Genomic DNA, 43,345 nt, shown 5'->3' on the forward strand with positions numbered 1-43,345 from the left:
TACGCTCAATCTCCTTTTCAGAGCCTTCAACCCCACAAGGGTTCGTCTGAAATCATGCCCGATATAGCGGACATACACCCGCTATATGCCGCTCACCACATACGGTTTTCGTTGACCGCCAATACGCGATGAACCCCCGAGGGTCGATGGAGCAGCTCAGAGAAACTGGCTGTCCTCGGTCGGGTCGTCACCGAAGACGGTTCGATCGACGTAACTCTCCGCCGAAACCGTGTAGATGATGGTGGACTCGCCCGGCTCCAGCAGGTCCTCGACGTGATTTCGCATTCGTTCGAGTTCGCCCTCCGTGACTTCACCCTCGAACACCGAGTTCTGGACATGGACCAGGTGCCGTCGGAGGTAGTTGAGAAAGAGCCGTGTTCGATCCGCCTGTACGTCGTAGACCGCGATCACGTACACCACGTTACCACCACCGCTCGAAGGGTTCGTAGGGCTCGCCAGTGAGCAAGTGCTTTTTGAGCTTATACGCCTCGATTCGCAGGAGGTACTGGTAGCTCACCTTCCGGTCGAGTCGCGGATGTTCGACGGTACGGTCGAGGGTCTCCTCGAACGCCTTCGAGAACGTCTTGCGGCCCGTCTCGGTCAGGAGGCAGGCGTTGAGGTCCTCCTCGAAGCTATCCGTGGTGAGTTGCCCGCGATTGAGCAGCCGGAATATCACGCGGTCGGCGAGCACCGGCTTGAACGGCTCGGCGATGTCGAGCGCGAGCGAGTAGCGTCGCTCGCCCGGTTCGTGGAGGAAGCTCACCGCCGGGTCGAGCGCGGTCGCTCGAATCGCCGAGACGCAGTTGGCGTACACCAGCGAGTTGCCGAAGGAGATCAGACTGTTCACCTCGTTCGAGGGCGGGTTGTACTGGCGGCCGCCGAAGACGAATCCTTCGGGGAGGATCGCGTCGAACGTCGAGTAGTACGCCCGTCGAGCGCCCGCCTCCATGCCCATCAGTTCCGAGACGTCCCCGGCCTCGTCGAGTCCATCGCCGATCCGTTCCAGCTCGTCGATCACCGACTCGAAGTCGTGATCCCGGTTGTGGTAGTACGAGACGTTCGCGCGCATGTTGTGGATGCTGCCGGCAACGAATGCCCGCGCGATCGAGAGTCGGGAATCGGGGTCGTCGTAGCTCCGGACCTGCTCGACCAGTGTCCGTCCGGACGTCTGGCCTCGCTCGGGCACGATCGATCCGGCGTAGTAGTCGTTCCACCCGAAGACGTGTGCGGCGACGCCTTCGTCGTTGAGGAAGGACATGAGCCGCGTGTTGTAGTCGATCTGTCCGTGGAGGAAGAGTGCCTCCGCGTTCTCGATGGGGAGGTACTTCTTCTCGCCCTCGTCGGTGACGAGGCGCACGGTATCGTTGTGGCGTTCGAGCCGGCCGTCGGAGAACACGTGGTAGTTGTCGTTCATCAGCAGCTCCAGCAGAAGTCGTGATAGGCGCACGATTCACAGAACGGCTTCTCCTCGGCTGGTGGCGGTGTGTCGCTCGTCACGACTCGATGCACCCCGCGAATCGACTCCTCGACCCACTCGACGCGCTCGTCGGTGAGTTCGACCGTCTCCTGTCTGCGCTCGGTCGGATGGGCGAGTACGCCCTCGCGCTCGACGCCGACGACACGATCGAGATACCAGAGATAGTAACACAGCTGGAGCTTCGCGGGATCGACCAGCGACGAGGATGGCTTGACCTCCATCACACGACCATCCTCGAGCACGTCGATGGCGATGGTGCCGTCGATCGAGACGTTCCGGCGCTTTCCCTCGTAGGCGGAGTCGTCGACCCGTGTTCCCCGCACGACCGCCACGTTGTCCCGATCGATCTCGAGGTGGCGGGAGACGAACCAGAGCTCGCGCTCACAGACCTCGTAGTACTGCATCATCACGCCCGTGACGTGGAACTCGTCGTCGAGCGCCTCGTCGCGGGCCGTCGCGAGCAGTTTCTCGACGGGGTCTATCGAGGAGGTCTCGGTACTCATAGAAACTGGTGGTCAACGGTACTTTCGGGATCGACGAAACCCTTCGTGACATCGAAAAACGATCCTTGATCCCGAGTGTCCAATCGCCACAATCCTTCCTCTCTGTCGATCACAGGCGTTAATTTCCGGATCGAATCGGCCCTGTCGCTGTCCTCACGGTACACCGGAACGGAAATCCGAAGAGGTTTCGTTGCGTCACGTAGCCGATCCATCTCGTCGAAAGAGTGGTTCTTCGCTGCCTCGGCAAAGTCGTCAACGAGTTCACGCTCGTTTTCGGTTCGTATCACGAGAACATCGGCCGTCCGTCGCTGGCCGATGAGCGACAGTTTCCCCAGTTCGTCGGCGCGCGCCTCGTCGACGAACTCCGCGTACGACTGTTTGCCGACGTCTTTCTCCCCATGGAGCCGATCGTAGTATCGGCTCACCGCGTCTCGGGCCACTGCCGTCTCGGAGAGCGCTCCCTCGTCGTCGCGGACCGAATCGAGCGTGTCGGCGGCGACAGGGAGTAGCGACGTCCCTCGATTGTAGACGGCTTCGGCTGGTGTCTTCGCCTGCTCGCCGGGAGCGTCGAGCCACCAGACCGTGACGCGCCCGCGAGCCCGCTCGAACGAGCGGTTGCACCGCCCCGCTGCCTGCACGATACTGTCGATCGGGGCGAGGTCGCGGTACACCCGATCGAAGCTGATGTCCACGCCCGCCTCGACGAGCTGGGTCGAGACGACGACGAGCGGATAGCCGCGCTGGGTGAGTTTTTTTGCCGTCTCGATCAGCGTCAGCCGGTCCGCGGGACGGAGCCGCGTCGAGAGGTGCAGCAACGCGTCGTCACCTCCCTCGATCACGCGGCCAGCGACCGTTTCGGGATCGACCAAATCCACGTCACCGACTGAACCGAGTACCTCGGCGTACACTTCGGCGACATCGACTTGCGTGGGACCACTCACACGCTCGGTGAGTTCACGAGTGCTATCGATCGTGTTGCAAACCGCGAGAGCGGACTCCCCGCTGTCGAGCGATTCGGTCAGCGCGTCCGCAGCGTCCTCGTAGGTCTTCGGTCCCGCCTGATCCTCGATGTACCGCTCGGTTGAGGCATCGAGTTCGTAGCTCACCCGTTCGACGGCTTCGAAATAGCTGTCGGGATCGTCGACGAGCTCGGTCGGATCGCCGACGATTTCGGTCGAGTGCTCGAACAGTTCCGGCTGGGTCGCCGTCATCGCGATCACGGTCGCGTCGTAGCGCTCGGTCAGCATCACGACGAGTCGGGGAACGAGCTTCCACCAGTCGAGCGGCAGGCTCTGTGGCTCGTCGAGGACGACGACGCTGTTTCGGAGCGCGGGGAGCTTCATCGACTGCTGGTTGCCCGGTCCGGCAAGACTCTCGAACAGCTGGACGAAGGTCGTTACCGTCAACCCCGCGCGCCAGCTCTCGGCGAGCATCCCCGCGATGTCGTCGTCGAGATCGGCCTTCTCCTCGTTCCCCTCTTCACGAATGATCGTCTCCGCGAGGTGGTGGTGGGCGGTGAGCAGTCGTCCGGCGGTGTCGGTCTCGTAGATATCCTCGACCTCGCCGACGACCTGGTCGATGATGCTCGTAAAGGGGAGCGCGTAGACGACGCGCTCGCCGTCGAGTCGATCGCGGAGATCGAACGCCGCCGAGAGCCCGGTGAGCGTCTTTCCCATCCCGGTCGGCAGCGTGAGCGTCGCCACGCCGCCACCGGTCTCGGCGAACGCGGCGGTGTTGTCGAGGACGGACTCGCGGGCGCGCGATCGGTGGTGGTCGAGTCGCTCGGCGCGCGTTCCGTCCGGATCAGCGCTCGCGTCGTCCTCGATCCGTTCGACGTGCTCGTCGAGTCGGCCCAACGAGGGCGACTCCGCCGCGTAAGTGGACGAATCGTCGTCCGCACCGGCGGCGCTGGTCTTGTCCGCGAGCACGAGCGCGCTCCAGCACTGGAGAACGAGCGCGTAGCACGACTTCGAGAGCGCATCGACGTTCGGTTGCTCGTCGATGACGACGTGTGTCGCGATCCGTTCGACGAGCGAGTCATCGATGATCGCTTGCGCGAACGCTTTCCAGTCATCGGCATCCCCGGTCGCTTCCTCGAAGATGGTCGTCGCAACATCGGGAGCGTGATCGTGGATGTTCTTCGCCTGGTGTGCGACGACGTCGAGTGCTTCGTCGTCGCCGTGGAGGCTTCCATCCGTCCGACCCACGACGTATTCGAGCACGTCCGGGAGCGTACCGTGGTGTTTCGCGATCGCAACGAATCCGGCGATACAGGTCTCCGTATCGAACCCGCCGCGTTCGAGAACTGCGAAGGCAGCGAACGATCCAAGCGGCGAGTGGTGACGTTTCGTTGTCGGTGTCGGGTCCCGGCGATCGTCGTCGATGTAGTGTTGGAACCACGTCGTCGCCTTGCCGAGGTCGTGGACGAGCGCGAGGCGACGGACGACCTCGTAGAGCGGGTCGCCTTCCGGTGTGGTCGCCTCCTCGGGCACGAGATGATCGACTCTGTTCGCAACGTCTTCGAGATGAGTCACGAGTCTTACTGACGGATGATCGTCTTCCGGAGGATGGGAGTATCGCTCGTTCGGGTCGAGCGCCATCAGACGAACACCACCGTGCGCTCGTCGACCGTTTTCGCGTCGATATCCCGAACGTCGAGTTCCTTCGCGTCGGGATTGTAGACGTAGGACGTGAACTCGGTCGTCGTTCGGCCTCCCGAATCGTTCGCCATGAACGCGGGGGATTCTTCGACCTGACAGCGCGTGCCGGATTCGAGAACGACACTCTCGATTCTGTTCGGGACCGCCGAGTCGACCGCAACTGGATCGTCGGTTGGCCCATCTCGAACCTCGAACTCGCCGTGGAACTCGAGTTCAGCGAGATGTTCCGAGAGTCCGAGGCTCGGGACGTAGTGTGATTTCCCGGCTGCGAGCGTCTCCCGCAGTTTCCGGTACGTCTTCTCGTCACTCAGCGCGATGTCGATCCGGTATTCGGGGCCGACGAGTACCTCGTAGTTGTGCTGCTGGCGGAGGTTCGTCGGGTCCGGAAGCCTGATAGTGATCTTTCCATGAGCGTTGATGGATTGGAGGTCGCCACCTGCTGTCGAGAGCGTGTTCATCGGCATGTTCAGCGTCCGGAGCGGTGACACCGGCTCGATGGCGATTCGAGAGGCCGAGGGGCCGAAGAGGTCGTAATAGCCGTCACGCTCGACACCGAGCACCGCAGCTAACAGGCCCGCAACTGTCGTTCGGGGGATAATCCGGTAGGTCTGTTTGACGACGTTCCCCTCAACGCGTCGGAAGTGCCCCCACGGACCACGAACCGTCACGGAGAGACACCGCTCTGGGACCCACTCCGACTCGTCGTTGGTCGACGCCCCGGGCGATTCCTGCTCCATCGTCACTCCGGACTGTCGTTGCTGTCGTCGCTCGTCGGGAGTGTCTCGCGGTGCTCGTCGTACACGTCGATGGTGTCGACGGCATCGTCCCCGATAGCGTCGCGGAGTGCGTCGTAGAACAACTCCGAGCCGCCGAGTTCACCCTCGTGTGTGAACTGGAGGACATCGCTTGTGACGGTCCGGACACGTTCGATCTGATCGCTCGCGTTCGAGAGTCGTCGAACGAACTCGTCGATATCGACGGCGAGGTCCCGGACGTTTCGAAGCTCTTCTTCGGGCTCTGACTCCGTCTCGTCGAGCGCGAGGTCCTTGTCAAGTCCGCCGAGATGGAAACTCTCCTCATCGTACTCGACACGGCAGTACAGTCGGGGCTCCTGCCCGACCTTGCTCCGGCTGATCGTCTGGTTCTTCAGCGCGCGCCAGCAGAGCGTGTCGAGACGTCGAACGTCGCTTTCCGTGAGCTTCGTGTCCGCAGCCCCGTGCTCGTCAACGATTCCGTGAAACCGAATCAGGCCGTACTGGATACGATTGTCGTCGAGGTCGAACCCGCCCTGTTCTTTGCCTTCCTGCGTTGCGATGACGCTCGTGAGGCTATCGTACTCCTCGTTCTCGTTGACGGCGTGCATCGACTTGCCTGGCGAGAACTGTACCGGGCCGGTGAAGTGATTCGGCAATGCGTCCTCGACCGCTCCAAGCGCGTCGTCAGCGTCGATGCTCATCGTCGCCCCGAAGTAGCGCACGTCGACGCTTTCGTCGAGATACTCGCCGAACGCCATCTCGGCGAGTTCGCCGTCTTCCATCTCGTCGACATCGTTCTTCTCGACGTACGCGACGGTGTCCTTCACACACGCCGAGAGGAGTTTCGTACGCGTCTGGGCGTATCCATCGTCACCGCTGGCGTTGCGGATGTAGACGCCGTGGCCGTCGTCGTCGAGCTGGTCACGGAGGTAGCGCTTCAGCCGCACGTCCGTGACGATGGCCTGTTGGGTTTGGGGGTCGATCCGCGGACGGTTCGAACCGCTGAGCGGGTTGCCGTTCGGGTTCGCGTCGACGGCGTCGTACAGGAAGACGATCTCGGAGCGGTGCTGGACGGTGTTGGCGTCAGTATCGGTTGTCATGATGTGGCTTCCTCCTCGATTTCTGCGGCTGCTTCGTCGTCGTCTGAGAGCGGGCGGTCGTTCATGCCGTACGTGACCCCGAGCGCGTAGTAGAATCGGAGGTCGCTCTTGTCAAGGTCCCACTCGTCGGGATCCGGATTGAGGATCGTCTTGCGGAGTCGATCGACGATGTAGTCGAACTTCGTTCCCGGGTACTGCTTTCCCTCACGTTTCTTTTCCTCCCTCGTGTACGTCAGCGTCTTCTCGATCGCGTCCTGTGCGACCTTCTTGATCCGGTTCGTCGTGATCGATTTGACGGGGAACTGGTCGACGAGCGTCGTCGAACGCTCCAAGGGCCACTCCTGATAGCTCCCGACAGCGCCGACGAGTGCACCCAGGAGAAACACGCCACATCGTTGGTCGTGTCCGAGCGCTGGTGTGTTTTCGATGAACTCTTCGAGGTTCTGGTCGCCTTCGAACCCACCATCGGTGATGGCGAGGTTTTCTCGTGATTCCATGGTTCGTATTCGATATGTCGGTTGTTCGGCTATCGATCGTTGCTGGTCGTCCGCCGTGAGGAACTCCTCTTCAGCTCCCGCGAGCGCACACAACTGGGCGTACTGGGACGCGACCCGAAACCGAGGGAACTGCTCGTCGGTGTCTTCTTCGATGATCCGTTCGACGTATCCATCCAGCAGCATCGATACCGGGATCGGCGTTCCACTAAGTACGTCGACGAGTGCCTCGATTCGGATGTCGTCGGCACTCGCCTCGTCCTCGCCCGTCGGAAGTGTTTCGGCGAAGTACCAGCCGGACGCGATCGGGCCGAGGAGCCCCTCTCCATCGAGTAGCGTCCACCCCTCGTTCGTCGGGAACGCCGCGGTCCAGCGGTCGTCGTCCCGGAACGCCGCGGTTCGAAGCACGTCCACGTGTGATCGCGCGAGCTCGGCTGGGTACTGTATTCGCCCGTTCAGCGTCTCACCGAAGACGTCATAGCGCGACATCTGATGGGGCATGACCGCCGAAACGTAGAACCGAAGCCGATTCGTATCGATCGACCAGTCGGTTCGTCGCTGGTATACGTTCTCGATGGGGGTGGTTCTGCTCTCATCGGCGTTTGCGGCGGCGTGGAGCGTACTGTACAGCGTGTACGCGTCGTCAATCGATGGCCGCCCGAAGAAGTACGGCAGGCAGTACACCTTCGCACCGAAGGTTCGGTAGGTACACGCCTCAACGAACGTATCCGCGTTCATCACCGTCACGGCGGCGTCCTCGGAGATCGGATGAGTGCGCCACGCCTCCTCGATGTCGAGGCCGGGGAACTTCTCTAGCTGCTTGCCGAGGAAGTAGTTCTGGGGGTCCTCGGAGGTGCCGACCGTCCGTGTCGGTTCGCCGGTAACGAGGTCGGTCGCGTTCCCCGAGGAGTCGTCGGCCTTGTTCTTGGTGACGAGCTTCGAGAGCTTTCGCTGGCGCATCGCCTCCATGAACACGTCGAGGTCGCCCGGCCATCGATACCCCTCGTCCTCGTCGAGTTGTACCTGCACCGTGAGCAGCGCCGTCGTCGACTCGCCACCGAGCGCGGTCGTGAGCGTCCCTTCGATCTCGTCGAGAGCGCCCTCGTCTTCCCCTAGTTCGACGAGTTCCTTGATGATCCAGCCCTCGTCGTGGTTTTCGGCTACTTCTTGCACCACGTCGTCGGTCGCCCACTTCGTCAACCGCTCTTTCGCGTAGCGGGCGAGTTTCTCTGGGTCGCTGTTCTGTCCGGACTGGTGGGTGACGCTGTGGTCGATACCGCGTGCGGCTGGATACTTGCAATGCGCGACATCCTGAACCTGGTCCTCGCTGTAACTCGTCACCCACACTGGGTCGATCCTGTCTGCGAGTCGGGGTTCGTCCCCCGAGAGATCGGCCCGGACCACGATGAGACTATCACCACTGTCTTCGAGATCACCGGCCGCATCGGGCGTGAGATACGGTGCGTACTCACCGCCGCCCGTGGTCGCGAGCGTGTAGAGCTTGCCGTAGAGGTACTGGATGTCCCGAAGCGATCCAATCGGCGAATCCGGGAGTTCCTCGGCAAGCTTCTCCTCGGGATATCTCTCGCGGAACTCCTCAGGCGAAAGCATTCGCGTCCTCCAGTTCGCTCTCGCCCGGTCGCGTCCGATCGGTGATGTTCACGAACCCGAACCCGAGCGAGTTGCGCTCGCCGATCCCGCAGTCCAGCGCGAGGTTCAGATGTCGCCGGTGATGGTCGTCGCGCACCCGATAGCCGAGTCGCCACTTGCTCACGACGTAGGTCATCTCCTCGCCCTCCGTCACCGTCACTGGCAGCGCGAACGTTTTGATGAGTTCGTAGCTCTCGAACAACTCGCCGTCGCGATCGCTCGGACCGGGCAGGTGCTCGGACGCGAACTGACCATGCTTCTTGTCGAGGTTCGCCACCACTTGGTTCCGGAACGGCTCCATCGTCATCTCGGGTCGCCAGAACGTCGCGGTGTCCCCGTAGTCGCCCTCGATCCCGTAGTCGTCGCGTCGCCACGGCGGAATCCGCACCACCACGCCGGTCCCAGTCTCGATCACACCTGAACTCCCCGGTTCGCCCACGTCGGGTGCGAGCGCCGAGAGGTCCTCGACCCGATAGGGCATCTCGCCGACGTTCAGCTCCGGTTCCGATCGGAGGTCACGCGCGACGTGGCTCAGCAGCTCCTCGTGGGGCGAGGCCACTAGCAAGGTTCGCTCGTCGCCTTCCTCCATGTCGCCAGGCGGGAACGGGTTCGAGTAGCAGAAGCCTGGCGGGTCGTTCGTGTCGTGGCCCTCCTCGAATGCGGTCCCTTCGAGCGCGCGCCAGAGCCGCCCCCGGAGCTTGTGATGGTAGGCGTTGTCGTACGCGGCGTCCGCGCGAACACGAAGCCTGGCTAAGATGCGCACCGACTCCCCTCCAGTCGATATCGCTGTCTCACGATGTGCCACCTGATGGCATGAAGCGTCGTTGACAGCGACCTGTAATAAATCCATGTGGTGGTTCGTGAAATCGACTACTGCTCACGAGCATCGATCCATGATCTCGCCGTGTCGGCGATCGAACTGTTGTCCTGCCTGGCGATGCCGAGTGGTGCGATTCGAAGAACCCCCGAGTCCGAACTCGCCAACAGTTAAGTCCCCATCGGCGTATGGCCGGGTATGGACACGACGCCAGCGGAGATCGGCTCGCTCGTCGGTCGCGAGGTCTACTCGAACAACGGGACGTTCGTCGGCGAGGTCGAGGACGTGCGGATCGATCTCGACGACGAGGTCGTCACGGGGCTCGCGGTCGGCGGGCTCAATCGCGAGGTGCTCGGCGGGCGCGCACGCAACGCCGGGGGCGTCATCGTGCCGTTCCGGTGGGTCCGCTCGGTCGGGGACATCGTGCTCGTCAACGACGTCGTGGAGCGCCTCCGCGAGCCAGAAGAGGAGAGCGAGGCGGAAGCGACTGCGTAAGCCCTCAGTTCCCGTTCTCGTCGACGCCCATCGCGGCGAACAGCTTTCTCCGGACCGCCTCCTCGGTGAGCTGGAGCAGCGTCTCGCGGTTGTCGTCGCTGGTCTCGATCCCGGTGAAGATCCCGAGCGGAATGGTCACGGTCGCGTCGGTCGAGTGGCCCACGGCCTCGCCGATGTCCTCGAAGGCGTCCTCCAGCACGTTCCGGATGTTGAGTCGGATGTCCTTCGAGCGCGCCGACAGGGTGATGCGCTCGTCGTCGATGGCGAACACCGCGGTCGTGGTGACACCCTCCAGATTCAGGAGATGCTGGGCGGCCTGGGAAAGCGCGTCGCGGTCGTGGATGAACCCCGCGTTCGAGACGAGATGGGAGCCCCTGACCTCTCGATTCCGGATGGCCTCGGCGAGCACGTCGAGCGTCTCGGGGCTCATCGACGGCGACTCGACCTGTTCGAGGGTGTCGTGGTCGGCGAACGGGTAGAGATACGAGGCTGCGGTCAGATCGGCGGGCGTCGTATCGCGCTTGAAGTCGAGCGTCTCGGCGCGGATGCCGTAGAGCAGCGCGGTCGCGACGGTGTCGTCGAGCCCGAGATCGAACTCCTGGACGTACTTGGTCAGGATCGTCGAGGTCGAGGAAACGTTCGAGCGCACGTCGGTGAACGCCGCCTCGTAGTCGGCGTCGGGCTCGTTGTGATCGATCAGCACGTCGACCGGGCGCTCGATCTCGCGTTCCATCGAGCGGGCGTGATCGACCAGCGCGAGCGTGTCGTACGACTCGAAATCGACCTCGTCGCGCGCGAGCAGTTCGACCCCGATCAGGTTGACGAACGCCCGATCCTCCTGGTGGCCGATCTCGCCGTCGTAGAGGATGTCCGCCTCGATTCCCCGCGCTTCGGCGATCGCCCGGAACGCGACCGCGCTGGCGATCGAGTCCGGGCCCGGGTTGTCGTGGGCGAGGATCGCGAGCTTCGACTCGGTTGCGTCGATGACGTCCGCGAGCTGGCCCGCCTTGTGTTCGAGTTCGCCGGTTTCGAGCGCCCGGAGCGCGGCGTCGGCGATCACCTGGGAGGGGTTGATGACGGCGTCCGCGCCCGCCTCCCGGAGTTCGTCGGCAGTCACCGGGTCGGACGCCCGCGCGACGATGAACTGTTCGTCGCCCTCCTCGCGGATGTGCTCGACCGCGGTCTGGTTCGCCTCGATATCGGTCGAGAGGATCAACACGACGTCCCGATCCGCGACCGCCTCGGGAACCTCCTCGTCCGCGATGTCCGCGGTCTTCGCGTTCAGGTCCTGGTCACGCAGCGCCTCGACCCGGCCGTCGTCGGCGTCGATGATGAGAACGTCCTTGCCCTCGTCGGCGAGTTCCTCGGCGACGGCGTAACCGACGCTGCCACAGCCGAGGATCGCATACGTGGACATCGAGGCCATCGTGATGCCCGTGCTCATTACCTCCGGTCCGTCGTGGGGCTACTTTATTCCTGCAGTTCGTTCCGGCCCGATGGCTTGCCGCATGTGGACGGGCACGAGTTCAAAGGAAACGTATTTGACTGGGGCCGGGTAACGCCGAATCGTCAGGGCCGGTAGCTCAGTTAGGCAGAGCATCTGACTCTTAATCAGACAGTCGGGGGTTCAAATCCCTCCCGGCCCGCTTCTGTGACGGTTCCACGAGCGAAGCGGTCACGGAGGATTTGAATCCGGTAGTAGATGTTATATGTAGTCACAGACAGGTGACAACGGAGCGAAAATGTCTACTCTCACGGGAAGTGTTCCGGAACAGACAGAATCCACAATAGAAACGAGCGAAATGAATAGAATCACGCCAGTTGTAATACGGTATGCCCATCGATAAAATACCTAAACTTTTTATCGTCCTTTTCTTTTATTTCTCTCTATTGATATGATGTACGAGCGTATTAATCGCCTCATCAAAGATTCGCCTTTTTGGGAAGTTACATACCCCATAAAGTCATCAATATTTTCTTTTCCGGGTACGTCATATTTTCTTGGCTTTAACACATAAATGCTGAGAACGATGGAAACCACTACCATCGCGATTATGACCAACGTGGGGATCAGCGCAAATGAAAACACAGTGACAAGAGAGGCAAGAAGAGCATTGATTCCGATGAGGATGTTTGTTTTTGATTCGACAGACTCTCTCCGACTTTCTTCAAATTCGTATCTTCTCCGGACTTCGGACAAAACGAGTTTTTCTGTCTCCTCGTCACCTAACCGGACAGTATCCTTAAATTTATCATTTTCTGAAGTGTTTTCTTCACTGGTGTCCTCCTGATACGAGAGTTGCTTCCTGCATACATTATTCAATAATTTTGCTATTAGTTTCAACCACATCTCGAAAACCGTTACGGGGAACTACTTGCTTCTCACTCTGAACTCTCTACCGCATTCATCGCAAGTTTTATTTGCCAACTGACCTGCTGGTGGTTTTGAGTTGAATCGTCTTGCCGTATCGGTCTTCTCTCGACAATCTGAGCAGAGTGGCATCAGTCTCTGAATTTCTCTCCACAGTCGTCACAGGTCTTTATATCAATTTCTATGGACATCTTATACACCTCGGCGGTGTCTGCGTCGTCTCTGCAGTCTGGGCACAAAGGCATTATTGATTCCTAATTTCTTTTCCGCACTCATCACACATTGGTGTTTCTCTACCCGGCTTTCCTAGCTGCTCCGTTGAAATGTCTACCATTTGCCGACACTGCTCACACAGCGGCATAAGAATTTGTTGAGGCTACGATCATATGTGTGTTTCGTTAATTATAAGGCGGAAAAACAGTAATTGGGAGCCAATTCTATTGATTATTCTGACAGAACGATCAACTACGTTTAGCTATCCGGACTGTAGTTCGGCGCTTCGTCGGTAATCACCACGTCGTGGGCGTGGCCCTCGGTCTGGCCCGCCGAGGAGACCCGGACGAACTCCGCGCGGCGCTTGAACTCGGGGATGGTTCCCGCGCCGACGTAGCCCATCCCGCTTTTCATCCCGCCGACCAGTTGAAAGAGTTCGCTCTCGACGCTGCCCTTGTACGGCGTCGCGGCCTCGACGCCCTCGGGAACGAAGTCCTCGTCCTCCTTGTCCTCCTTGAGGTATCGATCGCCGCCGCCGGACTGCATCGCACCGACCGAGCCCATCCCGCGATACTGCTTGTAGCGCTTGCCGTTCATCGTGACCACGCGACCGGGTGCCTCGTCGGTCCCGGCGAAGTACGACCCCAACATCACGGCGTCCGCACCCGCCGCGATCGCCTTGATCGCGTCGCCCGAGTACCGGATGCCGCCGTCGGCGATGACAGGAATATCGTGCTGGCTGGCGACGTCCGCGACCTGGGCGACCGCGGTGATCTGGGGCATCCCCGCACCGGTGACGACTCGGGTGGTGCAGATCGAGCCCGGGCCGATGCCGACCTTGATCCCGTCGGCGAACTCGACGAGCTCCTCGGCGGCCTCGCGGGTTCCCACGTTCCCGACCACGACATCGGCCTCGACGCTGGCGGCGAGTTCGCGCGCGCTGTCGATCACGTTGCGGTTGTGCGCGTGCGCGCAGTCGATGAACAGCACGTCGGCGTCGGCCTCGTCGACCGCGGCGGCGCGCTCTTTCTCGAAGGGGCCGACGGCGACGCCGACTCGCAGACGACCATCGGCGTCGCGCGCGGCGGTGTCGTACTCCCGGCGCTGAAGGATCCCCTGCATCGTCACCAATCCGACGAGTCGGTCCTCGGCGTCGACGATCGGCACGCGCTCGATCTTGTGCTCGTACATGAGTTCGAGCGCGTCGCGCGCGTCGACGTCCTCGGGGGCAGTGATGACCTCGTCGGTCATCGCCTCGCGGACCTCGTCGCGGTCGCCGACTTCGAGGTACGGCCGGATGTCGGTCCCGGAGATGATCCCCAGCACCTCGCCGTCGTCGTCGACGACTGGCGCGCCACTGACACCCTCCTCGTCCATCATCTCGTCGACCGCTCTCACAGTCTGGTCGGGACTCGCGGTCACGACCTCCCGGATGATGAGATCGTCGGCGCGCTTGACGCGCTCGACCTCCGCGACGACTTCCTCGACGTCCATGTTCCGGTGGAGCACGCCGAGTCCGCCCCGGCGCGCCATCGCGATCGCGAGTTCGCTCTCGGTGACGGTGTCCATCGCGGCCGAGAGCACAGGAACAGTGAGTTCGACCGACGTCGAGACGCGCGTGGCCGTGTCGGCGTCGTCGGGCTCGACGCGACTCTCCTTCGGTCGGAGCAACACGTCGTCGAACGTCAGCGCTTCCGGAACGCGGAGTTTCTCGGAGAAGGGGTCCGCTCTGTCGCTTACCATGTAAACGGTCACCGTCCCGGCATGAAAAGCGTTGCGAGACCGGGAGTCCCGTTCGATCGCTCACGATCAGGTGTGGCACGCGATCGACTCTCCAGGGTCGTGTGGCCACGGCTCACGGAACGTTTATTCCCGTCTCTCGGCACGTTTCGGTATGGACGTCGCCAGTCCACTCACCGCGCGCAGCGCCGATCAGTCGAACCTCGATCTCGCGGAACGCACACTCTTTACACTCGCGCGCAAATTTATCGCTCTGGCGACGATTCCGGTCGGCAAAGCGTGGCATCCGTGGATGGCTGCCAGCGATCCCGACTCACACCACCCGTCCACCCCCTCGGCCACGGGAGACGGCCAGCCCGCCCCGTGAGCCACTCCCAACACCCGGTCGCACTCGGGCTCGAGCGTCGCGTCGGCGGCGCGGCCCGTCTGCTGGCGACCGTGATGGCGCTCCCGCTCGTCGACGGCATCTTCCCCGCGCTGGTGCTCGCCGGGGCGCTCGACGGCCCGCTGGGCATTCTGGAAGTCGGACTTCTCGTGTTCGGCGGCAGCGCGACCGTCGCCGTGATCCTCGCCGAGATGGACGGGACGTGGCGAGACCAGGTCCGGACGACGCTCGCGGTCGGTGTCGTCGTGATCGCGCTCGCCGCGATCGAGTCCGCGCTCGCACCCACGATCGCGAGCCTGCTCGATCTCGCCATCTTCGAGCGGTTCGCGGCGGTGGTCATCCTCGCAGTCGCGGCCAAGACCGCGAGCGCACGCGTCGGCGAGTACCTCCCGCGACCGGCGGTCATCATCGGACTCGGGGCGCTCGCCAGCCTCGATCCCGCCGGCGCACGACTCGTCACGGTTCCCGACCCGACGCTGGTGGTGAAGGGCACGCTCGCCGCCGGCGTTGGCGTGGCGTTCGCGCTCGGGGTCGCGGTCTGTGGGCCGTGGCTCCGGACCGCGGTCGACGTCGATCGGTTCCGGTTCGGCAGCGCGGTCGCCCTCGGCGTGCTCGCGCTCTCGGTGCTCGGGTTCGTTCCGGACGACGCACCGCTCGCGCTCTCGGTCCTCGTGGTCACGGGGCTGCTCGCGTTCGATCCCGGCGAGGCGGGCGACGACACCGAGACGGCGAGCCGGAATGGATCGGACGGGAACGAGCCGTCGGAGATCGACCAGGCGAGCGGCGCGGTGGCCGACGGTGGCGAGCCGAGCGGAACGAGGCGAGCCTCGTCGGGCGAGCAAAGCGAGTCCGACGATGACGACGCGTCCGCCACCACCGACGCGACGACCGACACCGACGTGGGTCCCGACCGCGCGCCCTGGCTGTAAAGGTTTAGGGCCATCGCCCCCCGCACGGAGGTATGGCCGACAATCGCGTCGTCGAAGGCCGGATGGTCACGCCGGAAGCGCTCGCCGAACTCATCGAGGACGACGACGTGATGGACGCAGAGCCCATCACCGACGCCGATCGCGAGTGTCCCGACTGTGGGGGGAACGTCCTCGAAGTCGGTTACATGCCATCGATTACGGAGTTCGTCACCGGCCGGAAGTGCCAGGACTGCGGGTGGAAAGAAACCGACGTGGACGACGACTGACGCTAGCGAGACGTCAACGACCGTTTTTGCGGCACTACTGTGCGTGCGATGACTCGGATTCGGTCGGCAAAGTGAAGTCCATCCCGACGAGTTCGGGCGCACAGGTCTCGAAGTCGAACCCTTCGTAGAACCCTGGTTCGCTCGCGATCAGATTGATGAACGCCGACGGCCGTGCGTTCGCTTCGAGCCACGACACGAGCTCGTCCATGATGCGGCTTCCGAGACCGCGGCCCTGGTGGTCCGGTGCAACGGCGATATCGACGATCTGGAAGACCGTCGCGCCGTCGCCGACGATGCGCCCCATCCCCACGAGATCGCCGTCCGCGCGGATCGTCACCGCTGCGCACTCGTTCCCGATCCCCGCCCTCGCGGCGTCGAGTGATCGTTCGCGCATTCCTGCCGCCGATCGGAGTCGGACGAACTCGCGCGGCGTCGGTGGCTCCATGGCGATGTCGTACCCCATACGGGGCGCTCGACGGATGGGAGGATAAACGGCTCGGCGTCTCGTTCGAGGACGACCGGACCGAGCGCGAGTGACGGCTCCTCGGAGAACCCATCTTTATGTTTGTCTCGGGAGGATCCGGTAGCAAGCATGCCGGTCACCGAACGCGAGTGGAACGAGGAGCAGTTCGACACCGACGAGGACACACCGGGGACCGATCCGGTCGGCGAGTACGAGACCGACAAGGACCTGATCATCGCGTTTCTCGGCGAAAACGCCGACAAGGCCTACACGAGAGCGGAGATCCACCGTGGCGTCGATTTCGGTGAGACGGACGACCCCGACACCATCCACGAGCAGCTGTCGCTGTTGCCCAACCGGATCCTCGACGCGGCCGGCGATGTCGCCGCGAGCGACCTCGTGAGCGACAACCTCGACGAAGCGTTGGCCGAGCTCGTCGAGGAGGACACCGTCACGCGGAAAGAACTCGAACGCGACGGCGAAACGACGACGTACTACCGCCTCACCCAGACGTGAGCCGGTTCGGCAATGAGGTGGACGGGGAGCGGTAGCTTCCGTGGACTCTCGGACCCGAAGAGGAACGTTGCTGGCGCTGGTGGGGTTCGCGGTACTCGCGCACAACCTCTACACCGGTGTACCGTTCCGACTGGTCGGTGCCGACGGGCTGTTCACGGCGTCGGGGGCGATCTACAGCCCGCTGTTGTCGTACGTCTTCTCCGTCGTGCTCGTGGTGGTCGGCCTGTTCCGTTCTCTGCGAAAAGCGTCGTGAACTCGAACGACGAGCGAGCCGGATCGTGAGCAACAACCGAAATCGGTTTACGTGGATTCTTCGTACGGGTGATCGCGGGGTCGTGGCCAAGCCAGGCATGGCGACTGACTCCAGAGGCACCGCGCCCGGTGACGAGACTCCAGACTGATATACAGAGCGGGTGGCTGATCACCGCCCGCCGTGACGACCCTCTGGAGGACCGAGGCGCACACCGGAGATATCAGTCGATCGGGGGTTCAAATCCCTCCGACCCCATGATTTCTGCTCCGAGCGGACGCGAGTTGCGGAATTCGTGATTGAGGAGGATTTGAGCCTTGGCAGTCGCAGCGCCCGAGCGGAGTGAGGGCGACCGTCTGCCTGCGGTTCAAATCCCTCCGACCCCACTACTACAGCCGGTTCGATTTTCTCGTCGCTGCGACGCTTGCCGTGCGGGAATACCGATCACAGGCCCTTGGAGTCACGCCAGGCGACACGAAGCCGTCTCGCGTGGTCGTAGCACTCGTCGCGAGAAAGCGTGAGTGGAGGGAGGGGGAGGACAGTCAGGCCCGCGGTGGGCGACGAGGCGCGGACCGGTCGGTCACCGCAGTCACCGCTTTTCTACCCACGCCGTGTTGCTCTCCTCGGTCGTGTAGCCGAGTCCCAACGCACGTCGAAGCCGCCGGAGGGAGTCCGATATGGTGGTCATAGCGTCTGACGCATGTCATCCTTTGACATTATTTGTAATAAGCTTTGTCCCGATCGGGAGGAACAGGGTGCGGGGACGGGTCCCACTGGGCCATCGCGTCGCCAATACGATCGCCCGCCGACAGCCAGGCGAGTCCGAACGCTCATGACGACCGCCGGCCTCCTCGCTGTATGGCCGAGCGTGGCGATCCGCGCCTCCCGGGCGTCGCCGACGACGACCCCGAGCGCGTGATCTGCCACGTCGACATGGACTGCTTTTACGCCGCGTGTGAGCGCCTCCGGGAGCCGAAGCTGCGGGGCGAGCCCGTGGTCGTCGGGATGGGCTACGAGGACGGCGAGTCCCACGGCGCGGTCGCCACCGCGAGCTACGAGGCACGTCGTCACGGAATCGAGAGCGCCCAGGGGATCGAAGCGGCGCTCGAACGCCTCCCGCGCGCCGCGGACGTCGAGAACCCCGACGAGGTCGAGGCGGTCGGCCGATATCGCCCGGTCGACATGGAGCTCTACGAGACGGTCAGCGACGAGGTGCGAACCGTGCTCGACGACTGTGCCGACACCGTTCGAGCGGTGAGTATCGACGAGGCGTATCTCGACGTCACCGATCGAACGAGCTGGCAGCACGTCGACGGCCGGACGCTCGCCGAGGGGTACGCTCGCCACGTCAAGGAACGGATCCACGAGTCGGTGGGCGTCGTCGCGAGCGTCGGGGTCGCGCCCACGATGAGCGCGGCGAAGGTCGCGAGCGATCACGACAAGCCCGACGGGCTCGTGGTGGTCGAACCGGGCGACGTCCGCGACTTTTTCGCCCCGCTCGACGTCGAGGCGGTCCACGGGGTGGGGCCCGTCACCGCGCGCGAACTCCGGGCAGCCGGGATCGAGACCGCGGGCGACCTCGCGGCGGCCGACCCCGACGCACTCTCCGCCTTCGGCGAGCGTGGTCGGGAGATCCGGGCGTTCGCGCGGGGCGACGACTCTAGGCCTGTGACGCCCGTCGGCCGGCCGAAGAGCCTCTCGCGCGAGTCGGCGTTCACCGAGGCGACCGCCGACACCGAGGCGAAACGCGAGCGGGTGGCGACGCTCGCGGCCGCGGTCGCCGACCGCGCCGAGCGCGAGGACGCGCTGTATCGAACGATCGGGATCAAGGTCGTCACGCCGCCGTTCGACGTCAACACCCGCGCACGCTCGCTGCCCGGTCCCGTCGCCGACGCCGACCTCGTCCACGAGGTGGCACTCTCCCTGCTCGAAGAGTTCGACGAGGCCGCAGTCAGAAAGCTCGGCGTTCGGGTGTCGAACCTCGCGTTCGCCGCGGGCGAACAGTCCGACCTCGACGGCTGGGAGGCGTCCGCATCCGCCGGTGAACGGGACGACAGCCGTGCGGACGGCGGCACCGATCCGACCGACGGGACCGGGTCGATGGGTGCGACCGAGCTGACGGAGTGGACGAACGAAGAATCGAACATCGGCGAGGAAAGCACCGGCACTGAGTCGAGCCAGGGCCAGCGAACGCTCGGCGAGTTCGACGCGGACGGGTAGGTACAAGGGTTTCACGAGCCAACTGCGGGTATGGAGCTCCGTGCTCGCGACCACGTCCCCGCGCTGACCGGCCTGCTCTCCGCGATCTCGCTCGCGCTCGTGTTCGGGGCGGTTCTCGGGGCCCTGCCGGCAGGAACGCTCCCCCGTGCGCCAGCCGAAGTCGTCGACGCGATCCCGCACGTGAACGCCGTCCTCAGCCTCGTCGCCATCGGGACCATCACGACCGCCTGGCGCGCGATCAGGCGTGGTGACGTGCAGCGCCATCGAGCGCTCATGCTGACCTCGCTCGTGCTGTTCGTCGCCTTCCTCGCGTGCTACCTCTACAAGGTGGCGCTCGAAGGTCCCGCGGCCTTCCCCGGTCCCGGGACGATCTATCGGTTCGTCTACCTCCCGACCCTCGCGATCCACATCGCGCTCGCGATCGTCTGCGTGCCGCTACTCTACTACGTCCTGCTGCTCGCGCTCACGAGGCCGACCGCCGAACTCCCGCAAACGAACCACCGCCGTGTCGGGCGCGTCGCCGCGAGCCTCTGGCTGGTCTCGTTCGCCCTCGGCGTGGTGGTGTACGCGATGCTCTACGTCGTCTACTGACGTCGCCTCGGTACGGCCGCTCCCCCTCGTTCTCCAGCAGCCAGCCACCGCGGTGGACCGAGCGAATCGTCGTCCGCGACGGCGGCCCGCACCGAGCGACGGTCGTTCCGGTTGGAAAGTGTTTTTTACCGGAGCTTACACGACTCCGTTCATGGCCGATTCGTTTCCCGCCACACGACGAGTGCTCAGGAGCCATCACCGCCTGGCGGAGGCGCGGTCGTGACGACGCTCCCCTCGGTTCGCAACGCAGGCCTGGTCGCACGCATCGAGATGCGGCGGTCGTGGCGCAAGCTCCGCTCGAATCCTGGCCGGCTCGTGCTGCTCGCGCTCGCGATGGTGTTTCCGGCGCTGATCGTCGTCGCCGCGCCGTTCGGGGCGTACTTCCTCGGACGCGCGCTCCGCGGGGGTGGCGTGACGCTTCCGTTCCGACTGCTCCGTGGGATTACGACCTTCTTCGTCCTGCTCGCCGTCTTCTTCACCGGTTACCGGACGCTCCAGCAGACCGGCGATCTCGACGAGTCGGCGGGACTGCTGACCACGATTCCCACCCGCGACGCCGCCACCGGGAAGCTCCTCGCCGAATGTGGGTGGTTGGCCGTCGTCGGTGGCGTTCCCGTCACCGGTGTCGTGCTCGGATTCGCGCTCGGCGCGCGCTCCCCGCTCAGCGCGGTGATGCTCTCCACGACGGTGGTGGGAGTCGTCGTGTTGGGTGTCGCCGCCGGTTTCGCGCTCGGGATGGCCGCGAAACTCGGGTTCGCGCGTTCACGATTCCTCGCGAGCCACAAGACCGCCTTCGGCGCACTCGCCTTCCTCGTCTACATGGGCGTCGTCTTCTTCCCACAGTTCGCGAGTTTCACGGGCAGTTCGTTCGACCTCTACACGCTGCTCGGCGGGCTGCCGACGGGCTGGCTCGCGGACCTCGCGCTCCTCGGCGTTCCCGGGGTGAGCGTGAGCCCGCTTCGAGCCGGAGTCGCCGCGAGCGCGCTGCTCGTCGGTGTGCCGGCGTTCACCGGCCTCTCGATCCGGCTCGCGGATCGGTACTGGCACGCCGACGCCGTTCGACCCGCGGACGAAAGCAACGCTGTGGAGGCGAGCGGGATCGACGGCACACCGATGTCCGTCTTCGAGGGGGTCGTCTCGCGACCCACGCTCGCGGTCGCGAGGAAGACGTGGCTGCGCGCGCGGCGCGCGCCGATCACCCTCAGCTACGTGCTCTACCCCGCGTTCGTGTTCGTCGTCCCGCTCCAGAACGCCGCCCGGACAGGGACGATCCCGCCGACGCTGCCCGCGCTCGTCGCGATCTACGGCGCGTGGACGACCGGTGCGGCGTTCGCGCTCAACCCGATCGGCGACGAGGGCGCGACGCTTCCCGTGACGCTCACCGCGTCGGCGTCCGGCGCGCGGCTGGTCCGGGGCAAGCTCCTCTCGGGGACCGCGATCGGCGTGCCCGCCACGGCGGTCGCGACGGCCATCGTCGGCGTTCTCGGCCCGCTCGGCCCCGTTTCGATCGCCGGGCTCGTCGTCGCCGCGCTCGCGTGCTGTGTCGGCGGCGCGGCGCTCGCGGCCGGTGTGGGGGCCGCTCTCCCGCGGTTCGGGAGCGTGAACGTCACCGGGAACCGCGAGGCGGTCGTCCCGAGCCTCGCGGCGTTCGCGGTGTTTTCGGTCGTGCTGTTCGTCCTCGCGACGCCCGGTCTCGTCGCGGGCACGCCATCCGTCGCGTCGGGGCTCGCGACGGCGTTCGGGGTCTCGCGTGCGGCGGTGATGGCTGCGGGGCCGCTCCTCACCGGACTGCTGCTGGGCGTCGCCGGCTGGATCGCCTCCCGGTACGCCGCACGGACGATCGACGGCTACACGCTGTGACGCGTGGTCGCCGTGCCACTCACACCGGCGACCGAAACGATCGGCCGCCCGCCACGAACCGAGTCACCTTTTGATGGGGGCCGCGGACGCCGACCGTGAAGAACGTCACCGACCGGACGAGCAACCCCTTCGGGATGCGCCCGCCGTGCGAGGAGTTCGTCCCCGGCTACGGCGACGCCAACGCCGACTTCCACGCTATCGGCGACCACCCGGGCGTCCACGGGGGCCGCGAGACGGGCGTGCCCTTCACGAACGCGGCCGGCCGTCGCCTCCAGAACGTGCTCCACGCGGTCGGCCTGCTCGACGAACCCGCCGCCGACGCGCCGACGACCGAGGCCGTCTTCTTCTCGTATCTTCATACCTGTGTCGCCGACCAGCCCACACCGGCGTCGTACGCCGACTGCGAGCGCTTTCTCGACGCCGAACTCCGCGCGATCAGCGCCCACGTCCTCCTGCCGGTCGGCGAGCGCGCGACCAGGTACGTCCTCGCGAACTACACCGCGAGGCCGGCGACCGACGACCTCGACATGGACGACCTCCACGCCACCGAACTCCGCGGGGGCGGCTGGCTCGTGCTGCCGGTCGCCGAACCCGCCGAGTGGACCGACGACGACGCCGACCGGCTGACCCGCGCGCTCGAAACCCTCCTCGCGACCGACTACCGGCGCGAAACCGATCTCGGTCGGTTCATCCCCGGCGACGATCCGTATCTCGTCCGGTGACGACACTCGACACTACCGATCGGTACCGCCACTAACCGCGCTGACGGAACCAGGCGACGAGCCGAAACCGACGGCTGCAGCGGTGGAACCAGGCGATCGCCGTAATCGATACCGAAGCCGACATCGAGTCCGACGGCCGCACCGCTCGGCGTACGATCGATGGCTACGAGCCGTTCACGGGCCAAAACAGTTCTGACGGAGTCCGGCAGAAGGGAACCGGGACGCGGGGTGGCTACTCCTCGTCGGTGTCGTCGGTGTCCTCTGGCAGATCGTGCTCGTCGAGATACGACTCGATCTCGTCGTCGTCGAGCTGGACGAACCGCTCGGTCTCGACGTCGATGGTGGCGACGCCGAGCTCCGCGGCGTCGAGCGGGTCCTCGGTGGCGGTCGCGAGGGTTTCGAGCGCGAGCCCGATCCCGCCGTCGAGATCCATCTCGGCGCGGTACTGCTCTTCGAGGTGATCGAGCATCTCCGCGCGGCCCGATCCGACCGCGAGCGCCTGCCACTCGCTGGCGGTGCCCGACGGGTCGGTCTCGTAGAGGCGTGGCTCGCCGTCCTCGACGCCGCCGATGATCAAGGCGACGCCGAACGGGCGCGCGCCGCCGACCTGGGTGTACTGCTGGATGTGGTCGGTGACGTCCTTGGTGAGCGTCTCAACGCCGATCGGCTCGCCGTACCGGAGCTGGTTGACCTGGGCCTGACGGCGGGCGTAGTCGATGAGCTGGCGGGCGTCGGCGACGTGGCCCGCGCTGGCGATCCCGACGTGGTCGTCGGCCTTGTGGATCTTCTCGACGCTGGAGCGCTCCATCAGCGGCGACTGGTAGCGCTTGTCGACGGCGAACACCACGCCGCCGTCGGTCCGGATGCCGAGGCTTGCAGTACCGCGTTTGACCGCCTCGCGGGCGTACTCCACCTGATAGAGCCGTCCGTCCGGCGACCAGATCGAGACCCCGCGATCGTAGGCCTGCTGTTGGGATTGTCCCTGCATAGTTCAGATATCGAGCGACGTCGCCCCCACGAACCCGGGTTCCCTGTGAACGTCGAATCGCCCGTCCCGCACGAGTGCGGGCCGCTGTGAGTCCGCGAACGCGACGTTTCTCTCGGCCGTTTCTCGGGACGCGCGACCTATATACCTTTCTTCACAGGCACGAACCGTCCCGCTTACCCCGAGCACCCACAGTCCGACCGGCGACCCCGACACTTCGTCGACGCACGCGATCGCGGCACGCGCTCGCTCGACCTCCCCGCGCCGCACGCGCACGATCGCGGTTCCGGTTCCCGCCGCAAACGAAAAGTCGAGCACCCGGAGATCGACGTCCGCGGCCCCTGGATCGCCGAGCAGGTTCTGGGCGGCGTACCAGCACGCGCGCTGGAACGCGTGGCTCCCGCAATCGGCGTCGGGCCACGCCTCGATCCCGACCGCGAGATAGCGCCAGCGCGGCCGGAGATGCTTCGGGAGGTGTTTCATTCCTCCGCGTCCGTCTCGTCCAGCCCGAACCCTCGCGTCGCGCCCTCGTCCGTCGCCGTCTCGGGACCGTCGGTCATTGCGGTGCGTTCGGCCACGAGGACGCCGACCTGGTCGTGGACGTGCTCGACGGCGGTGAGCGAGAACCCGGCGTCGGTCAGCGCGTCCGCGAGCACGCCCACGGTCGCTGGATCGTCGACTTCGGGGCTGTAGAAGGGCGCGTCGGTGTCGGCCTCGCCGAAGAGCATCACGTCACCGAGTACGAACTTGCGGGGACCGAGTCCGGCGATCGCCTCGATCGCCTCGCGCTTCTCGTCGTCGCTCAGGTGGTGCATCGCGAAGTTCGAGACCACGACGTCGACGGGTTCGTCGACGGCGGGCTCCCGGAACGTGCCCTCGGCGAGCGCGAGATTGTCGATCCCGACCTCGTCGGCCTTCCGCCGTGCTTCCGCCATCATCTCGGTCGAGATGTCTCGACCGAGAACCCGCTCTGCGTCGGGAGCGAGCGCGAGCGCGATGGCTCCCGTCCCCGTGCCGAGATCGAGCACGGTGTCGTCGGGCTCGGGGCTTGCGTGTTTCACGACGAGCGAGGCCGCCGCTCGGTACTCCTCGCTGTCCTGGCTCTCGTCGTACGCCGCGGCGTGGTCGTCGAACCGTGCCGCGTGCTCCTCAATCGTCTTCTTCATACTTCCCTCTACGGACGCCTGGCTCAATGAACGACTCGCTTAGGCGCTCACGATTGCGCGCGGCGAGTCGACCCCACTCCGCGAGCCCCCGCTCGACGTCCTCGCGGTCGAACCCGATCGTCTCGCCGACCGCGAGGAGTTCGCGCGGCGCGCGGAGCTGGAGGTGGCTCTCGGGGCTCGCGCTTACCACGTAGGGAGCGTCGTACTGGAAGGCGATCTCGCGGAGCTTCCTGAGATCGGCGAGCGCCTGGACCCGCCGGCCGCCGCTCAACCGGAGCACGCGCCCGAAATCGAACTCGAAGCGCACGCCGTTCCGCGCGGCCGCACGCGCGAGGACGTGGTTCACGTCGCCGTCGGCCATCGGCCGCGCGAGCACGTCGACGCGGGGCTCCTCGCACGCGAAGCGGTTCAGCGCGCTCGATCCACGGACGAGAATCATGGTGCGCTCCCCGCGACAGTCCTTGATGCGCGCGCTCGCCGCCGAGGCGTCGTCCGTGTCGATCTCGATCCCATCCACGACGTCGACGCCGTACTCCGCAGCGATCTCCTCCCCATCTGGCCCATCGCGGTCTGGTCCGTCGACCATCTCCGTTTCGGGCGTGTTCCGCACCACGACCCCGTCGAACCCGTACTCCACCGCGGTCAGGGCGAACCGTGCGGCGGTGCTCTCGCCGTCAGGATACGCCCGGACTGCCTCGTAGTAATCGGCCATCTACGACCGCGATTCGAGCGCGTCGGCGGCGTTTTCGACCGCCGCCGCCTTCTTTGCTGGGTACGCCTCGATCTTCCCGCGGAGTTCGAGCCCCTCGCCCCGCTCGATCCGTCCGCCGTAGGCCGCCTGCTTGTCGAGGCGCATGAACAGCGCGCAGTTGTCGTTCACCCGGTCGTCGAGCTCCTCGCGGACCCGATCGAGGTCGAGGTCCGCGAGCCGATCGAGCACGTGGCGGACGTCGTCGGCGTTCTCGACCCGTGCGGAGAGCACCACGATCCGGTCGCCGTGGAACCCCTCGTTCGTGGCCCGGTCGATATCGAACTCCTCGGGCAGGAGGGTTCGAAGCGCGCGCTCGACGCGGGCCTCGTCCTCGGTGGCGTAGCAAAACGCACGGAGATCGATGTAGTGGAAGGGGGTTTCGGCCATGGGGGCAGTACGGTGGTGTGGTAAAACGAATGCCGCTCGGTGTCCTCAGTCCTCGGCGGGTTCGAGCGAGTCCTCGGGGACGCCCGACTCCTGGCCGTCCTCGAAGTTCACGGTGTAGGTCGCGTCGCCGAACATCGTCTCCATCACCTGCGTGACGGTGCCGGTCTCGCCGTCGTACTCGCTGTGCTCGTCGTGAAGGAGAACGCTGTCGTCTTCCTCGAAGCTCATGGCTCCGCTACCGCTCGGTCGGATAAAAGCGGCGTGGATTCGGTCGGGGTGGCGTCGCCGGCTGAACGCTTATGTCAGAGGCCGACGAACCCGGCCCATGATTTCGCTCTCACGCTGCTCGTCGGCCCCGTCGCTGGCGTCGCCGAACCGTCGCGGCCAGCGGCACGCACCGCGTCGCTCCGACGGCGGACGATGACCTTCGACGACCTCTGGTATCTCGCCGACGAGGCCGACCAGCGCGCGGAACGGGCCTACCACGACCTCCTCGACGAGCGCGATCCGGTGCTGGAGACCACCCACCATCGCCGGGTGTCGCGACGACGATTTCGCACGCTCGCCGAGCGGATCCGCGAGAACGGCGCGCCGTACGGGGCCCACACCATCGTCTATCGTTCGTCGGGCGACCTCCTGCTGTGTCGTCACGACGGCGTCGGGCTGTGGGTGCTTCCCGGTGGTGAGGCCGACGGCGACGAGGGGTTCCGGACGGCCGCCGAGCGCGAACTCGCCGAGGAGGCCGGGATCGACGCGCGCTACGACGGCCTCGCCATCGCCACGCGGGTCGAGCTCCGGTGTGACGACCACGCGACGTGGGGCGTGCTCCCGATCTTCGCCGCCGCGGCCGAGACCACCACGACCACGGTGTGCGATCCCGACGGTGAGATCTCGGCCGCCGAGTGGTTCACCGACCTCCCCGACGACACCCGCGACCGCGAGGACCTGATCGCGTGGCGCGAGCGGGCGCTGTGAGGAACGCCACCGATCGCGGATCGTGACGACGGTGTGCTCGATCGACCGAATACTCCTTCGACCGTCGATCGTTGTTGGAACACAAGACATATATCAAAATCAGACGAGGATCGGACCGAATGAGAGAGCTCCGCCGGCGCGACGCGCTCACCGTGTTCGGGTCGCTCTCGGCGTCGCTCGGGGCGATGTTCGGCGTGACGCTCGTCGATTCGACGCGTGAGCGCGGTGACGAGCGACCCGAGTCGGACGGAGCAGGTCCGTCGTCCCGAACGAACGGATCGGCTCCGTCGTCCCGAGTCGGGGCATCACCGTCCGAGGTACGCGACGACACGACGGACCTCGCGTATCCGAACGACGTCCGGACACGGGCTCACGCGACCGGCAGGCCACTGTCCACCATCACCCGCCGTGAGGAGTGGACGGCGACCGGTGGAACCACCGCCGGCTGGCAGGACGTCGGCGGGGAGACCGCAAAGCGCCTCGTCTCGCCGGCGAGCGCGACGCGACCGGGGATGAGCACGACGTTCGCGGAGCCGCTCGACCTGACCACGCTGGCGCTGTCGGTGGGCGTCAGCCTCGATCGGCCCGCCGAGGAGATCGTCCAGCTCCGGGCGTTCGCCCCGGACGAGGACAACCAGCTGTACATGCAGCGGTATCTCCAACGCCGGGCGGGAACGGTCCGCCTCGACGTCGCACCGGGACGGACCATCGGCTCGCCCGATCCGACCGCCGTCGAGGGGCTGTCGATCGAGTCGTTCACCGGCGCGGGGAAACCGATCGAGCTCGGTGTCGGCGGGCTCCGGGTCCGTGAGTCGCCCCGCCGACGTGGTGCGGTGATCCTGACGTTCGACGACGGCCACCACACCCAACTGGACGTCGCGAAACCGATCCTGGACGAGTTCGGCTACCCCGGCGTCGTCGGCGTGGTGCCGTGGTTGGTGGAGGAGGACGACCGGATCTCCGCTCGGGAGCTTCACGGGATGGTGGCCGACGGCTGGGAGATGGCCTCACACCCCCAGCGCCGCGACACGCCGTTGCCGACGCTGTCGAAGTCGCGCCAGCGCGACGCCATCGAGCGCTCGAAGCGGTGGTTCGTGGAGGAGGGCTTCGCGGGCCGGGGCGAGACGCTGATCTGGCCGTTCGGTGCGTTCGACGAACGGACGCTCGACCTCGTCGGCGAGTACCACCGGCTCGCCTTCGGCGGCGGTGCCTCGCCGGCCCCGTGGGCGATCACCGAACCGGGCTGGGTGCCGCGGGTGAACGGCGACGATCCGGCGGCCGTCCGCCAGGCCGTCGACGCGGCCGCGCGCTTCGGGACGGTCGCCACCGTGATGTACCACACCATCGGGGAGCATCGCCTCTCGGCCGACGGCCTCCGTGAGCAGCTCCGGTACATCGACCGCGCCGACGTCGACGTGACCCTTCCCTCGAAGCTGGCCGACGCACAGCCGTACTGACCGGGATCGCTCCGGCCGAACCGTTCATCCGTAGGATTCGCCCTCGCGCGCCTCGGCGTCCAGCCGCCGGATCGCGGCCTGGGCGTTGCTCGCGTCGTAGCCGAACAGCACGTCGTCCGCGTAGGCGTTCGCGACCTCGGCGGCGTGAACCAGATCGTCGATCTCGACGTCGACCGCGTAGAGCTCGATCGCGAGCGGCGCGTCGAGCACGTCGCGAAAGCCGCTCGCGAGCGATTCGAGCCAGTAGGTCGTGCCGTAGGCCGTATCGTACAGCGGCACCACGAACTCGTCGACGTGTTCGGCGAGCGAGGCGAGGTCGATCCCCGAGCGCTCGTGGAGGTGGCCTGGGTAGGGATCGGGATGGAGGGTGAGCGAGAGCGCTCCGTCCACGCGGTCGGCGGCCTCGCCCACGAACTCGGTGACGACCGTCGCGCGCCACGCGAAGCGGTCGTCGAACTCGCTCGATTCGAACTCCTCGACGCAGCGATCGCAGAAACAGTATTCGGCTCGGGGGAAGCCGACGTCGTCGAGCCGGACGTCACCGCTCGTGTCGGCGGCGTCGGCGATGGTTTCGAGCAGGCCCGCGCGGTAGTCGGGATGGGTCGGACAGACGTACCCCCAGTCGAAGTACCGGCGCTCGCGGGTGGCGAGTTCGCCGTCCTCGTTCACGGGGACGAGCTCCGGGCTCGCCTCGGCGGCCGCGGTGTCGGCGTGACACGCGATCATGCTCGTCGCCGCGGCGACCGGCTCGCGCGCCTGGCCGCTCACCGACTTCACCTCGTAGCACCGCCGGCCGAACGCCGGCCAGTCGAGCTCCTCGGCGTTGCGCGTCACGACCCCGTACATACCCACGATGGGAGCCGAGAGAGGGTAAGCGGTTCGCTCGAACGATCATCCACGACGAAACCATCGCGCGAGCCCGGCGCTGGTCGTCATCTCGACGATGCCGAACACGACCGCGGGGAGCGTGGCCGCGGCCGGGAACCCCGCACCGACGAGGAGCGCGGCGGCGACGGCGAAGTCCCGCATCCCCACCGACAGCACCGCCGCGATGCGCTCCTCGCGGGTGAACCACCGGCCCACGAGCCATCCGACCGCGTACCCGCCGCCGTTGAGCACGAGCGCGCCGACGGCGACGACTGCGAGGACCCCACCACCGTTGCGGATCAGTGACGCGTTCGCCGCCGTTACGATACCGATGACGAGAATCACCATGAATCCCGATACCGAGGGATAGAGATCGTCGTACGCACCGATGCGATCGGGCCAGCGATACCTGCACCCGACGGCAGTTCCCATCGGGAGAACGACGGCGAGCACCAGCTGTTCGACGATCGCCACCGGATCGACGGCGACCGACCGCCCCACGAACAGCGTAACGGCGGCCGGAACGACCACGAGCGTCTCGACGCCGGCTGCGACGAGGACGACTGTCGCGAGGGCGGTGTCGCCGCCACCGAGTTCGGTCATCGTCGGCGTGACGAGCTCGGGCGTCACCGCACCGAGAACCACGAACCCCGCCGTGAGCGCGGGCGAGAGCCCGAGACCACGGGCGACGGCGAGCCCGAGAACCGCCATCCCGGTCTGGGCGACGAGAATCGCGACCAGCGCCCGTCCACGGAGCCGGCGGAACCGTTCGGGGGCGAGCGTCAGCGAGACTGCGCCGATCATGACCGCGAGAATCGGCGTCGTCAGCGGAGCGAGGGTCGCCACCGACGGGACAGCGATCCCCACGCCGACCGAGAGCAGCACCCACACCAGCAGGTAGTCGTCGACGAGTGCGGCACCGCACGTCACGACACGATGGGGCATCGATGTACTCCGGCTGTCGTACGCGGAGTTACTGTTTGATCCCGTCGAATCCAGTGCAGGTGTCGAACCGACGCGGGCGGCTCGATCGTTTCCCTACTTCGAACCGGTGGCCACGAACAGGAGCCCGAGCAGGAGCCCGACGACGAGCAACCCCCCACCGCCGAGGGCGTAGAGTTCGGTGGTCGTCCACTGGAACCGATCGCCGTAGCGCACGATTCCCGCCGTGACTAACAGGGTGAGCCCCGATCCAACGAGCGTCGTCACGAAGTCGAACCCGAATCGAGCGCCAGGATCGGCCATGATCCACCACTCTCACTGCCACGGGTTCGTTCTTCGGGTGGCTGCTGCAAGCCGCTCTGGGGATCACTGTCGTCGTCGCTCTCGCGGAAAACGGGAGGTGGCGTCGTCGGCCGTGTGAGTCTACCGACGCAGCGCGACGCCGACGGCGAGTGCGATCGTGAGCAGGGCAACCACGGCGGTGAGTTTTCGTGACATCACGCGGGACGACAGCACAGCGGCATATAATCGTTGTGCCATCGCGTCGCGGATCGAGTGCGTGATCGCCGGGTCGATCCGCCCCTCACACGCTGATGTGCTCGGCGAGGTCCTCGCGGATGAGGGTCTCGCAGTACGCACACCGCACGCCGTCGTCGAGCACCGCAAAGCGCGACGCCACGGGCTCGCCCTCGGTGGAGATGCAGTCGTGGTTCGGACACGAGAGGACACCCTCCACGGTGTCCGGCCGCTCGACCCGGTGTTTCTCCGCGACGCCGTACTCCCGGATGATGTTGATCGACGCCGCGGGCGCGATCAGCGAGATCACGTCGACCTCGTCCTGGCTGAGCTCGCGGCCCTCGATCTTCACGACGTCCTTGTGGCCGAGCCGGTCGGAGGGAACGTTCATGCCGACGCTCACGACCTCGTCGGTCGAGCTGTCGATCCCGAGGATCGCGAGCACGTCGGGCGCGTGCCCGCCCGCGATGTGATCGATCACCGTCCCGTCCTGAATCTTGCTGACCCGGAGCTCGTGGTCGTCGCGCTCGCTCATCGTTCCCCTCCGTTCACGCTGTCGTCGGTAGCGCCCGCTGCCCCCCCACTGTCGGCGTCGTCGAGCAGCAGATCGAGCAGCGCCATCCGGACCGGGACGCCGTTGTGGGCCTGCTCGAAGTATTTCGCATGGGGGGTCGCGTCGACGTCGGGGGCGATCTCGTCGACCCGTGGGAGCGGGTGCATCACGACACACTCCTCGCGGGCACGCTCCATCGTCGCGGCGTCGATCCGGTACTCGCCCGCCACCGCGCGGTACTCGCTCTCGTCGGGGAAGCGCTCGCGCTGGATCCTGGTGACGTAGAGCACGTCGAGTTCGGCGAGGACCTCGTCGAGATCGTCGTGCTCGCGGACCTGCGCGCCGGCCTCGTGGAGGTCGTATCGTACGGAACGGGGAAGCCGCAGACTCTCCGGACTCACGAAGTGCTGGCTGGCGTCGAACTTGGTGAGTGCGTACGCGAGCGAATGTACGGTTCTGCCGTACTTCAGATCGCCCATGATCCCCACCGTGAGATCGGTGAGCCCGCCCGCGTTCTCGCGCATGGTGTAGAGGTCGAGCAGGGTCTGAGTGGGATGCTGGCCCGCGCCGTCGCCGGCGTTCAAGAGTGGAACATCGACGAACTCGCTCGCCATCGTCGCTGCGCCCTCGCTGGGATGGCGGAGCACCAGCGCGTCGGCGTACCCCGCGATCACCCGCACGGTGTCGGCGAGACTCTCGCCTTTGGTCGCGCTGGAGGAGTCGACCGGTCCCATGTCGAGGGCGTCGCCGCCGAGGCGCTTGATCGCGGCCTCGAAACTCATGCGCGTGCGCGTGCTCGGCTCGAAGAAGCACAGGCCGAGCAGCCGCCCCGCGTGGCGCTCTCGATCCGGAGGATCGCGCTCGATGGCGGCCGCACGGTCGAGCACCGTCTCGATGTCGGCGCGCGAGAGGTTCTTCGCGGTGATGACGTGGTTACGATCGAGCATCGGTCGTGGGGCACCTCCGTTCCCCGACTGGATGGCTCATTCTCGTGTCGAGTCGGACGGCCGATTACCTTGTAGCTGTGGATACGGTGGTCGAGCGGCGGCTGGTGCCAGGGCCGGCCAAACGACGGGCTTTTTGAGCACCCGGCGGGTATCGGACGAGAATGACTACCACGGAGTCGGGGAACGCGGAGGCCGGGTTCCGGTTCTGGGCCCCGGCGATCGTCGCCGGCACGGCCCTGTTTCTCGGCGTTCTCGACACGACGATGATGAACGTGGCCGTGCCCTCGATTGTGGCGGACCTCGACACCACGGTGAACGCGATGCACGGGGCGATCGCGGTGTACTCGACCGTGATGGCCGCGCTGATCGTTCCCGGCGGGGCGCTCCGGTCGGTCGTCGACACCAGACGACTCCTCGTGATCTCGCTGCTCGTCTACAGCGTCGGCACGCTGCTCGCGGGGGCGAGCCCGAACATGCTCACGCTGTTCGTGGGCTGGTCGATCATCGAGGGAATCGCCGCCGCGGTCATGCTCCCGCTCACCTACTCGATCATCGTCGAGAACTACGAGGGGAGCGCCCGCACCAAGGCCTTCGGCGCGATCGGCGGCGTGACCGCGGTCGGGACCGCCATCGGCCCGATGATCGGCGGCGTGCTCACGACCTTCGGCTCCTGGCGGTGGGGCCTGTTCGGCGAGCTCGGCCTCGTGCTCGTGGTGCTCGCGTTGACCCGCTATCTCGACTCGCAACCGAGCGATCGGCAGGTGTCGATCGACATCGGCGGCACAGTGTTGTCGATCCTCGGCGTGGTCACGATCGTCGGTGGCACTCTGCTCGCCGGGCGCTACGGCTGGGTGCGCCCGCTGCGCCCGTTCGTCGTGAGCGGGGTGCGGATCGAACCACTGGGGTTCTCGCCCGCGATCTGGTCGATCGCGGTCGGCGTGGCGTTGCTCGCCCTGTTCGTCCAGTGGGAGACTCGCCAGGCACGCGCGGGTCGCCCCCTCCTGATTCCGCCGAGCGTCCTCCGCACCCGGACGTTCGCCGCCGGGATCGCCACGTTCGCCGCCGAGTCGCTCTTCCTGTCGGGCTTTATGTTCTCGATGCCGGTCTTCCTCCAGTCGGCGCTCGGCTACTCGGCGTTTCAAACCGGCCTCGCGCTCCTCCCGTTCTCGGTCGCGACGCTGCTCGTGGCCACGATCTCGACGGGCTGGCGCGCGTACGTCGCGCCGAAGCACATCGTCCAGGGCGGGCTCGTGTTGATGGCCGCAGGACTATTGGGCCTCGTCGCGCTGACCGACCTCGATCTGACGCTCCTCGAGATGGTGCTGCCGATGGCGGTGATCGGTGTCGGTCTCGGGCTGTTCACGGGCCAGCTCGTCGATCTCACCATGTCGGCGGTCCCGTCGTCGGAGGCCTCGGTGGCGTCGGGCGTCATCAACTCGCTGAGCCAGCTCGGCTACGCCTTCGGGACCGCCGTCACCGGCTCCTTTCTGCTCGCCGGGTTCTACGGGAACGTCGTCGACGGCGTGACGCGGTTCGCCACGGGGTCGTCGGTCTCCGGCGACGAGCGACGACAGCTGGTCGTGGCGCTCGAAGATCGGGTGGACGCGACGACACAGGCTCAGCAAGAGGCGTTCGTCGATCAGCTACCTGCCGAGACGCGCGAGCAACTGCTCGACGTCGTTCGGACGGCGATGGAGACCGCCCAACGGAGGGTGTTGCTGCTCATCGTGGTGTTCGTCCTTCTCACTCTCGTCGCAGCGAGTCTCCTTCCCACAGTACGACCACGGCGAGTCTCGGGCACGAAGCCGAGCGATACCGACGATTGATCGGGCAGACCATGGCCGACGGCCACTCGCTACAGCACGACGTACCCTACGGCGTACGCGACCGACGCGACCGTGACCGCGGCGAGACCGGTGAGGATCGCGGTGAGCAGCGTTTCGGCGTCGAGCAGCTGCCGACCGCGTCGTCGACCGTTTCTCTCGCGTCGCCACACCAGCGGGAGCGAGCCGACGATACCGACGGCGAGCACGCCGAAGACGAACGGAGACGCCGAACTCACCGTCGGGGACGGCACCACGACCGGGGCCGCCACGTAGACGAGACCGATCGCCGCCCACCGATGGACGTAGGCCCGGAGCGCGCGCCTGGTGAGCGCACAGTAGACCAACGCCCCGAACCAGACGGTCGCGAGCTCGATCCAGAAGGAGAGGAGCAAGTTGACGGTGGGATCGGCCGCGAGGACGATCCGTTCGTCGACGGGCGAGACGTCGAACGGGTAGAACAGCTGCGGCGGCGAGCCGGTGAAAAAGTCCCCGAACGGGTGACTCGCGAGGCCGACGAGCGCGCTGAGGAACACGCCAGGCGGTGAGAGGTGGCCGAACCGAACGGCAGCCACGGTCACGAGGAGGCCGGCCACCACGAACGCCGTCGTCACGAACACGGCGAGCCATCCGCTCAGTACCCCGACGGTGGCGATCAGACCACCGAGAAGCGCGAGGCCCGCGATTCGCTCGGCACTCGCCGAGACGCGGCTTCCGTCCACGTCTTCCCGGCTCGTGCTCGCGCGACTCCACAGCCAGAACGCGACGGCGGCGACGGTGGCGACGACCAGCGAGTGGGTCGCTGCGCGGTGGACCACGTTGCCGGTCGCCCAGAACCCCTCGGCCGCGTCTGCCGCGCTCTCGGCCCCGAGCAGCCCCGTCGGTGCGTAGAGGATGTCGACGTCCGGAACAGCGGCGAACGCGGCGGTGCTCGCGCCGATCGCTAGAGCGCGTTCGCGCGAGCAGCCGAGGAGGCGCGCGCCGCCCGCCGCGAGTGCGAACCCGGCCATCGCGTGGCCCACGAACATCGTGGTCCTATCGTGCCTGGCGCGCGTCGAGCCGTGCCGCCAACTGATCCGAGATGTCCGTGAGGTGGGCCGTCGCGAAGATCGCGACGAGGACGCCACCGACGATGTCGTAGAAGAGGTCGAGCATGGTGTCCTCGAGACCGTACTGGGTGAGAACCTGTGCCGTGCCGAAGGCGGCCGCGGACTCGGCGATCAGGAACTCGAGGAGTTCCCAGACCACGCCGAACGCGACGATGAACAGCAGCAGATAGACGAAGGTGAACGCCGGCGGCATGGAGATGTACTCGGTGTGCTCCTCCAGGGCGCGCGTCGTCGCGTAGGCCACGCCGGCGACAAGCGAGGACGACAGCGCGTGGGTGACGTGATCGTACCACCAGAGCGAGCTGTACGCGCTCGAAAAGTCGAAAAACGGCAGCGGAACCGTCCCGATCGCGTGGAGGAACATCGCGGTCGTGATCCAGAGCACGATCCCGGCGTCCATCGTGAGCGTGTAGCGGCGTTCGAGCAGCGCCGGGAGGAACGTGACCAAGAGCGCGATCCCGGCGTTCGTGACGATCCCGACCTCGCCGGAGAGCACGGCGAGCGCGACGATCGCCGCGAGGATCAGCTGCATCACTCGCACCAGCTGCGCCTGGCGCGTGGGCGAGATCCCGAGCCGACGACGGATGTTCACGCCACACTCCTCGTAGTCGACCGTGTTCGAGCGTTCTCACGCAGCCGTCGCCGGAAGTACCACACGAACACGCCGGCGGCCACGAGCCCGGCGACGAACGTCGTGAGGAAAAACAGCATCAGCTCCGTGTTCGTCTCGAAGAAGGCCGTCCCGAGGTACTGTGCCGAAACCCACGAGCCAAAGGCCCAGATCCCGGCGATGCCGAGGGTCGCGATCACCGCAAACCAGACCGCAAAGCCCGGCGTCATCCGCACCGTCGTGGTCAACTGGAGACAGACCACCACGAGCAGCGCGAGCGTGGCGACCGCGATCCCGCCGACGAACTCCGCGAGGAAGGGGAGTCCGACGGCGTTCAGCGCGAACGGGAGCACGGTGAGTGCCAGTAGTGGCCACGGGGTGGTGCGCTGCCACGACCGCTCGACCCACGCCGGGACGGCGGCGACCGCAACCGCGACGCCCGCACCGACCGCCGTCACCAGCTCGCCGGCGAGGAAGTTCCCGACGCCGGCCACCGCGATGACCGCCACGAACAGCCACGCGATGGCGGCGTTCGTGCGCTCGTCCTCGATGAACCACTCCTCGGGCAGTCGTTGACTCATGGGCTGTGCTCCGTGATCGTCACGGATGGTCGTCCGTGCCGTCGCGATCGAAGGCGGGGTCGCGTCCGTCGTTGAAACGGTTTCATTGCTATCGTCCTCCCTCGGTGTTCCGAGGCTCCAACCGGTGGTAGGTGCTGTAGGGAGATAAGCCTGACACCATAGAAGTATATATGGAGAAGTATTCTCCAATAGATAGGTTTAACATGGGGCCATTCGTACACGGTAACGGATCACATGAACGAGCTAATCGTCCTCGCGTTCGACAACGAAGACGGCGCACTGAACGTCAGAGACAAGCTGAACGAGCTCCAGAAACAGGAGCTCATCACGCTCGGCGACGCAGCAGTCGTCGTCCGAGAGGGTGATGGCAAGCCGAAAGTCAAGCAGGCTCAGAGCCTCGTCGGCGCTGGTGCGCTCGGCGGGAGCTTCTGGGGACTGCTGATCGGTCTCATCTTCTTCGCCCCGATCCTCGGGATGGCGGTCGGTGCGGTCACCGGCGCACTCTCGGGTCGGTTCGCCGACATCGGTGTCGACGACGACTTCATCAAGGAGGTCGGCGAGACCATCGAGCCTGGCCACTCCGCACTCTTCCTCCTCGTGGTCGACGCCCAGACCGACCGCGTCATCGAGGAGATCGAATCGTACAATCCCACCGTGCTCCGGACGAACCTCTCGGCCGAGGACGAGGAGAACCTCCGCGAGGCGTTCGCCGCCGACGACATCGTCGCCTGATCGCGGCTCGATTTTTCCGGTTACTCGTCCTGCGTCACACCGCCGTCCTCTACGGCTCCGTCCGTGCCATCGATGTCGTCAGTCTCGTCAGTCGCGACCGTCGATCCCGATTCCGGTGCGCTCGCCCCCTCCGCCACCGACTGTCCGTCCACAGCTACAGGAGATGATCCGATACTCGCTGAACGATCGCCAGCGGTGACCCACGGGAAGAGCGTGCGCGCGAACTCGAACACGACGACGAGGATCAGCGGGCCGAGGAAGATGCCGTACCAGCCGAAGAGCAGCGGGCCGAACGTGTAGGCCAGCATCACGAGACCGACGTGGAGCGATCGGCCGCTGACGTACGGACGCAGCAGTTGATCCGGGATGTAGTCGACGATCGCTACCGACACCAGCGCGAACGCCGTCGGGAACCAGAGCGTCTCCGGGTCGCTGACGAGCGCGTCGACGAACAGCAGTGCAGCGAGCGGCACCCAGACGATCTTCATCCCGATGAGGGGCACGAGGCTTCCTGCCCCGACCAACAGCCCGACGAGCACCGGTTCGGGCACCCGGACGGTTTCGGGGGCGAAGAGGTTGAGCGTGACGTACACCACGACCCCGAGAACGCCGGTCGCGAGCGCGTTCAGGACGTTCCCGAAGTAGACGTTCTCGAGGTCGCGGTCGATCGCCGAGAAGTACGCCTCGGTGACGCCACCCTCGCTCACGAACGTGCCCCGGCCCCACCGGGCGATGCGGTAGTCGTCGCGAAGCAGGTAGAAGGCGATGACGAGCGCGATGAACAGGTGCAGCCCCACGTCGACCAGCGTCCCGAACGACGCGGCCACGGCGTCGATCACGGGCGCGAGAAATCGGTTCAGATCGAGCGCGAACAGCTGGCTCGGGTCGTTCAGCACGCGACGAACGGCCACCTCGAACCCGTTCACGAGAGTCGTTGCGCTGGCGTACGGTCCCACCAGTCCATCGAGCCCGGCCAGTGCGTCCGCGCCGAGCGCCTGCGAGAGCTGTCCGACGGCGATGACGAGCGTCCACCCCACCAGGCCGAGGACCGGGAGCGAGACGGTCACGAGCGCGGTCACGACCGCGAGCGTCCGCGATCCGAGGCGCGCGTCGAGACGCTGGAACACCGGCCGCGTCACGTAGTAGACGAACACGCCGAGCACCACGGTCCCCACGTACCGCCACGCGACGTACGCGATCGCGGCAGCGAGCACGGCCGTGGCGAGCCACACTGCGACCCGCGCGCGCTCGATTTCGCCGTCGAATGCGACCTTCATTCTGCCACTCGAACGGGGTCACGGCACGAGGGGGGTTAACCGTGTGGTGTGTGAGAGCGGCACGACGACGTCAGGTGGCTACGGCCGACCGAGCGACGCGTATCGAGAGACGAAACGACGTGCTCGGGACGCCGCGCGGATCGTCGGCGGAGAGATCGAATCGGCAGCCGAGACAAGGTTTATCCAGCGTCCGTGAGAAAAATAGCCAATGGCGTCGCGTCTCTCGACCGGGATCGGACTTCTCGACCAGCGCCTCGGCGGTGGCATCCCCACCGGCAGCATCGTCGCGTTGAACGCGCCGCCCGCGAGCCAGGCCGAACTCCTGCTCTACGAGTTCATGGCCCCCCGCGAGACGCTGTACCTCACGCTCGACCGAACCGAGCTCGCGGTCGCGGACGGGCTCCGCCGGACGGCGATCGACACCGGCGACCCGACGATCCAGTACGTCGCCGCCGAGTCACGGGTCGATCACGCGATCGAGCTGTTCCACGACCTCCCCGAGCGCGCGACGCTGATCGTGGATCCGCATACCGTGATCGAGCGCAAGGAGCGCTCGCGCTTCGAGGAGTTCATGACCCAGCTCCGCCTCCACGTCATCGACACCGAGAGCGTCGCCGTGTTGCACTGCCTCGACGGGCGGAACGTGCCGGCGCTGCGTGACACCACCAGCCACATGGCCGACGTGATCCTCCAGCTGACGGCCACCACCGCCGGCGCGTCAGTCGAGACCAGACTCGCCGTCCCCAAGTTCCGCGGCGGGCGCGCGCTCACCGAGACCCTCAAGCTCCAGCTCACCGACAGCGTCGAGATCGACACCAGCCGCGACATCGCCTGATAGGGATCGTTGTGAGTCATTTCGGTATGTCGCCGACACGCGATCGGCGACTACCGGTAAACAGTCACAACGATCCCTATGAGACGTCGGTGCGGGCGCGACTCGATCGTGTGACGACGGCGGAAAGACATCCGGCGGGAGCCATGCGTTGACGTCCCATCGATGCGTTTAATAGTAGATGCGTCGACGTGTGTAACGAACGCCGAAGACAGATGACGCAAACAGTCCTGATCGTCGACGACGATGCGGGGATGCGCGAGCTGCTCCGGTTCAAGCTCGGCAAGAACGACTTCGAGGTCGCGACGAGTTCGAACGGCCGCGAGTGTCTCGACTATCTCGAAGCGGAGCCGCTGCCGGATCTCGTGTTGCTCGACATCATGATGCCGTACATGGACGGCCACGAGGTCCTCGATCGGATCCGGGACGAGATCGACGCCGCCCTGCCGGTGGTGCTGTTGACGGCGGCGGAGTCGCGCGAGGAGATCGACGACGGGATCGAGGTGAGCGACCACATCGAGAAGCCGTTCCGGATGAACGAGGTCGTCGACTGCGTGGAGCACGTTCTCGACGGGTCGTTGGCGTCGGATTGATGGGAAGCCAACGGCTCCGGGCTGGGACGGGACCGGCGGAGAAGTGACGCCGTCGGGGAACTACTCGTCGGTTTCGACGCCTTCGAGCTCCTCGGTGATCTCGTCGGCGTCGACGTCGGCGTCTTCGAGCTCTTCTTCGATCGCTTCGAGATCGGCTTCCTCGCCGCCACCGCCACCCATACCGCCCATCATGCCACCCATGCCGCCCATCATCCCGCCGGAGCCGTCGATGACCTCCTCGACGATCACGCGGTCGAGATCGAGCCGATCGATGAGGTCGCCGAGGATCTGCTGCTTGCCCATCATCCACTGCTGGTCGAACTGGAGCTGGGGGGACTGCTCGATGTAGAGGGTCTCCTTCTCGACGGTCTCGGTCTCGAACTCGGGTTCGGCCTCTTCGTCCTCGTCGTCACCCTCGTCCGCTGCCTCGTCTGGCTCGACCATCCGTTCCTCTTCGACCTCGTCGACCTCGATCCGCATGTCGAGGTCGGCGTCGAAGTACATCCCCAACATTCCCTCGGCGCGCTCGATGCGGTCGTCGACGGTGTCGAGCACCTCGTACTCGTACTCGACGTCCTCGCCCGCGAGCGGGTGGTTGAAGTCGACGCGTGCGCGCCCGCCGATGATGGTGTTGACGTGGCCGTGCTCGCCATCGATGTCGACGTGGCCGCCGGGGTAGCGGTCGTCCTCGGGGATCTTCTCCGCACTCAGCGTCCGGACCTCCTCCTCGTCGTACTCGCCGAACGCCTCGGCTGCGGGCACGGTCACCGAGCCGGCGTCGCCGGCCTCACCGCCGATGAAATCCTCCTCGACGGCGTCGAAGAGGTGCCCCGCACCGACCGCGATCACGCGCGGCTCGAAGGTCTGCTGCTGGTCGTCGACGCCCTCTTCCTCGGCGACTTCCTGATCGGTGGTGTCGACGAGCTGGTCGTTCTCGACCGAGCGGGCGGTGTACGCGAGGCGAACGAAGTCGCCCTCCTGGATGCCGCTGGCCTCGGTTTCATCGGTGTCAGCATCGCTGGGCTCGTCGTTCGGTTCGGCTGCCTCGGGCTGATCGTCGGTCATGTGCGCACTCACACCCGTTCGACGTTTAAGAACAACGTTTCGTGTTCAGGAGCTTCGAGCAGGCGAACCGAAACGCTCCGGCGACGAGCGGCGGAGACCTTATCCTACTCAGACGAGTTCACTACGGCATGGCTGATACCACCAATGCGAGCCAGACCCTCTCTCGTGAGGATGTCGCGGCGGAGCTGGAGTCGCTAGCGAACGAACTGCGGGGAACCGAAGGCGAAATCGACGTCGCCGTCGGCAACAAATCGGTGACGCTCAGCCCGGACGAAACGGTCGACTACGACGTCGAAGTGAGCGAACGGGAGCCGATGATCGGCGACAAACGCGAATCGATCAGCATCGACGTGAGCTGGAAAGCCGACGAGTAGTCCATCGCGGCGCTCATGTAGCGGAGTCGAGTGGCACCCGCCAGAGGCTACCGAATGTACGAAGTCGAACTCAAGGTCCGTGCCGCCCACGAACCGGTCCGGGAAACGCTCGTGGCCCGCGAAGCCACGCGCCTCGGAGTCGTCGAGCAGGACGACACGTACTACGACGCTCCCCACCGATCGTTCGCCGAAACCGACGAGGCGCTCAGACTCCGCCACGAGATGCAAGAAGAGAACGTGGAGAGCCCAGAGGACGCGGAAAGCACAGAGGAGAGCACGACCCACCTCACCTACAAGGGACCGCTCGTCGACACGACATCGAAGACGCGCGAAGAAGCCGAAACCGTCGTCGACGACTCCGAGGCGGCCGAGACGATCTTCGAGGCCCTCGGATTCTCGCCCGCCGCGAGCGTACGGAAACGCCGCGAACGGTTCGCTTTCGGAGAGTACACGGTGGCCCTCGATAGCGTCACGGACGTGGGACAGTTCGTCGAGATCGAGCGAACGGTCGAAACGGAGGCCGAAATCGACCGCGCGCGCGACGGTGCACGCGAACGCCTCGCCGACCTCGGTCTCGATCCCGACGACCAGCTCCGAACGTCGTATCTCGCCCTCCTGCTCGATGCGCGCGAGACGGCGGACGAGCAGAACGAGCGTGACGGAGGCGATAACCAGCGATAATCCTCCTGTGCGCAAAAGTTTCCGTAAGTTATAGACCGGCCGGCCGCGAACCCCGATCATGACCGAACGGAACATCCGAGTCGAGGCGCTCGACCGGCCCGCAGTCGACGACCAAACCGTCGAGATCGTCGAGCGGAAGGGCATCGGCCATCCCGACTCGCTCTGCGACGGGATCGCCGAGAGCGTCTCGCGCGCGCTCGCGGCCGCATATCTCGATCGGGTGGGGACGATCCTCCACTACAACACCGACGAAACTCAGTTAGTGGCGGGCAACGCCGCGCCCGCCTTCGGCGGCGGCGAGGTGATCGAACCCATCTACATCCTGATCGTCGGGCGCGCGACCAGCGAGTACGAGGGCACGACGATCCCGACCGAGCCGATCGCGCTCCGGGCGGCCAGGCAGTACCTCGACGCCCACGTTCCCCACCTCGACGTCGGCACCGACGTGATCCTCGACGCGAAGCTCGGCGAGGGCAGCGGCGACCTCCAGAACGTGTTCGACGACGGCAGCGTCCCGATGGCCAACGACACGAGCTTCGGAGTGGGCCACGCGCCGCTCTCGGAGACCGAGGAGATAGTTTTGGACACCGAGCGCCGTCTCAACGGCGAGTACGCGACCGACAACCCTGAACTCGGCTCCGATATCAAGGTGATGGGCAAACGCGAGGGCGACCGGATCGACGTCACCGTGGCGGCGGCGATGATCGACGCCCATATCGAGAGTCTGGACGCGTACACCGACGCGGTCGACGGCGTGCGCGAGTACGTCACCGATCTCGCGCGCGAGCACACCGACCGCGAGGTCGACGTCCGCGTGAACACCGCCGACGACTACGACGAGGGTTCGATCTACCTTACTACCACTGGGACCTCGGCCGAGCAGGGCGACGACGGCTCGGTGGGACGGGGGAATCGGGCGAACGGCCTCATCACCCCGAACCGGTCGATGTCGATGGAGGCCACCTCGGGCAAAAATCCCGTCAACCACATCGGGAAGCTCTACAATCTGCTCTCGACCGAGATTGCCGAAAGCGTGGTGGACGAGGTCGACGGCATCCGCGATCTCCGGGTCCGGCTCGTGAGTCGGATCGGCCAGCCGGTCGATCAGCCCCACGTCGCCGACGTCCACGTCAGCACCGAATCCGGCGTCGCGGTCGGCGATGTCGAGAATGAAGTCGGGCGGATCGTCGACCGCGAACTTGGCGATCTCAGCGACGTGACCCGTCGGGCCGTCGACGGCGAGATCGCTACGTTCTAACACCTGTTTTCCAAAAATTATTTTATGTGTTGAAGCTAACCAGCAGTATGTGATCGTTCGATTTACCGCCACTGTTGACGGGCTTGTTCAAGATTCCACAGACAAGGAGTTTGAATGCAATGGCTTTGATGCGAAGTTGATATTTAAACAGGGATTACTTTCCGAAGTCTCTATTGAAAGAGAGCTTAGTGATAATGAAATAGAAGATCTCGACAACAGAATTGAAGAAGCCGGGCCGAACAGTCCTGGAGTTATTTCGTTAGGCATTCCACAAGGAATCAGAGACAACGCTTACAATACGCTACAAACAATCGAATCTTTGTTTGGGTTGCACAATATCAAAAAGCTATACTGGCGCGATGCTACGATGGAACTCATACCTCAGGA

At 65.6% G+C, this 43,345-nt stretch carries 48 protein-coding genes and 2 tRNA genes; 22 read left to right on the forward strand and 28 right to left on the reverse strand.

Going from position 1 to position 43,345, the window contains the following annotated elements; translation table 11 throughout:
* Window positions 1-156: 156 nt before the first annotated feature.
* Genes cas2 through cas6 form a run of 8 tightly spaced genes read right to left on the reverse strand, consistent with a single transcriptional unit; the run spans window position 157 to window position 9,402 of the window.
* Complete coding sequence (gene cas2, locus TX76_RS14650; RefSeq protein WP_049903432.1) at window positions 157-420, reverse strand: CRISPR-associated endonuclease Cas2; 264 nt, start codon at window positions 418-420, stop codon at window positions 157-159.
* A 1-nt stretch (window position 421) separates the two neighbouring features.
* Window positions 422-1,414, reverse strand: coding sequence for a type I-B CRISPR-associated endonuclease Cas1b (cas1b, locus tag TX76_RS14655; protein ID WP_049903434.1), 993 nt, complete (start codon window positions 1,412-1,414; stop codon window positions 422-424).
* Complete coding sequence (cas4, locus tag TX76_RS14660) at window positions 1,414-1,980, reverse strand: CRISPR-associated protein Cas4 (RefSeq protein WP_049903437.1); 567 nt, start codon at window positions 1,978-1,980, stop codon at window positions 1,414-1,416. Before cas4 ends, cas1b begins: the two co-directional genes overlap by 1 nt.
* Entirely contained in the window at window positions 1,977-4,580 is a 2,604-nt protein-coding gene (locus tag TX76_RS14665) for a CRISPR-associated endonuclease Cas3'' (protein WP_049903439.1), read from the reverse strand. Before TX76_RS14665 ends, cas4 begins: the two co-directional genes overlap by 4 nt.
* Window positions 4,580-5,377, reverse strand: a complete 798-nt coding sequence (gene cas5b / locus TX76_RS14670; RefSeq protein WP_049903442.1) for a type I-B CRISPR-associated protein Cas5b — start codon at window positions 5,375-5,377, stop codon at window positions 4,580-4,582. The genes TX76_RS14665 and cas5b overlap by 1 nt, the downstream gene beginning before the upstream one ends.
* 2 nt (window positions 5,378-5,379) lie before the next feature.
* The gene (gene cas7b, locus TX76_RS14675) at window positions 5,380-6,495 is read right to left on the reverse strand and encodes a type I-B CRISPR-associated protein Cas7/Csh2 (protein WP_049903445.1); all 1,116 of its coding nucleotides are present in this window, start codon (window positions 6,493-6,495) and stop codon (window positions 5,380-5,382) included.
* Entirely contained in the window at window positions 6,492-8,600 is a 2,109-nt protein-coding gene (cas8b, locus tag TX76_RS14680) for a type I-B CRISPR-associated protein Cas8b/Csh1 (protein ID WP_049903448.1), read from the reverse strand. Before cas8b ends, cas7b begins: the two co-directional genes overlap by 4 nt.
* Window positions 8,587-9,402 (reverse strand): CRISPR-associated endoribonuclease Cas6, encoded by an 816-nt coding sequence (gene cas6, locus TX76_RS14685; protein WP_049903450.1) that lies wholly within the window; start codon window positions 9,400-9,402, stop codon window positions 8,587-8,589. Before cas6 ends, cas8b begins: the two co-directional genes overlap by 14 nt.
* A gap of 252 nt (window positions 9,403-9,654) precedes the next feature.
* Between cas6 and TX76_RS14690 the strand changes: the two genes are divergently transcribed.
* A complete protein-coding gene (locus TX76_RS14690; RefSeq protein WP_049903453.1) occupies window positions 9,655-9,951 on the forward strand; it encodes a PRC-barrel domain-containing protein in 297 nt (98 codons plus the stop codon).
* 4 nt (window positions 9,952-9,955) lie between these two features.
* Here the strand turns inward: TX76_RS14690 and TX76_RS14695 are convergent, their stop codons facing one another.
* Window positions 9,956-11,395 (reverse strand): DHH family phosphoesterase, encoded by a 1,440-nt coding sequence (locus TX76_RS14695; protein ID WP_049903455.1) that lies wholly within the window; start codon window positions 11,393-11,395, stop codon window positions 9,956-9,958.
* Window positions 11,396-11,523: 128 nt separating this feature from the next.
* On the opposite strand from TX76_RS14695, the gene TX76_RS14700 reads away from it, so the two are divergent.
* Window positions 11,524-11,597 (forward strand) — tRNA-Lys (locus tag TX76_RS14700).
* Window positions 11,598-11,812: 215 nt separating this feature from the next.
* Here TX76_RS14700 and TX76_RS17720 read toward each other — a convergent pair.
* Window positions 11,813-12,301, reverse strand: a complete 489-nt coding sequence (locus TX76_RS17720; protein WP_154019097.1) for a hypothetical protein — start codon at window positions 12,299-12,301, stop codon at window positions 11,813-11,815.
* Between the two features lie 492 nt (window positions 12,302-12,793).
* Window positions 12,794-14,278, reverse strand: a complete 1,485-nt coding sequence (guaB, locus tag TX76_RS14705) for an IMP dehydrogenase (RefSeq protein WP_049903457.1) — start codon at window positions 14,276-14,278, stop codon at window positions 12,794-12,796.
* A 151-nt stretch (window positions 14,279-14,429) separates the two neighbouring features.
* Here guaB and TX76_RS14710 point away from each other — a divergent pair, with 151 nt between their 5' ends.
* From TX76_RS14710 to TX76_RS14720, 3 genes are read left to right on the forward strand one after another with little or no spacing between them, the layout of a single operon-like run.
* Complete coding sequence (locus tag TX76_RS14710) at window positions 14,430-14,642, forward strand: hypothetical protein (protein ID WP_049903458.1); 213 nt, start codon at window positions 14,430-14,432, stop codon at window positions 14,640-14,642.
* The gene (locus tag TX76_RS14715) at window positions 14,639-15,589 is read left to right on the forward strand and encodes a DUF5794 domain-containing protein (RefSeq protein WP_049903460.1); all 951 of its coding nucleotides are present in this window, start codon (window positions 14,639-14,641) and stop codon (window positions 15,587-15,589) included. The genes TX76_RS14710 and TX76_RS14715 overlap by 4 nt, the downstream gene beginning before the upstream one ends.
* A 32-nt stretch (window positions 15,590-15,621) precedes the next feature.
* Window positions 15,622-15,855 carry a DUF5795 family protein gene (locus TX76_RS14720; protein ID WP_049903463.1) on the forward strand — a complete coding sequence of 78 codons (234 nt, stop codon included), beginning with the start codon at window positions 15,622-15,624 and terminating at the stop codon, window positions 15,853-15,855.
* Window positions 15,856-15,889: 34 nt separating this feature from the next.
* On the opposite strand, the gene TX76_RS14725 is transcribed toward TX76_RS14720, so the two are convergent.
* Window positions 15,890-16,318 (reverse strand): GNAT family N-acetyltransferase, encoded by a 429-nt coding sequence (locus tag TX76_RS14725; RefSeq protein ID WP_049903466.1) that lies wholly within the window; start codon window positions 16,316-16,318, stop codon window positions 15,890-15,892.
* A 129-nt stretch (window positions 16,319-16,447) separates the two neighbouring features.
* On the opposite strand from TX76_RS14725, the gene TX76_RS14730 reads away from it, so the two are divergent.
* From TX76_RS14730 to TX76_RS14750, 7 genes are all read left to right on the forward strand, one after another.
* Entirely contained in the window at window positions 16,448-16,834 is a 387-nt protein-coding gene (locus tag TX76_RS14730; protein ID WP_049903468.1) for a hypothetical protein, read from the forward strand.
* Window positions 16,835-16,874: 40 nt separating this feature from the next.
* Window positions 16,875-17,087 carry a hypothetical protein gene (locus TX76_RS17725; RefSeq protein WP_154019098.1) on the forward strand — a complete coding sequence of 71 codons (213 nt, stop codon included), beginning with the start codon at window positions 16,875-16,877 and terminating at the stop codon, window positions 17,085-17,087.
* A 76-nt stretch (window positions 17,088-17,163) separates the two neighbouring features.
* Window positions 17,164-17,342 (forward strand) — tRNA-Trp (locus TX76_RS17730).
* 600 nt (window positions 17,343-17,942) lie between these two features.
* On the forward strand, window positions 17,943-19,304 hold the full coding sequence (gene dinB, locus TX76_RS14735; protein WP_049903469.1) for a DNA polymerase IV: 1,362 nt from the start codon (window positions 17,943-17,945) through the stop codon (window positions 19,302-19,304).
* A 30-nt stretch (window positions 19,305-19,334) separates the two neighbouring features.
* A complete protein-coding gene (locus TX76_RS14740; RefSeq protein ID WP_049903470.1) occupies window positions 19,335-19,895 on the forward strand; it encodes a DUF420 domain-containing protein in 561 nt (186 codons plus the stop codon).
* A gap of 219 nt (window positions 19,896-20,114) precedes the next feature.
* On the forward strand, window positions 20,115-21,755 hold the full coding sequence (locus TX76_RS14745) for a hypothetical protein (RefSeq protein ID WP_228842396.1): 1,641 nt from the start codon (window positions 20,115-20,117) through the stop codon (window positions 21,753-21,755).
* 95 nt (window positions 21,756-21,850) lie between these two features.
* Window positions 21,851-22,477 carry a uracil-DNA glycosylase family protein gene (locus TX76_RS14750; protein WP_049903472.1) on the forward strand — a complete coding sequence of 209 codons (627 nt, stop codon included), beginning with the start codon at window positions 21,851-21,853 and terminating at the stop codon, window positions 22,475-22,477.
* Window positions 22,478-22,709: 232 nt separating this feature from the next.
* Here TX76_RS14750 and psmA read toward each other — a convergent pair whose 3' ends face one another.
* From psmA to TX76_RS14780, 6 genes are read right to left on the reverse strand one after another with little or no spacing between them, the layout of a single operon-like run.
* Window positions 22,710-23,465, reverse strand: coding sequence for an archaeal proteasome endopeptidase complex subunit alpha (gene psmA / locus TX76_RS14755; protein ID WP_049903475.1), 756 nt, complete (start codon window positions 23,463-23,465; stop codon window positions 22,710-22,712).
* A 3-nt stretch (window positions 23,466-23,468) separates the two neighbouring features.
* Window positions 23,469-23,945: an Rpp14/Pop5 family protein gene (locus TX76_RS14760; protein WP_049903476.1), complete on the reverse strand. Its 477-nt coding sequence runs from the start codon at window positions 23,943-23,945 to the stop codon at window positions 23,469-23,471.
* Complete coding sequence (locus tag TX76_RS14765; RefSeq protein WP_049903478.1) at window positions 23,942-24,628, reverse strand: class I SAM-dependent methyltransferase; 687 nt, start codon at window positions 24,626-24,628, stop codon at window positions 23,942-23,944. Before TX76_RS14765 ends, TX76_RS14760 begins: the two co-directional genes overlap by 4 nt.
* On the reverse strand, window positions 24,612-25,340 hold the full coding sequence (locus tag TX76_RS14770; protein ID WP_049903479.1) for an RNase P subunit p30 family protein: 729 nt from the start codon (window positions 25,338-25,340) through the stop codon (window positions 24,612-24,614). Before TX76_RS14770 ends, TX76_RS14765 begins: the two co-directional genes overlap by 17 nt.
* On the reverse strand, window positions 25,341-25,766 hold the full coding sequence (locus TX76_RS14775) for an RNA-binding protein (RefSeq protein ID WP_049903481.1): 426 nt from the start codon (window positions 25,764-25,766) through the stop codon (window positions 25,341-25,343).
* 45 nt (window positions 25,767-25,811) lie between these two features.
* A complete protein-coding gene (locus tag TX76_RS14780; protein WP_049903483.1) occupies window positions 25,812-25,994 on the reverse strand; it encodes a hypothetical protein in 183 nt (60 codons plus the stop codon).
* Between the two features lie 192 nt (window positions 25,995-26,186).
* On the opposite strand from TX76_RS14780, the gene TX76_RS14785 reads away from it, so the two are divergent.
* On the forward strand, window positions 26,187-26,741 hold the full coding sequence (locus tag TX76_RS14785; protein WP_049903513.1) for an NUDIX domain-containing protein: 555 nt from the start codon (window positions 26,187-26,189) through the stop codon (window positions 26,739-26,741).
* A 119-nt stretch (window positions 26,742-26,860) separates the two neighbouring features.
* Entirely contained in the window at window positions 26,861-28,198 is a 1,338-nt protein-coding gene (locus TX76_RS14790) for a polysaccharide deacetylase family protein (protein ID WP_049903485.1), read from the forward strand.
* Between the two features lie 24 nt (window positions 28,199-28,222).
* On the opposite strand, the gene TX76_RS14795 is transcribed toward TX76_RS14790, so the two are convergent.
* The 5 genes from TX76_RS14795 to pyrB form a co-directional block, all read right to left on the reverse strand.
* Window positions 28,223-29,044, reverse strand: coding sequence for an acyl-CoA synthetase family protein (locus TX76_RS14795; protein WP_049903487.1), 822 nt, complete (start codon window positions 29,042-29,044; stop codon window positions 28,223-28,225).
* A gap of 45 nt (window positions 29,045-29,089) precedes the next feature.
* The gene (locus tag TX76_RS14800) at window positions 29,090-30,010 is read right to left on the reverse strand and encodes a bile acid:sodium symporter family protein (protein WP_049903489.1); all 921 of its coding nucleotides are present in this window, start codon (window positions 30,008-30,010) and stop codon (window positions 29,090-29,092) included.
* A 93-nt stretch (window positions 30,011-30,103) separates the two neighbouring features.
* On the reverse strand, window positions 30,104-30,310 hold the full coding sequence (locus tag TX76_RS14805) for a hypothetical protein (RefSeq protein ID WP_049903490.1): 207 nt from the start codon (window positions 30,308-30,310) through the stop codon (window positions 30,104-30,106).
* Window positions 30,311-30,590: 280 nt separating this feature from the next.
* Complete coding sequence (gene pyrI, locus TX76_RS14810; RefSeq protein WP_049903491.1) at window positions 30,591-31,058, reverse strand: aspartate carbamoyltransferase regulatory subunit; 468 nt, start codon at window positions 31,056-31,058, stop codon at window positions 30,591-30,593.
* Window positions 31,055-32,023 carry an aspartate carbamoyltransferase gene (gene pyrB, locus TX76_RS14815; RefSeq protein ID WP_049903493.1) on the reverse strand — a complete coding sequence of 323 codons (969 nt, stop codon included), beginning with the start codon at window positions 32,021-32,023 and terminating at the stop codon, window positions 31,055-31,057. Before pyrB ends, pyrI begins: the two co-directional genes overlap by 4 nt.
* A 161-nt stretch (window positions 32,024-32,184) precedes the next feature.
* On the opposite strand from pyrB, the gene TX76_RS14820 reads away from it, so the two are divergent.
* Window positions 32,185-33,849: an MFS transporter gene (locus TX76_RS14820; RefSeq protein WP_049903494.1), complete on the forward strand. Its 1,665-nt coding sequence runs from the start codon at window positions 32,185-32,187 to the stop codon at window positions 33,847-33,849.
* Between the two features lie 29 nt (window positions 33,850-33,878).
* On the opposite strand, the gene TX76_RS14825 is transcribed toward TX76_RS14820, so the two are convergent.
* From TX76_RS14825 to TX76_RS14835, 3 genes are read right to left on the reverse strand one after another with little or no spacing between them, the layout of a single operon-like run.
* A complete protein-coding gene (locus tag TX76_RS14825; protein ID WP_049903495.1) occupies window positions 33,879-34,874 on the reverse strand; it encodes a metal-dependent hydrolase in 996 nt (331 codons plus the stop codon).
* 7 nt (window positions 34,875-34,881) lie between these two features.
* Window positions 34,882-35,547, reverse strand: a complete 666-nt coding sequence (locus tag TX76_RS14830) for a hypothetical protein (protein ID WP_049903497.1) — start codon at window positions 35,545-35,547, stop codon at window positions 34,882-34,884.
* Window positions 35,544-36,146 carry a hypothetical protein gene (locus TX76_RS14835; protein WP_049903499.1) on the reverse strand — a complete coding sequence of 201 codons (603 nt, stop codon included), beginning with the start codon at window positions 36,144-36,146 and terminating at the stop codon, window positions 35,544-35,546. The genes TX76_RS14830 and TX76_RS14835 overlap by 4 nt, the downstream gene beginning before the upstream one ends.
* Before the next feature lie 234 nt (window positions 36,147-36,380).
* Between TX76_RS14835 and TX76_RS14840 the strand changes: the two genes are divergently transcribed.
* Window positions 36,381-36,878 (forward strand): DUF1269 domain-containing protein, encoded by a 498-nt coding sequence (locus tag TX76_RS14840; protein ID WP_049903501.1) that lies wholly within the window; start codon window positions 36,381-36,383, stop codon window positions 36,876-36,878.
* 20 nt (window positions 36,879-36,898) lie between these two features.
* Here TX76_RS14840 and TX76_RS14845 read toward each other — a convergent pair whose 3' ends face one another.
* A complete protein-coding gene (locus tag TX76_RS14845; RefSeq protein WP_049903503.1) occupies window positions 36,899-38,155 on the reverse strand; it encodes an AI-2E family transporter in 1,257 nt (418 codons plus the stop codon).
* Window positions 38,156-38,363: 208 nt separating this feature from the next.
* Here TX76_RS14845 and TX76_RS14850 point away from each other — a divergent pair, with 208 nt between their 5' ends.
* A complete protein-coding gene (locus TX76_RS14850) occupies window positions 38,364-38,990 on the forward strand; it encodes an RAD55 family ATPase (protein ID WP_049903504.1) in 627 nt (208 codons plus the stop codon).
* Between the two features lie 212 nt (window positions 38,991-39,202).
* Window positions 39,203-39,580 (forward strand): response regulator, encoded by a 378-nt coding sequence (locus TX76_RS14855; RefSeq protein WP_049903506.1) that lies wholly within the window; start codon window positions 39,203-39,205, stop codon window positions 39,578-39,580.
* Between the two features lie 60 nt (window positions 39,581-39,640).
* Here the strand turns inward: TX76_RS14855 and TX76_RS14860 are convergent, their stop codons facing one another.
* Window positions 39,641-40,645: an FKBP-type peptidyl-prolyl cis-trans isomerase gene (locus TX76_RS14860; protein ID WP_049903508.1), complete on the reverse strand. Its 1,005-nt coding sequence runs from the start codon at window positions 40,643-40,645 to the stop codon at window positions 39,641-39,643.
* A gap of 128 nt (window positions 40,646-40,773) precedes the next feature.
* On the opposite strand from TX76_RS14860, the gene TX76_RS14865 reads away from it, so the two are divergent.
* From TX76_RS14865 to TX76_RS17735, 4 genes are all read left to right on the forward strand, one after another.
* A complete protein-coding gene (locus tag TX76_RS14865; RefSeq protein ID WP_049903509.1) occupies window positions 40,774-41,019 on the forward strand; it encodes an amphi-Trp domain-containing protein in 246 nt (81 codons plus the stop codon).
* 54 nt (window positions 41,020-41,073) lie between these two features.
* Window positions 41,074-41,700: a class IV adenylate cyclase gene (gene cyaB / locus TX76_RS14870; protein WP_049903511.1), complete on the forward strand. Its 627-nt coding sequence runs from the start codon at window positions 41,074-41,076 to the stop codon at window positions 41,698-41,700.
* Between the two features lie 58 nt (window positions 41,701-41,758).
* A complete protein-coding gene (locus TX76_RS14875) occupies window positions 41,759-42,958 on the forward strand; it encodes a methionine adenosyltransferase (RefSeq protein ID WP_049903512.1) in 1,200 nt (399 codons plus the stop codon).
* Between the two features lie 49 nt (window positions 42,959-43,007).
* Window positions 43,008-43,345 (forward strand): hypothetical protein (locus tag TX76_RS17735; RefSeq protein ID WP_154019099.1); only part of this gene is annotated, 338 nt, incomplete at its 3' end.

Source organism: Halococcus agarilyticus, assembly GCF_000334895.1.
Lineage (GTDB): Archaea > Halobacteriota > Halobacteria > Halobacteriales > Halococcaceae > Halococcus > Halococcus agarilyticus.

Bases quoted from the DNA above. Each gene is read 5' to 3' on its own strand.
- pyrB (WP_049903493.1), bottom strand. From the start codon at position 32,023: ATGCTCGATCGTAACCACGTCATCACCGCGAAGAACCTCTCGCGCGCC.
- TX76_RS14770 (WP_049903479.1), bottom strand. From the start codon at position 25,340: ATGGCCGATTACTACGAGGCAGTCCGGGCGTATCCTGACGGCGAGAGC.
- TX76_RS14710 (WP_049903458.1), top strand. From the start codon at position 14,430: ATGGACGTCGCCAGTCCACTCACCGCGCGCAGCGCCGATCAGTCGAAC.
- TX76_RS14740 (WP_049903470.1), top strand. From the start codon at position 19,335: ATGGAGCTCCGTGCTCGCGACCACGTCCCCGCGCTGACCGGCCTGCTC.
- TX76_RS14775 (WP_049903481.1), bottom strand. From the start codon at position 25,766: ATGGCCGAAACCCCCTTCCACTACATCGATCTCCGTGCGTTTTGCTAC.
- TX76_RS14855 (WP_049903506.1), top strand. From the start codon at position 39,203: ATGACGCAAACAGTCCTGATCGTCGACGACGATGCGGGGATGCGCGAG.
- cas4 (WP_049903437.1), bottom strand. From the start codon at position 1,980: ATGAGTACCGAGACCTCCTCGATAGACCCCGTCGAGAAACTGCTCGCG.
- TX76_RS14865 (WP_049903509.1), top strand. From the start codon at position 40,774: ATGGCTGATACCACCAATGCGAGCCAGACCCTCTCTCGTGAGGATGTC.
- TX76_RS14780 (WP_049903483.1), bottom strand. From the start codon at position 25,994: ATGAGCTTCGAGGAAGACGACAGCGTTCTCCTTCACGACGAGCACAGC.
- TX76_RS14790 (WP_049903485.1), top strand. From the start codon at position 26,861: ATGAGAGAGCTCCGCCGGCGCGACGCGCTCACCGTGTTCGGGTCGCTC.
- guaB (WP_049903457.1), bottom strand. From the start codon at position 14,278: ATGGTAAGCGACAGAGCGGACCCCTTCTCCGAGAAACTCCGCGTTCCG.
- TX76_RS14665 (WP_049903439.1), bottom strand. From the start codon at position 4,580: ATGGCGCTCGACCCGAACGAGCGATACTCCCATCCTCCGGAAGACGAT.
- pyrI (WP_049903491.1), bottom strand. From the start codon at position 31,058: ATGAGCGAGCGCGACGACCACGAGCTCCGGGTCAGCAAGATTCAGGAC.
- TX76_RS14820 (WP_049903494.1), top strand. From the start codon at position 32,185: ATGACTACCACGGAGTCGGGGAACGCGGAGGCCGGGTTCCGGTTCTGG.
- cas7b (WP_049903445.1), bottom strand. From the start codon at position 6,495: ATGACAACCGATACTGACGCCAACACCGTCCAGCACCGCTCCGAGATC.
- TX76_RS14785 (WP_049903513.1), top strand. From the start codon at position 26,187: ATGACCTTCGACGACCTCTGGTATCTCGCCGACGAGGCCGACCAGCGC.
- TX76_RS14875 (WP_049903512.1), top strand. From the start codon at position 41,759: ATGACCGAACGGAACATCCGAGTCGAGGCGCTCGACCGGCCCGCAGTC.
- TX76_RS14725 (WP_049903466.1), bottom strand. From the start codon at position 16,318: ATGGGGTACGACATCGCCATGGAGCCACCGACGCCGCGCGAGTTCGTC.
- TX76_RS14760 (WP_049903476.1), bottom strand. From the start codon at position 23,945: ATGAAACACCTCCCGAAGCATCTCCGGCCGCGCTGGCGCTATCTCGCG.
- TX76_RS14860 (WP_049903508.1), bottom strand. From the start codon at position 40,645: ATGACCGACGATCAGCCCGAGGCAGCCGAACCGAACGACGAGCCCAGC.
- TX76_RS14765 (WP_049903478.1), bottom strand. From the start codon at position 24,628: ATGAAGAAGACGATTGAGGAGCACGCGGCACGGTTCGACGACCACGCC.
- cas8b (WP_049903448.1), bottom strand. From the start codon at position 8,600: ATGCTTTCGCCTGAGGAGTTCCGCGAGAGATATCCCGAGGAGAAGCTT.
- TX76_RS17720 (WP_154019097.1), bottom strand. From the start codon at position 12,301: ATGTGGTTGAAACTAATAGCAAAATTATTGAATAATGTATGCAGGAAG.
- TX76_RS14840 (WP_049903501.1), top strand. From the start codon at position 36,381: ATGAACGAGCTAATCGTCCTCGCGTTCGACAACGAAGACGGCGCACTG.
- TX76_RS14730 (WP_049903468.1), top strand. From the start codon at position 16,448: ATGCCGGTCACCGAACGCGAGTGGAACGAGGAGCAGTTCGACACCGAC.
- cyaB (WP_049903511.1), top strand. From the start codon at position 41,074: ATGTACGAAGTCGAACTCAAGGTCCGTGCCGCCCACGAACCGGTCCGG.
- dinB (WP_049903469.1), top strand. From the start codon at position 17,943: ATGGCCGAGCGTGGCGATCCGCGCCTCCCGGGCGTCGCCGACGACGAC.
- TX76_RS14795 (WP_049903487.1), bottom strand. From the start codon at position 29,044: ATGTACGGGGTCGTGACGCGCAACGCCGAGGAGCTCGACTGGCCGGCG.
- cas1b (WP_049903434.1), bottom strand. From the start codon at position 1,414: ATGAACGACAACTACCACGTGTTCTCCGACGGCCGGCTCGAACGCCAC.
- TX76_RS14845 (WP_049903503.1), bottom strand. From the start codon at position 38,155: ATGAAGGTCGCATTCGACGGCGAAATCGAGCGCGCGCGGGTCGCAGTG.
- TX76_RS14835 (WP_049903499.1), bottom strand. From the start codon at position 36,146: ATGAGTCAACGACTGCCCGAGGAGTGGTTCATCGAGGACGAGCGCACG.
- TX76_RS14850 (WP_049903504.1), top strand. From the start codon at position 38,364: ATGGCGTCGCGTCTCTCGACCGGGATCGGACTTCTCGACCAGCGCCTC.
- TX76_RS14720 (WP_049903463.1), top strand. From the start codon at position 15,622: ATGGCCGACAATCGCGTCGTCGAAGGCCGGATGGTCACGCCGGAAGCG.
- TX76_RS14825 (WP_049903495.1), bottom strand. From the start codon at position 34,874: ATGTTCGTGGGCCACGCGATGGCCGGGTTCGCACTCGCGGCGGGCGGC.
- TX76_RS14805 (WP_049903490.1), bottom strand. From the start codon at position 30,310: ATGGCCGATCCTGGCGCTCGATTCGGGTTCGACTTCGTGACGACGCTC.
- TX76_RS14800 (WP_049903489.1), bottom strand. From the start codon at position 30,010: ATGCCCCATCGTGTCGTGACGTGCGGTGCCGCACTCGTCGACGACTAC.
- cas5b (WP_049903442.1), bottom strand. From the start codon at position 5,377: ATGGAGCAGGAATCGCCCGGGGCGTCGACCAACGACGAGTCGGAGTGG.
- TX76_RS14690 (WP_049903453.1), top strand. From the start codon at position 9,655: ATGGACACGACGCCAGCGGAGATCGGCTCGCTCGTCGGTCGCGAGGTC.
- TX76_RS14695 (WP_049903455.1), bottom strand. From the start codon at position 11,395: ATGAGCACGGGCATCACGATGGCCTCGATGTCCACGTATGCGATCCTC.
- psmA (WP_049903475.1), bottom strand. From the start codon at position 23,465: ATGCAGGGACAATCCCAACAGCAGGCCTACGATCGCGGGGTCTCGATC.